The organism is Aquiflexum sp. TKW24L (assembly GCF_023502205.1).
Taxonomy (GTDB): Bacteria; Bacteroidota; Bacteroidia; order Cytophagales; family Cyclobacteriaceae; genus Cognataquiflexum.
The window spans coordinates 1-57671 of sequence record NZ_JAMFLG010000025.1 but is presented as its reverse complement, the minus strand read 5'-3'; the positions used below and the strand labels follow the sequence as shown (position 1 = coordinate 57671).

Here is a 57671-nt window from a genome sequence, read left to right as displayed (position 1 = left end):
TTTTAACAAGTGTCAAAAATTGGGTGCCAATGCCTATATTCTGAAAAATGCCGACTCTGATGAACTCATCTACACCATCAAGGAAGTGCATGAAGGAAGCCATATCATGAATTTTCAGAAAGTACTCAGGCAAAATATAGATGAGGGGTATACGGATTATTACAAGCAAAAATTCAAGCTTTCTAAGCGCGAACTGCAACTCGTCAGAATGATAAAGCAGGGTATGACCAACAGGGAAGTTGCAGAAGAACTACACCTCAGCGTCCATACCGTAGATGCACATCGCAAAAAAATCCATGCAAAATTGGGAGTTAGTTCTGTTGCTGAGTTGGTTAAAAAAGCTTTTGAGTTAGGGATATGAACAAAATCAAAACAGCACTTGTCGGATATGGATCTGTTGCGGAAAATGTTCACGCTCCCCTGATTTCAGTTTGTGAAGACTTGGAATTGACCGCGGTGGTCGAGAGAAACCAAGAGAAGTCTAAAGTCAAATATCCCCATGTCAGGGTTTTCAAAAGTCTGGAGGATTTATTGGCAGCCGATGTGGCGGATTTGATCGTTATCGTCACGCCAAATGAATACCATTTTTCACAGGCAAAGTTAGCCTTAGAAGCAGGTAAGCATGTGGTCGTTGACAAGCCTGTCACCATCCATTCCCATGAAGCCGAGGAATTAAAAGAATTGGCAGAATCTAAAGGATTGGTCTTATCTGTATTCCAAAACCGGAGGTTGGATGGCGATATTCAGACGATCAAAAAAATTCTCCAAGAAGATATTTTGGGTAGGATCGTCCATTTCGAATCTCACTTTGACAGGTTCCGACCGCATTTGGTGGACAATTGGAGAGAAAAGGAAGTTCCCGGAAATGGGATTACCTATGACCTCGGGACACATTTGATAGATCAGGCGGTGATGCTTTTTGGTAGGCCTGCTTGGATTTATGCAGAAATATTGAAGCAACGAACCGGTGCCGTGGCGGACGATTTTTTTGATATTACGATGATGTATGAAGGACTCAAAGTGAGGTTGACAGCAAGTGTTTTGGCCAATGCCCCGATTCCGAGATTTATGGTTTTGGGAGAAAAAGGTTCTTATGCCAAGTACGGCTTGGATGTGCAGGAAAAAGCTTTCAAAGCCGGCCAAATCCCTGAAGGAATCAATTGGGGATTGGAAGATGCAGCAGTGTGGGGCAAACTCCACCTCGAAAAAGGAACCATTTCCTACCCAACCGAAAGAGGCGATTACCGGATTTTTTACCAAAATATTGCTGATACTATCCAAGGTAAATCTCTGCCAGACGTGAAAATGCAAGAAGCAATTGATGTATTGAAAATCATTGAAGCGGCTTTTTTGAGCAACAAAGAAGGAAGAAGGGTTTACCAAGAGGAAGTTTTTAGGTAATTGACCTTTTTGTTTTTTGTTCTTTCCCTTGCTATTCAGCCAATTTCTTTAATTTTGCGCCCATGGCAAAAAATGATACCACTGCGGAAAACACGCAATTGAAAGATATAATCGCGCATGCCAAGGAATATGGCTTTGTGTATCCATCTTCAGAAATTTATGATGGCCTACAGGCGGTCTATGATTATGGGGCTTATGGGGTCGAATTGAAAAACAACCTAAAGCGTCTTTGGTGGGAAACTATGACGCGCCTAAATGAAAACATCGTCGGGATAGATGCAGCGATTTTTATGCATCCCACTACATGGAAGGCTTCGGGACACGTCGACAGCTTCAACGACCCGATGATCGACAACAAAGACAGCAAAAAGCGGTATCGTGCAGATGTACTTGTCGAAGAACATGCTGCGGTTTTTGAAAGAGCCGGAGACATTGAAAAGGCAAATGGCTTGACTGGTGCTTTGGCAAGATTGCTTGAAGCAGAAGATTTGGATGGAGTGAGAGATCTAATCACGAATGAAGGCATCAAATGCCCGATCAGCGGTACTTCCAATTGGACTGACGTTCGCCAGTTTAACCTGATGTTTTCCACTCAAGTGGGTTCGGTAGCGGAGGATTCCACTACGATTTATTTAAGACCGGAGACAGCACAAGGGATTTTTGTGAATTTCCTAAATGTCCAAAAAACAGCCAGGATGAAGGTTCCTTTTGGAATCGCACAGATCGGAAAGGCTTTCAGGAATGAAATCGTCGCCCGTCAGTTTATTTTCCGAATGAGAGAGTTTGAACAGATGGAGATGCAGTTTTTTGTCCGTCCAGGCTCCGAATTAGAGTGGTACAAAGTATGGGCAGACATGCGGATGAGATGGCACAAGGCTTTGGGGATTCCTGAAGAAAAGTTGAGAAGACATGACCATGAGAAGTTGGCGCATTATGCCAATGCCGCCACGGATATCGAATATGAGTTTCCTTTTGGATTCAAGGAAGTCGAAGGAATCCATTCCAGAACAGATTTTGATTTGAAAAGCCATCAGGAATTTTCAAAAAAGAAACAGCAATACTTTGATCCTGAGATCAATCAAAATTATATTCCGTTTGTGATTGAGACTTCGATCGGTGCAGACAGGTTGTTTTTGATGACTTTGTGCAATGCTTTTGTAGACGAACAGACAGCAGAAAAGCAGCGAACTTATCTCAAATTGCACCCTGCCATCGCTCCTGTGAAAGCGGCCATTCTTCCTTTGATCAAAAAGGACGGTTTGCCGGAAAAAGCCAAGGAGATTGTCGAATTGCTGAAGTATGATTTCAACATCATTTATGAAGAAGCGGCTTCCATCGGCAAGCGGTATACCAGACAGGATTTGATAGGTACGCCTTTCTGTATTGCGGTTGACCATCAGACATTGGAAGACAATATGGTGACCATCAGACACCGGGATACGACCGAACAGGAGAGGGTTTTGATCTCGGACCTGCATGCAAGATTGAGCGAGGCCTGCAGCTTCAGGAGGATTTTTGAGAAAATTTAAGAAGTCCACGGTCAACAGTCCATAGTCCACAGAACTGCTAATCGATCCCCGACCATAATTTATTTAGCTAGGTGCAAGAAATCGGATATTCTTAAAATTTAAAATTATTATAAATCAAATAGGATCCCTTTGGAAGACAAATTTCAAAGGGATTTTTATTTAAATCCATTCAAATGCCCCATTTCAAATATCCTTTTCAGTTATTTTTTGTTCATTTACTTTATACATATTTCATTACAAAATGAATAAAAAAGCAATCGTCATCGGATCAGGAATAGCGGGTTTGGCAGCTGCCATCCGTCTCAGGAACAAGGGATTTGAAGTCAATGTATTCGAAGCCAATGGATATCCCGGTGGCAAACTTTCAGAAATTATAATCAAAGGCTACCGCTTTGACGCAGGTCCGTCGCTGTTTACACTTCCCGATCAGGTGGAAGAACTGTTTCAAATTTCTGGAAAAGATCCCAAAGCCCACTTTGATTACATCCGCCTTCCTGTGGCCTGTCATTATTTTTGGGAAGACGGGACACAGATCAAAGCCTTTGGTGATACCAAAAAATTTGCAGCCGAAGTTGAATCCAAATTGGGCGAACCGGCTTCGCATGTTTTTGAATCTCTTCAAAAATCCGCTTTTATCTACGATCATCTTGCACCATTATTCATGCATCAGTCTTTGCACCGGTTTGGGACTTGGGCCAATAAAGATGCGGTTAAATGCTATTTCAAATTGGGGAAATTGGGGATTTTTTCAACCATGAATAAGGCCAATGAAAAGCAGTTTTCGAACCCGAAAATGGTGCAGCTATTCAATAGGTACGCCACTTACAACGGTTCCAATCCCTATGAAACTCCTGCTACGCTGAATATCATTCCCCACCTTGAATTCAACATTGGAGCCTTTTTCCCTACAAAAGGCATGCATGACATCACGTTGAGCTTATACAGACTTGCATTGGACTTGGGTGTCAAATTCCATTTCGATTCCAAAGTAGATGAAGTCCTTGTCAGGGACAAAAAAGCCATCGGAGTCATCGTCTCCGGTAATTCCCATTTTGCAGCTATCATCGTCAACAACATGGACATGGTCAATGCTTACAAGACCATTCTCAAAAAAGAAAAGCAGCCAACCCGATTGCTTGACCAACCAAAATCAAGTTCTGCGCTGATATTCTATTGGGGAATCAAAAAGGTTTTCCCAGAACTCGACTTGCATAACATCCTATTTTCGGAAAATTACAAAGAGGAATTTGATCATATTTTCAATAAAAAATCCATCTACCACGACCCCACGGTCTATATCAACATCACCTCTGTCAACAAACCGGACGATGCCCCTGAAGGTTGCATGAATTGGTTTACGATGATCAACGTCCCCAATAACCAAGGGCAGGATTGGGATAAACTTATCAAAGAGGCAAGGAAAAGCATCATTCAAAAAGTCAGCAGAATCCTCAAAACCGATATAGAGGAGTTGATTGAAGTGGAGGAAATCCTGGAACCTAGAACAATAGAATCCAAAACATCGAGTGCAAACGGGGCGCTTTATGGTAACAGCTCCAACAACAAATATGCTGCCTTCATGCGCCACGCCAATTTCTCTTCAGAGATCAAAAACCTTTATTTCTGTGGGGGAAGTGTACATCCGGGTGGAGGGATTCCCCTCTGTCTGCTTTCTGCCAAGATCATGTCAGAGATGATTGAAGTTTAAAGTTGAAATTTCAAACAGAATCGTAAGCAAAAGTTTTGGGAAAAATACTATTTTCACTTTTATACTTAATCTCAAAAATATGTTTGGACTTGGATTTCTTGGATTGGCCATTTACATCTACACGATCTATGATGTAGTCAGCAGTAAGTTTGGTGGTAATAATGACAAATTGGTTTGGCTTTTAATCGTGATTTTCCTTCCATTAATAGGAAGCATTCTTTGGTTTTTGATGGTGAGAAATAGGGTGAGAAGGTAGGTTTGTCCAGAATTGATAAATGGAATGTTTTTAATTCTAGGGTCAATTAAAAAGATAATTTCTTTTATTTTAGAAATTGATTTTCATGCATACACCCCCTTCATCCCCTCATCCAATTCCGAATAGTTGAATTTAAAACCTGCCGATTGGATTTTTTTGGAGGAGACTTTGTTGCCTCCCAAGACCATTAAGGCCATTTCTCCAAGGACAAGCTTTAAGCCAAAACCGGGAACGCCAAGGCCGATAAAGGGTTTACCGGCATACTTGGCAGCGGCTTTGGTAAGTTCGGCGTTGGTAGCAGGTATTGGCCCTACAGCATTATAAGTGCCTGAGATTTTCTCATTTTTGACTGCGAAGGAAAACATCCTCGCCAAGTCATCAATAACGATCCAACTCATCCATTGCTTACCACTTCCGAGAGGTGCAGCAACAGGTGGTTTCATCATTTCCTTCAGTGCGCCACCTTCTTTGTCTAGGACAATTCCGATTCGCAGCAAGACTGTCCTTAATCCTAAATCTGCGATTTTCTTAACTTCATTTTCCCAAGCCACGACGACCTTTGCAAGGAAGTCAGTTCCATGTTTTGCATTCTCATCCACCGTTTTGTCTCCAGTATCAAATCCATAAAAGCCCACCGCCGATGCAGATATAAAAGCTTCCGGTTTATTTTTAGCCTTCTTTATTGCTTCATATAACAGGGAGGTAGATTGGGTTCTGCTTTCCAAGATGGTCTTTTTCCTATCGTCTGTCCATCTTTTTTCTGCTACCCCTTCACCTGCAAGGTGGATAATGCCGTCGGCCCATTCGATGGCAGCCGGATCTATGGTGTTCTTATCTATATCCCAAGCAAAGGATTTTTGGGTGTTTTTCTTAGGGCTTCTGCTAAGCCAAGCTACTGCTAAGCCTTCCGATTCCAATTGCTGAGTGATTTTTTTCCCTACCAAGCCCGAACCTCCTGTGATTAATATATTTTTCATATTCCTTTTTCTCTAGATTATAAACCAATTGAAGGGCTTTTGTTTTAATGAATATTCTAATCATTTGAATGCTTCTTGACGAGAAACCAGACTTAGAATCTGAATTTCTTGGACTTAACCAAACATCGGTCATCCCTCATCGGTCATTATTTGTTTTTCCCCAAGCACCTCCCATCAATAAATGCTCATCTCGTAATTACATATCCCAAAAACACAGCCAAAATTCCAATTACCACGCTTCCAAGAATATAAGTCAAGGCAGTCACATAATTCCCTGTCTGCAATAAATTGAGGTTTTCGGAAGAGAAAGTAGAAAAAGTCGTAAATCCACCGCAGAAACCGGTGATCAAGAGCAGAGACCAATCGCTTGGGATATGTTCATTTTTGGTAAAATACCCCATCAATAGTCCAATCAGCAGGCAACCAATGATGTTTGCAGAAAAAGTAGCAAGGGGTATTTCTTCAGAAAATCTCGCTGTCCATACCTTGATCAGATAGCGGAATATACTTCCAATACCTCCACCGATGCCTACCAAAATGATTTGTTTCATAAATTCAAATTTGTGTGATTAGCGATTATCAAGACTGTAAAAACCAGCTTGAAATTAAAATTAGAGAAATTTTATGGAACAAAATCCAAAAATGAGCTTGCCCTTCCAATCGACATGAAACAATTTCCCTAAATTTTGACTTGATTTATAGTCCAATATCCAAAAATCAAACATCAAAGATGAAGTTCAAAAATATATACCAGTTACTCTTATTCTTTTTTTTACCCTTTTCCTCACTTTTTGCACAGAGCGACTTTGACCAAAAAGTACCCCTCGATCCTAGGGTGAAGGTGGGAAAATTGGAAAATGGACTGACATACTACATCCAACAGAATCCCAAACCGGAAAACAAAGTGGAGCTCCGGCTTGCAGTCAATGCAGGTTCAATCCTGGAGGAAGATGACCAACTTGGATTGGCGCATTTTACGGAGCATATGGCCTTCAACGGGACTAAAAACTTTGAGAAAAATGAACTGATTTCCTATCTCCAATCAATAGGGATTCAATTTGGAGGAGATTTGAATGCCTACACGGGATTTGACGAGACGGTATATATCCTGCCGATTCCGTCTGATGATGAGGAAAAGCTGAGGAATGGATTCCTGGTTTTGAGTGATTGGGCTGGAGGAATTCTGATGAATGAGGAGGATATCGATAGCGAAAGAAGCATCATCGTGGAAGAGTGGCGCACGGGTCAGGGTTATACCCAAAGGATGCGTGACCAATATTTTCCTGTCATCTTCCACAACAGCCTTTATGCGGAAAGACTTCCGATCGGAAAAATGGACATCATCGAAAACTTCGAATATGAAACCATCAGAAGGTTTTATAGAGATTGGTATCGGCCGGACAACATGGCGGTGGTGGCTGTCGGAGATGTAGCTCCGGAAAAATTGGAAGCGTTGATTCAGGATTTTTTTGGGAAGCTGGAAAACCCTGCCGATCCTAAAGAAAGAAAGCTTTTTGAAGTTCCCGGGCACAAGGAGACCTTCGTCAGTATCGTCACAGACAAGGAAGCTCCGGGAATCCAAATCCAGCTTTTTTATAAACACAAAGCCCTTCCAACCCAAACCAAAGCAGATTACCGCAACTTTCTGATACGGACATTTTATGGTGGAATGCTTACCCAACGATTGGATGAAATCCGCCAAAAGCCGGATGCACCTTTCATTTTTGCCGGAACAGGATATGGGAATTTTGTCCGTGACTTAGATTATTTTTCAGCTTCGGGAGTGGTCGCCACGGGAAAAATTGAAGCAGGAATCCAATCCTTGATCGTGGAAAATGAGCGCGTGGCACAGTTTGGATTTACCCAAGCCGAACTCGACCGAGTGAAGCGTGCCGTGCTCAATAGTGCAGAGAGGTCTTTCAAAGAAATGGGCAAAGCAGAATCCCGATCCATAGTCAACCGCTATGTCAACCATTTCTTGGAGGGGAATTTTGCAGATGGGGAAGCCTGGAAATATGAGTTTTACAAAGAGATCATCCCAAATATCACGCTGGAAGAAATCAATGCGCTTACCAAGCAACTGGTCCGGGATGAAAACCGGGTGATCGTCATCACTGCGCCGGATTCAGAAAAGGAAAATCTGCCTTCGGAAGAAGCTGTTATGGCACTTTTCGATGCTGTGGACCAAATGAATCTGGAACCTTACCAAGAGAAATTATTGGCTGATAAGCTCATGCAAATTCTGCCTCAGCCCGGAAAAATTACAGACATCAAACACATCGAATCCATAGATATCCATGAAATCATACTTTCGAATGGAGTTAAGGTTTTTGTAAAATCCACTGATTTTAAGAATGAAGAAATCCTATTTTCTGCCACTGGAAAAGGTGGTGTTTCCTTGTACGGGGAGGAAGACCATTACACCGCCAACTATGCAGGAGTATTAATCAATGTGATGGGAATTGGGGATTTTTCGCCTTCTGACCTGAGGAAAGTTCTGGTAGGAAAAAACATATCAGTAACACCAAATATTGGCTTGTATTCTCAGAATATTGCCGGTTCATTCTCCCCGAAAGAAATGGAAACGGCCTTGCAATTGATTCACTTGAATTTTACCGCTCCGCGAAAAGACCAAGAACTCTTTGATGTCTACATCACCAACCAAAAGACCCAATTGGCCAGCGCCCAAGTGAATCCCGATTTCCAATTTTCGAAGCAGGTAAACAAAATATTGGCCAACGGACATCCACGGGCAGCGGGAATTTTTGATCCGGAGGATTTGGATAAAATTGATTTGGACAGGGGTTTGGAATTGTATGCCGAGAGGTTTTCCAATGCTGCAAATTTTGAGTTTTTCTTTACAGGTAATATTGACTTGGAGACCTTCAAACCCATGTTGGAACAATATATCGGCAGTCTTCCCTCCAATCCTGATTCTCTTGACACATACAGGGATTTGGGGATCCGCACTCCAAAGGGCAAGTCGGAAAGTATCCATGTCGGCACAGATAAAAAGTCTCAGGTCACCATGCTTTTCACCGGGGAGACGGAATACGATCGAAAGGTAGCTGCGGACATTATTTACCTAGGAGAAATACTGACTATTAAGCTGATCGAATCTTTGCGCGAGCAGATTGGCGGAGTGTATGGTGTGGGTGCCAATGGAAGCATGGGAATCTTTCCTGTGGGGAATTTCTCTTTTTCTATCGGATTTCCCTGCAGTCCTGATATGGTGGATAAACTGATCGATGCAGCTTGGGCAGAAGTCAGACAGATCCAAGAATACGGACCAACGGACGAAGACCTGAACAAAGTCAAGGAGAAAAGAAGGATATCTTTGGAAGAAAACCTCAAGCGAAATAACTATTGGCTTGGACAGCTTTCTGCGGTGAGGACATACAATTTATCATGGGAAGCATTATTGGACGGGCAAAAAGCCATCGAATCCATGACCAAGGAAAGGATCCAAAAAGTAGCTCAGGAGTTTTTGACAAAAGAAAACCTGTTGGAGATCAAGAAATTTCCTGAGGTGAAATAAACGACTGCGCACATGGCTGATTATCTTTTTATACCTTAATTCGCTTTATGGATTTACAATGGATTTGGGAAGGAATGAAGGAGGGAGTTGCGCAGATGACTTGGCTAGAGGCATTTGCAGTATTTTTTGGAATTGCGAGTGTGTATTATTCCATCAAAAAAAACATCCTTGTCTTCCCGACCGGCATGGTCAGCACGATCATTTATGTCTATATCTGCCTGAAATATAAACTGTATGCAGACATGGGGATCAATGCCTACTACTTTGCCATGTCGATCTACGGTTGGTACCTCTGGAGCAGACCGACAGACGGCAAAGAACAATTACCCGTCACTTGGTTGGACAGAAGCGGAATCATACAGTCTGTGTTACTGTTTTTTGGATCATACGCTGTTCTTTTTTTGGTTTTGACAAATCTTACAGATAGCGATGTGCCGGCATGGGATTCCTTCACGACTGCCTCAGCATTTGTTGGCATGTGGCTGATGGCCAAAAAGAAGGTGGAAAACTGGATTGCTTGGATTATCACAGATATAGTTTCGGTGCCGCTGTATTTTTACAAAGGACTGATGTTGACTTCCTTTCAGTTTTTGTTTTTCACAGTGTTAGCGACTATCGGATTGATCGCATGGATTAAATCTGCCAAATTGGAAAAAAAGGCATATGCTTAAAAAAGTGGTCATCATAGGTCCGGAATCCACAGGGAAAAGTACACTGGCAAAAATCCTAGCCGATCATTTTGACTGCCTTTGGGTTCCAGAATTTGCTAGAGAATACCTTGACAACCTAGACCGATCCTATGGATATGATGATTTATTAGAAATTGCCAAAGGCCAAGTAAATCTTGAAAATGAGTTAACATTTAAATCCAAAGAGCTCTTGGTGTGTGATACCGACTTGAATGTGATCAAAGTTTGGAGTAAGCACAAATACGGAAGAGTTCACCCATGGATTGAGGAACAGATCAAAATCCGCAAATACGATCTTTACCTATTGACAGACATCGATATTCCTTGGCAGGATGATCCGCAGCGAGAGCATCCTGACCCCGGCATGAGGAAGTATTTCTTTGACCTTTATCAAAAAATTCTTCAGGATTCGGGTACGCCATTTTGCCTAATTTCTGGAAATGAACAAGACCGAAAAGATCTTGCTATTGAAATAGTTAACAAAATCTTACTTACTTCTGAAAGAAAATAGTTTCAAAGGATGATTTTTATCAGGATAAAAATTTAAATTAACCTATAGTTTTGAAGCCAATAGAATAAGCTTTGAGAGGGATTTTCTGATTTTTGAATTAACCCTAAACCCATCCGTTATGAAAAAAATTGCTTTGTTCATTACCGTTTTGTTTTTTGTTTTTTCCACCGAAGTTTTTTCACAGGATAAACCCAATCCTACAGAACCTTCCAGATTGACAGGATATTTCAGTGTGCTCAATCCCTTGGTTAAATTCAGCGGCGGGGAGACCACCAACAATTTCAGCGATGGATATGTTATAGGATTTCCATCAGGATTTGTACTGATGGGGAAAAATAATAAGGCCGGATTTATCTTTGAATTGGTTCCTATAATCCAGTTCAGCGAAGGCTCTAGCCGGATGGCAAATCTCGTTTTTAATCCGGGTGTACAGTTCCATTATCCAAAAGGATGGAACTTCAATGCTTTATTGTCGTTTGAATCCTCAGGAAGGTATGGCTTTACACCCGTAATCAGCAAAACCATCAAAACAGGTCAGTTTAGCAGTTGGTTTGTGACAGTGCCGATGCCGGTGAGATTTGGCAATGACGATCCTGGTTCTCTCGAATTTGCTTTGCAATTGGGAGTTGCCTTCTAAATGTTAAAATATATTAGCAACAAACCAATCTGACTTTATGTAACAATGCTTCGCTATTTTACTTTACCTTTGCAAATAACTTGCAGACTTTCACCTACTTCGTAAAAAAACAATACAATACATACAATAAAATCAATATGCGTCCTCCCCGATTTAGTACAGCGACTTCCTTTCACACTGATCTGAAGTCAAGAATCAAAAATTACTTTACAGAAAAAAACCTAGAACAAACCGGCAACGGTTCACTTTACTTCAAAGCCATTTTGTTTGTGGTTTTGTTTGTGGCAGTCTATGTTCACCTCGTTTTCTTTACCCCGTTTTGGGCTATCGCACTTCTCGAAGCAATCTTGCTTGGAGGATTGGCTTCAGCGATCGGTTTCAATGTGATGCATGATGGGGCACACGGTAGCTTCAGCCAAAAGTCATGGGTAAACGATCTTGCAGGAGTTACCATCAATTTTCTTGGGGCGAATGTTTTCATGTGGAAAACCAAGCATAATGTAGCCCATCACTCCTTCACCAACGTGGCGGACCATGATGACGACATGAATGCAAGACCTTTCCTCAGACTAAACCCAACTCAAAAGCACTTTAAAATCCATAAATACCAACATCACTACTTCCTATTTGTGTATGGGCTCTTGTACCTGTATTGGGTATTTGTCACAGATTATAAAAAATATGTTCAGAAAAGAGTTGGTTCAGTTCCCATCCAAAAGATGACATTCAATGACCATGTTTCATTTTGGGGTTTCAAGGTGACTAATCTTTTGCTATTTGTTGCCTTGCCTATATACATGGTTGGCTTTATGCCTTGGTTGGTTGGATTCCTTGTGTTTGGCGTTTCAACAGGTGTTTTCCTAAGTGTTGTATTCCAATTGGCGCATTCATTGGAAGAAACTGAATTTCCTTTGCCCACAGAAGCAAATAAACTTGAAGATGAATGGGCTGTTCATCAGTTGAGGACCACAGCCAATTTTGCAACGGATAACAAAATCCTTTCTTGGCTTGTCGGTGGATTGAATTTCCAAGTGGAACACCACCTTTTCCCAAACATCTCGCATGTGCACTATCCTGCCATCAGCAAAATCATCAAGCAAACCTGCCAAGAATACAACATTCCTTACCTCGAGCATCCAAAAATGAGATATGCATTTGCTTCACATGTGAATCATTTGAAACATCTAGGAAATAGTTAAAGATTAGATTCTTATCCCTATATTATTTAGCCATGGATCATTCCATGGCTTTTTTTTGTGTTTTTGCGTAAATTTTAAGGATTGAATTTTTTTTTCAAACTTGAATTTCTTTGCATCCGATACATTTCCGATTACATTTGCGTAAAGATCATTAGGGGTGCCTTAACAAATCGGGCTGAGATCATACCCACAATACCTGATCCGGGTAGTGCCGGCGAAGGGAAATGAGTAACTCAAATTAGAACATTGAACGTAGGGACTAAAGTCCGGAAAAGGTTAATTCGTTTCTAAGCATGCATGCAATACACTATGTCAATTTTTTGATTTGGGTAAAAGGGTAAACACAAAACAGAAAATCTCCCCTGATTTTCTGATGTTTAACCAAATGTTGCTTAGGCAATATGTATTAAATTAACCATGAAAAAATCAGTATTTATGCTCGCCATTTGGCTAGTATCCTTGTCTGCATTTGCGCAGTCAAGTCTTCGGGGTGTTGTCAAAAGCACTTCCGGCGAAGAATTATTAGGTGCCAATGTGGTGCTCTTGGGAACGGGGAGAGGATCCAATTCCGATCTCAATGGAAGTTTTGAAATCAGGAATATTCCCAATGGAAAATATACTCTGAGAGTTTCCTACCTAGGTTTTGAATCTTTTTCCGAAGAAATTGATGTTCCAAATCCTGCCGAAATTCAAGTGGTGCTTTCCCCAAGCAGCTTACTCACCGAGGAGTTTATCGTCTATGCTACCCGTGCTTCTGAGAGGACGCCTACTACTTACAAGATGATCGACAGAAGTGACATTGCGAAGCTCAATCTTGGGCAGGATATTCCGGTGTTACTGAACTTCACCCCCTCCGTAGTCAGCTTTTCGGATGCCGGAGCAGGAGTAGGCTACACGGGATTGAGGATCAGAGGCTCCGATCAGACTAGGATCAACGTCACCATCAACGGGATTCCTTTGAATGACGCCGAATCCCATGGCGTATTTTGGGTCAATAAACCGGATTTTGCTTCTTCAGTAGAAAATATACAGATCCAGCGCGGCGTCGGAACATCCACCAACGGAGCGGCCACCTTTGGGGCAAGTATGAATATCCAAACAGACAGCCATCAGAAAGAAGCTTACGGGGAAGTTGATAATTCCTTTGGATCGTTTAATACCCGAAGGCATATGGTCAAAGTCGGATCCGGGTTGATCAATAACAGATGGGGATTTGATGCAAGGTTGTCACAGATCAGTTCTGACGGTTTTATCGACAGGGCTTTTTCTGATTTGAAATCCTACTTTCTTACAGGCGGGTATTATGGAGAAAATCATGTCGTCAAGCTGAACATCATTTCGGGCAAAGAGCAAACCTACCAATCTTGGGAGGGCGTTCCGGAATCCCTGCTTCAAACCAACAGGACTTTCAATCCATACACCTATGACAACCAGACGGATAACTACCAACAGGATCATTACCAGCTGATTTACACAGGTAATTTGGGGAGCAATTGGAAAGCAAATGGTGGACTCCATTACACTTATGGAAGAGGATATTATGAGCAATTTAGAGAAAATGACCGCTTGTCCCGCTATGGATTGGATCCAATTGTGATTGGAGGCGAAACGATCACTAGAACAGATATCATCCGCAGAAGGTGGTTGGACAATGATTTCTTTGGTGGGGTTTTTTCCTTCAATTATGTCACCGATGATGATAAATGGAATGTGATTTTCGGTGGAGGAGCCAACCGATATGACGGAGACCACTTCGGGGAAATCATTTGGATGGGAACTGCAGGAAATACCCAGATTCGTGATCGATACTATGACAATACTGCCGTCAAGGACGATGTCAACCTCTATGCAAAAGCTACATTGGAAGCTTCAAAGGGCCTGTTTCTTTTTGCAGACATGCAATTTCGGGGAATAGATTACTCCTTTGTCGGAGTCAATGATGACAGAAGAGATATCGAGGGCGATTATCAATTCAGGTTCTTCAATCCTAAAGTGGGTTTGTCCTACGAAACTGGAAATGGAGAAACCTGGTATGCCTCCTATGCCGTTGCCAACCGCGAACCAGTTAGAAATGACTTTACAGACAGTCAGGTGGACCGCGCTCCCAAACCTGAAAATCTTCAAAATATCGAAGCAGGTATCCGTACCCAAAAGGGGAATTTGAGTTACAACGCCAACTTCTTTTACATGAGGTACCAAAACCAATTGGTATTGACTGGGCAGTTGAATGATGTAGGTGCTTATATCCGGGAAAACGTAGCCAATTCCTTCCGTGCCGGAATTGAGTTGGATGCGGCTTACAGGTTATCGCCCAAGTGGACTATCGCCGGAAACCTGACTTTGAGTAGAAATAAAATTCAGGAATTTACAGAATACATCGACGATTATTCAGTGGAGGATTTCAGGCAGGAGGTCATTGTCCACACCAATACAGACATTGCTTTTTCTCCCAATATCATCAGTGCTGCGATTATAGATTACCGGCCGTTCAAAAACTTTGAGGTGAGCTTGCTCACCAAATATGTGGGGAATCAATTTTTGGATAATACCCAAAATGAAAGCAGAATGCTGAATTCCTTCATGACCAATGACCTCAGATTCAATTATTCTTTGAGACCGAGATTTGTCAAAAACCTTGAATTTACGCTTCTGATAAACAATATCTTTAACCAAATGTATGAACCAAACGGTTATACTTTCAGCTATTTCCTGCCTCTGGAAGGAACGACCGGAAGGGATTTGGTTACTGAGAATTTCTTCTATCCGCAGGCGGGAACTAATTTTCTTGCAGGGGTAAAAGTGAGGTTTTAGAAATTGCTAGTACCTCCATCCAAATCCATTTGGTATTCGTGCATCAATGCAGCAAAACTTGATCCTATGACAAAGTTGGTCATAGGATCATTTTTTTTGGAAAACCAAGCCACAAATTTATAGGGACCAACTTGGACTGCGCCAATAGGGCTCCCGTTTTCAATGAATTCAAAACCTTTTAGCCATATTTGGGACCCTACCATCAAATCGATAGCACTCTTTTTTCCAGGATTCTGATAATGATACACAGGATAAATATCGATTCTCCTTTGTCCATCCGTCAGCCAACCAACAAGTGCGGTTTGGCCCCCATGCCGACTTCCAAAATTTTCACTCACCGCAAAATTCCATGTAGAATCTGCCATGTTTGTTTCGATGATTCCAAACAAGTTGTCTGAATTCTCCAAAATTTCTTGATACCCTCCAATGGTCAGAGTAGAGTTATTACCAAAAAAAGTGAGCCCTGATTTGTTGATCCCCTCATAATTCATATTTCTGTTTAAATAGACTACAGCAGTATCCCCTTGGTCAGAAACAAATTCAAAGGATAATTTCTTTTCTGAAGAGGCGGTTTCATAAGCGCTGAATAAACCCGAACTGGATTTGCCTTTCACCCATCCTCCTTTGGCGCTTGTTACGCGATAAGAATTGAAATGGTATTTCACTATTCTGCCTCCTCCTTTGGTGACTACTTCAAATTTTTCACCGTTTTGATGAAGCTCTTCAGAAATTGACATTATTTTTTGGGCATGGGTCACCATGGATTGGAAAAACAAAAGAGTAACCGGAAGACAGACTAGTAGTAATTTAGATGTTAAATTCATGGCTTTTGGGATTTGAGGAATAGAACGTTTTGACTTCTTGATCATCATGAAATAGAAATTAATAGTATTTCAATCAGTTAATAAATTTAGCCAAAAGAGTCTTTTTAAAGTCTTGATTTGAACCAAAATATTGACATCTATTAATATGATTGAGAATTATTTTTGGCAAAAAATACTAATAACCGGTTTTTCCCTCAGCAAAAAAGTCAGTTCGATGGGTTTATAAAGGGGTTTCGTCCAAGTTGGAAAAACTGATGAGCTTCCGATAATCTTCGATGGTCACCATCACTGCGTTTTTCTCCTTTTTATCCTGCCATAAAGGGATCCAACTTTCCTTTACCCGAACTTCAAAGATTGTGTTTTCTTGGAGCAAAGGAGTAATTTTTTGTGCAAATTCAAAATGAGCAAATTTATCCCCGCCTTCAAAAATAATTTCCCCTTCCTGATTTTTTTCAGGAATTGACCATTTCACATGAATTGGAAGATCTTCAAAATTGGGCTCCAAAAAAATATAAGCTTCGTCGTTAAGTTGATTGGTGATAATTGAAAATACCAGCGTCGGCATGTTGGAGTCTTTTGAGCGCTTACCATGTCGGTAAACAGTCATCTTCGCATCCCTTCGGTTTTCTATGTCATAGTAAGCCGAGCGGATATTTTTGAAGTATATTCTTTCTGCATCGGTCATCCTCATTGGACTCGGTTCTTTCCCTGAGTTGTTGGCTCTTTTTTCATTGAAAAAAGACATGACCAAAACAAAAACCAAAGATCCTAGTCCGAAGATTTTCAATAATCGAATCAATTCTGGGAATATAGAGCTTTTGTTGATATTTGCCAAGGGAATAAACTTTATTGTTACACTATTTTGGAAGAATAAAGAAATTGCAATATCAAATTCAGGCATTTGATTGCTCTAATGAATGCGATGGATTCTAACATTATATCAATTTATTTCCATCTATATCAACCTTATATCATTTCAATGTACATAAGAACCCGCATTGATATCTATCGTACAGCCTGTAGCATGGTCTGCAAGTCCTGAACAAAGCAATGTCACCATCGGAGCAATATCTTTGGGTTCGGTAAGTTGATTGAGCGCAATATCATTCAAAGCATAAGCTTCTCCATATTGATCCATAAAATCCTGTGCCATATCAGTCCTCGTAAATCCCGGCGCAATAAGGAAGGCCTTGATTCCTTCTTTTCCATAATACCTGGCGATCGATCTGGTATAACTCACGATCGCAGCCTTGGAAGCGGCGTAAGCTAGGTAATCAGGCGTATCTCCTCTAAATGCCGCACGGGATGAAATGTTTACGATTCTGCCGTTTTTATTTTGACGGGCATGCTCGATAAACTCTTTGCTGATAATGGCCAAAGCATGGATATTGACATCCATGGTCTTATGCCAGACATGCATCCACTCCGAAGTAGGTGCATTGTCAGGAATTCCAATGGCAATTCCGGCATTGTTCACCACAGCATCGATTTTTCCATAAGTTTTGATGAGTTCGGGAACCCATCCCTTGACTGATTCTAAGTCAGATAAGTCACACGGAACAAGGTGTGAAGGGTTTGGTAAAGAGTCTTGAAGTTTCTTTGCCTCAGTGGTATTCTTGTTGAAATGGATTAAAATTTCAGCCCCAGATTCTGAAAGTTGGGACGCAATGGCTGCTCCAATACCACGGGAGGCTCCGGTGACAAGGATTCGATGGTTACTCAAGTCGATTTTCATAAAGGATTTAATTCTAATAATTGACTTCAAAATTTACGGTTTCCTGCGTTACCAATTTGACGGTTTGAGAAAACTCAGGATGCAAAGGATTGATCAAAAGGTTATGTTCATTGGGAAAAGAACTAGCGGGAATCCTGCCAGAAGGGATCTGTAATGCTACAGAAGCCATCTGCCTCGCCCAAAAATTTCCCAATTGCTGTGTGCTTACCGGATGCGGTCTTCTTCTCCAATCAGATGGCCATTCTGAAGGATCTAAATATGGTATTTCACCTGATACTTCCATGGTAACCAATGACCAAGATGCCTGACTGACTGTGGGTCCTTTGATGCTGAGCATTTCCAAAAAGTTAAGTGAAATCTGGTTGCAAGCATAGATTAAAGGTGTGCCATAGGGATTCCATCTGCCCGCCCCCAATCCAAAACCCAAGGGACTTCTTCTGGGCATATTTTCTATAAGTCGGTAGTATTTCAAAATGAAGATTACATAAAATTACCCCAAGACATAGCCTCTAGTGCTTCCTCTACCAACTCCAAACCATAGGGATCCCGCATCAAATCAGCAGGAATCTTGTCCCCTAAAGAAACATTGGAAGTGTGTAGCCATTCAGAAAACAATGCCTCAGATCCAAAAATCCGAACTCCTTTAAATACGATCATATCCATATCCATGATACTTTTGGTAAGCAATCGGGTCAATGTCTTGTCTTCTTTTTTCCAACGGGAAAGCGTACTTGGATCCACTTCCATCAACTCTGCTACCTCATGCTGGCTATAATCCAAATAATCAAACAATGGCTTGGTATCCGAGAAAGACATCGAAACCTCCATATAGGCACTCGGCTCTGCTACCCTGTCACTCGGAGCTTTGAAAAAGTATTGGGAGGCAAATAAATCCGGCACATCGGATGTATCCCGATATCCTGAAAGTGTATAAGTATAGCTGATAGTCATAGCAAATCCATTAATATCCCAAAGATAATTAATTTTTCTCAAATGCAATATATATTTATTGTATTTACAATATCTATCTTATTATCTTTTTAATGTCCTCGGATTGTAAATTGCAATTGATCCAGCCGCTGTCTAGTTCGGCTCCATACTTCTGATAGAAGTTGATCGCAGGGGTATTCCAGTCCAAAACCTGCCACATCATGCCCGTGCAATTGGCTTCGATACATTTCAGCATCGTCCGGTCAAATAACAATTTGCCGGCACCATGTCCTCTTTCGGTTTCCGTGACCACGATATCTTCCAAGTATAGCCGCTTTCCTTTCCAGGTGCTGTAGCGATAGTAAAAAATGGAGATGCCTATTATTTCCCGTGTGGTATTCTTTTCAGCTACAAAAAGCCCATATATCGGATTGGGGCCAAATCCGTCTTTTTGCATCATTTCCAAAGTATTGGTTACTTGCTCGGGTGCTTTTTCATAAAGTGCAAGTTCTTTGACCAGTTCCAAAACTCTTGGCAGGTCGTCTATTTTTCCTTCTCTGATGGTGTACATGGCTGAAAATTACCAAAAAACACAAAGGCAAAAAATCAATTTATATATTTGGATAAATGGCGCTTTGATGAGGCACCACTAATGACCCAAATTGACTAACCTTGATAGAAGTATGTTTTTAGCGATAGACGCCGGCAATACCAATATAACCTTTGGTTTTTATGATGAAGAATCAAAAGAATGGTCCCATGAGTACCGGATCAATACGCTGAAAGAACTTACTGTTCTACATATTGAAAGAGAGATCCACCTGTTTTTCTTGGAAAACGGTATCAAAACAGATAAAATCACGGCTATTGGGATTTCGTCAGTTGTACCTGAAATCAATCCGATATTACAGCAGTTTTGTAAAGAATACCTTGAAAAAAAATGTTACCTCATCCACGGGAACAGCTACCAAAAACTAGCAGTCAGCACTTCACGGCCAAATGAAATCGGCACTGACCTGATGTGTAACGTGATTGCAGCTTTTGAAAAATTCAAATCTCCTACAATTATTGTGGATTTTGGGACGGCATTGACTTTTACTGTGGTGGGAAAAGAAGGGAAAGTTTTAGGAGTCAACATTGTACCCGGACTGAAGACAGCCATCAAATCGCTTTTTAACAATACTTCAAAACTGCCGGAAGTAGATTTGAAATTGCCTGAATCCGCTTTGGGTAAAAACACGATCCATTCCATTCAAGCTGGAATTCTTTATGGTTATTCTGGATTGGTAAAAGGAATGTTGGAAACCATGCAAAATGAATTGGGCTATCCTTGCCACATCATCGCTACGGGCGGACTTTCTTCGATCATCTCTACACTAGAAGGATCATTTGAAGCCATCGACCGCAACCTCACCTTAGAAGGAATCCGCCTCATCACTTTGGCAAATCAATGACCAATCATAATTGCAGGATCAGGACAGATTGTTTTGTATTTATCAATATCCCGATGTGAACATACCCCCGGAAAATCACCGACATTTCCCATCATGTCCCACATCAGTTGAAAATGCAAATGCGGGGGCCAATCGCCGTTTTCGGGATAGGGGCCGAGTTGACAAAATTTTTCTCCTTTGGAAATTACTTGACCGTTTTTTAGAGTTTTCAAATCGCTTTTGGCCAAATGACCATACAAACTGAAAAATACTGACCCTTTGATCTCATGTTGTAAAATAATGGTCGGGCCATAGTTACCAAAACCTGCATTGTCATCGAAACTGTGGACCACAGCATCCAATGGCGCAAAAACAGGCGTTCCGGCCTCTGCCCAGATATCCACGCCCATATGGATATCCCTGAAATCTGACTCTTGGGTAGCGAAAACGATACTTCGGCTATAAATCACCCGATGTTCGAAATATCCTCCATGACCAAACCTTTTTCCTGCCTTTTGTAACAATCCAAAAACATAGTGATTGAAAGTTTCTGTGCTGGAAATGTCAACACTTGGTAAGTCTAGATTGGTGGGTGAAAAGTCCATTTTGATGGAATTGGAAGCATCTAGTTTTTCACCCATGACCGGGAAAATGGAGGTATTCAAAAGCAGGGTTTCAATAGAAGTCATGTTTTTTATTTTGTCGCAAGATAAATATTTTGTCAGTTTTAGGACCTTCGCTTATCTTTATTTCCATGAATGACATTACCGTATTTCCCACTATTGATGATATCATGGCTGCACACCAAAGGATTCAGCCATTTATCCACCGGACCCCGATCCTGACTTCCGAAGCTATTAACCAGATCGCAGGTTGTGAGATTTATTTCAAATGTGAAAACTTCCAGAAAGTAGGTGCTTTCAAGGCCCGTGGTGCTGCAAATGCAGTAATGAAACTAACCGAAGAGCAAAAGGTAAATGGGGTAGCCACTCACTCCAGCGGCAACCATGCCGCAGCTTTGGCTAGGGCTGCTTCTGTCGCAGGGATCAAATCCTACATTGTCATGCCTTCCAATGCCCCCGAAATCAAGAAAAAAGCTGTTGCAGGTTATGGTGGAGAGATCATCGAATGTGAACCGACCTTGATCGCAAGAGAAACCACGCTAAAGGAAGTTGTGGACAGGACAGGTGCGGTATTTATTCCGCCATATGACTTTTTAGATGTGATCGAAGGACAAGCGACTTGTGCACTAGAGATGTGGGAAGAAGGGATTCCTTTTGATACGGTGATGGCACCGGTAGGTGGAGGAGGATTGCTCAGCGGAACAGCGCTGACGACAAAGTATATCTCCCCAAAAACAAAAGTCATCGCCGGTGAACCTGAAGGTGCCGATGATGCATCACGCTCTTTCAAAGCCAAAGAATTGATTCCAATGGTCGCTCCCAAAACAATCGCCGATGGCTTACTGACTTCTTTGGGAAAGGTTAATTTTGAGATTATCATGGAATATGTCGACGATATCCTGACCGTCAGTGAAGCTGAAATCATCGAAGCCATGCGCCTTGTCTATGAAAGGATGAAAATCATCATTGAACCAAGTTGTGCGGTACCATTGGCTGCATTGCTCAAAAACAAAGAAAGGTTTCAGGGTCAAAAAGTAGGAATTATCCTTTCAGGGGGAAATGTGGATTTGGGTAAATTACCTTTTTGATTTTTCTGTTGCTCTTTGATTTTCCCTCTACAAAACCTGAGGCATTGTAGAGGGTTTCTATCAATAGGCTTCGATTTTTTGGACTGAAAGTTCTAATATTTCCTTATTTATTCCATCCCAAAGGACCTTTCTCGCCTCAAGAGCTTCCTTTGCAGCCTGTTCTGCCTCATTCCATTTTTGGGCATCATTTCCACAGAGTTGTTCGAGCATTCTAAGTGCTAAAGGTCCGTGGTGGTCTTCATCAAGATGAATGTGCCTGTCAAAATAATATTTCAAAGTAGATAGTTCAGAGGGTTTTGTATTGATAAGGTCATTGACCAACCTGCGGAACATATCGGGGATCAGTTCCTCTCTACCTAAGGTAAAGGAAGCGGCTATTTCATGGGATTTCCCCTTTTTCACTACCTGAAAATTTACTTCCAAAAAATGGAGAATATGCTCAGGCAAATCAAGTTCCCCGACAACTTTCTCCAGATTTTGACCATCTCTTAGCATGGATATTAGGTCAGTGATTTTATCAGTACTTGCTCCTGCTTCCTCCATGGATCGAAGGTATAACTCAAAATGGCTGCAATAGCCACCCCTGCCGTCCTCATCACTTTCTTCTGCAAGGACGATATCATTGATCAATCTCGCAATCAAAGGATCTGATGAAGGTATCCAAGGGAGAGATGACCCGGTAAGTTTCATTTGTAAAGCCTTCAAAAGGGTCATGAAATCCCATACGGCAAATACATGATTCTCCATAAAAACCCGAAATTCATTCAGATTTTTTATATTTCCATAAATAGGATGCTGCAATAAAACCTCTCTGTAGGGGGTTATTTCATTTAAAATTCTTTGAATATTTGGATTCATGGGTAACGTTTTTAAACAAATTTAAGACTCCATCACAACATGATTTTGTATTAAATCGATTTGAAAAACACTCAAAAGGTTCTTAAAATGAATTAAATAGTAAATAAAATAACCTTTTTAACCAATGAATTTTTCGACCCGCAACAACTAAACTTAAAATTATTTCTAAAATAAAAACTCATAATTAGGCCAACCAAGCAGGTTTATTTTTTTCATCTTCCTTTACGAAGCTCAATGATGATGCCCACCTTCACCATGCACATGACCATGGTCGATTTCTTCTGGAGAGGCATCCCTGACAGATACTATTTCACCTTCAAAATAGAGATCCAGGCCAGCCAACGGTGAATTGAAATCCATGTGAATTCCTTTGAAATCTATCTTGGTGATTTCACCCTTTAGCTGATTGCCTTGGTCATCCTGCATCGGGACAACTTGGCCGACACGGAGTGAAGTCTTGGTCTTCTTGCCGTCCTCTTTAAAGTTGGCTTTTGGAACAATGACTTTTTTGCTTTCATCATAATCACCATAGCCATGTTCGAAATCTATAAAAACCTCAAACTTATCTCCGGCTTCTTTTCCTTCAAAAGCAGCTTCCAAAGCCGGTAGTACGTGACCTGTGCCAAAAAGAAAATGAAAGGCCTGCTCTTTTTTGACACTTTCAAAATGTTCCTTCCCGTTTTCCCCGTCGTCGACATGCAGCTCATAGCTGATCGCCACAACTTTGTTTTTCTCTATTTTCATGATATTGTTGGTTGACAATTTTTTTCAAATTAAGCCAAAATTGAAGAAACGAGTTCAGCAAAAACAGGAAATCATTGGATTTCATTCCTACCTTTATTGGGTTGTGAAACCTAGTAAACATGAAATGGATAAGATTTTCAAATGAAAAAACCAATTTTCTAGTAAAGAATATCCTGAAAGGCTTTTTCTTTTTGGCAATATTGGTTCTGATTTTTTATCTTCTTAGAAAGGGGACCACAGAGGAGGACCGTATGCTTTGGTTTGGTTCGATCTACAATAATCCCATGTTGGTCTTGGCAGTCTTTGTTGCTTCGGAGATTATCTTCGGTATCATTCCTCCCGAGATTTTTATGCTTTGGTCGATGGAAACAGGTTTTTTGGGTCCTTATTTTCTTAGTATTGGCATGCTTTCTGTAATCTCCTATGCAGCTGGTTTTTTGAATTTCACCATTGGCAAGTACCTTAAAGGAAAAGTCTCTTGGTTAAATGGAGACAACAAATTTCTCAAGAAATACCACAAGATGTTTGACCAATATGGCGGCTACCTGGTGATCGTGGCTTCCGTCACCCCGATACCATTTTCCGCTGTATCATTGCTTGCAGGGGCAGGTGGACTGGACAAAAAAAAATACCTGCTCAACAGTCTTTTTAGAATCCTGAGGTATTTTGTCTACGCCTTCATACTTTGGCAGATTGAGGTCTAATCTTTCCAACAAATTACCTTTTGAGCTGTTGTTTGGGTAACTTTGCATTTATGAGTGTAAGCACCGAATTTCAATCTCCTTCTATAGAAAACCTTGATCCCAAGGAATTCATCATCATCAAAAACGCCAAGGTAAATAACCTCAAAAGCCTGAGCGTCGCCATTCCGAGAAATAAACTAGTGGTAATCACCGGACTCTCAGGCTCCGGTAAATCCTCTCTGGCTTTTGACACACTCTTTGCCGAAGGCCAAAGAATGTATGTGGAAAGTCTGAGCTCGTATGCCCGGCAGTTTCTCGGCAGAATGGAAAAACCCGATGTCGAATACATCAAAGGCGTTTCCCCGGCCATCGCCATCCAACAGAAAGCAAGCACCAAAAATCCCCGGTCTACTGTTGGCACCACCACAGAAATCTACGATTACCTCAAATTGTTATTTAGTAGAATAGGAAAGACAATCTCCCCTGTCAGCGGCGAAGAAGTCAAACACCAGACAGTAACTGATGTGGTGGATTTTATCAACAGCTTTGAAGAAGGAGAAAAAGTAATGATCTCCTGCCCACTCCAACTGATGAATGGAAGAACGATGCTGAAGGAGTTGGAATTGCTACTTCAGAAAGGGTTTTCTAGGGTTTTGGTGAATGGAGATGCATATTTTGTAGAGGATATGGTTGCCGAAAAAAATGTTCCCAAAGGAAACTATGAAATTCTGATAGACCGGGTTTCCATCCAAAAGGAAGACGAAGACAATCAATTTAGGATCGCGGACTCGGTACAGACGGCTTTTTATGAAGGCCACGGGGAATGCACCGTAACCATACCTGGAAAGGAAAAGAAAACGTTCACCGATCGTTTTGAATTGGATGGAATGAGCTTTGAGCTTCCTTCCGTCAATTTTTTTAGCTTCAACAATCCCTACGGAGCCTGCAAAAGATGTGAGGGTTTTGGATCTGTCCTTGGCCTGGATGCCGACTTGGTCATCCCCGACAAAAGTCTATCGGTCTATGAAGGGGCAATTGCACCGTGGAGAGGGGAGAGTTCAGGCAAATGGCTTGAGCCTTTGGTAAAAAAAGGAATCTACTTTGATTTCCCGATCCATCGGGCTTATGAAGATTTGGATGAAGCCCAAAAAGAATTGATTTGGACAGGAAATTCCTTCTTCCAAGGTCTCAATGACTTTTTTGCGGACTTGGAAACCAAGACACATAAAATTCAATACCGGGTCATGCTTTCACGGTTCAGGGGTAAAACCACCTGTCCGGATTGTAGGGGAACGAGACTGAGAAAGGACGCTTCTTTTGTCAAAATCAATGGCAGGTCCATTACTGATATTGTGTTGCTTCCGATTGAGAAGGCATTTGATTTTTTCAAAAACATTGAGTTGACCGAGGCAGATCATAAAGTTGCTAACCGCCTACTCAAAGAAATCCTGAACAGATTAGAATATATTGATAAAGTTGGGCTTGGGTATCTGACCTTAAATCGGCTCACTTCTTCCCTTTCAGGTGGAGAATATCAGCGGATTAAATTGGCAACTTCCTTGGGTTCGGCTTTGGTCGGCTCCATGTATATCCTTGACGAACCAAGCATCGGTCTCCACCCGCGAGACACCGACAGGTTGATTGAGGTGTTGAAGGTTCTGAGAGATATGGGCAATACTGTGATCGTGGTGGAGCACGAGGAAAAAGTCATGAAAGCCGCTGATCAAATCATCGATATCGGACCGGATGCCGGGGTTTTGGGTGGGGAGTTGGTTTTTCAGGGAGACCTGACTGAGCTGATGATCAAGGGAAATACCTATACCGCACGCTACCTGAAAGGTGAAGAAAAAATCCAGAACAAGGTGCAGAACAGAAAATTTCGTGATTCCATCATCGTCAAGGGTGCAAGAGAAAATAACCTCAAAAACCTGACTGTCAAGTTCCCATTGAACACCCTGACCTGCGTCACGGGCGTCAGTGGCTCGGGCAAATCCACTTTGATCAAAAAGGTTTTGTATCCGGCTTTGGGAAAAACACTGGGAACCGTCATCGACGAAACAGGGAAGTTTGACAAATTGGACGGCAGTTATAAAAAGATCACCCAAATAGAATTTGTAGACCAAAATCCCATCGGGAAATCTTCTAGGTCCAATCCGGTCACTTACGTGAAAGCCTACGATGCGATCAGAACCTTGTATTCGGATCAGACTTTGGCCAAGCAAAGAGGCTACAAACCGGCATTCTTTTCCTTCAATGTAGACGGCGGAAGATGTGAAGCTTGTCAGGGAGAAGGTACGGTGACTGTCGAGATGCAGTTTATGGCGGACATCCACCTGACTTGTGAGTCGTGTAAAGGGAAAAGATTCAAAAACGAAATCCTCGATGTCAAATATCATGACAAAGACATTTCAGATGTTTTGGACATGACCATCGATGAGGCAATGGAATTTTTCAAAGGAAAAACCCAAATCATCAACAAACTCCAACCGCTGCAGGAAGTTGGATTGGGGTATATCGGCATGGGACAATCTTCCAACACACTTTCAGGAGGAGAAGCCCAAAGGGTAAAACTCGCTTCTTTCCTTGGTAAGGGAGGCACCAAACCGGGAGACCATGTGCTGTTTATTTTTGATGAACCGACGACTGGACTGCATTTTCATGATATCCGAAAGCTCCTGCATTCGATCAATGCATTGATAGACCAAGGACATTCGGTCATCATCATTGAGCACAATACCGAAGTGATCAAAGCAGCCGATTGGGTGATCGATTTAGGTCCGGAAGGCGGAGAAAAAGGGGGATATGTTACATTCGAAGGAACCCCGGAAGCCTTGATGGAAACAGAAGGAAATTATACAGGCAAATACCTGAGGGAGTCTTTTATGTAGAAAAAGCTATTTAAATTCTCTCAAAACCCCGTCATTCTGAGTCCCCATCATTTGTAAATATTCAGAATGGGGACTGACATGTTGGAATATTGAGGTTCAATAGGAATGTGGCTTTAGCCCATTCACAAATAAATGCCGAGCATAAAATCGGCTTTAGCCAAAACAATGAGATTGGATTTATGAAGGTGGATATGATTTGGCTAAAGCCGTGGAGATCGGTGCTTTTATTTCCCTCCAGCTAAAGCAGGAGGAAGTTTAATAGAGAAAATAAGTTTTATTGAAATCAGAATCAAGATATCCTAAGCTCCCGTGATGTCATTGATAACAGCAGCTTGCGGAGGTGAAGAATCTCTTTAATCTTTGAGACTCTTCACTTTGTTACCAATGACATAAATATAAATCACCCCTCGGCAAGCTCGGGGAACGGGGTTTTTGGTTTATTTGGAGGGAGATGTAAAAGGCAGCTCTGCCGCCTTTTACATCTCCCTCCCCGACAACAAAATTCCGGTGGCCGAGCTTGCCGAGGCCGAAATAAAATAGTTTCAATGTCATTCCTTTTCTGAATGTTTTTTTGAAATGTTGGGCACTCAGAGTGACCGAAATCCTATTTCGCAAATATCTGACTTTCGTCTTGAAAGGATTTGAATTCTAAAGCATTGCCGCAGGGATCTAAGAAGAACATGGTTGCCTGTTCGCCGACTTCACCTTTGAAGCGGATATAAGGTTCAATAACAAACTCAATCCCAAACTCTCTCAACTTATCTGCCAATGAATGCCACTCTTCCCAAGGAAGGATCACTCCAAAATGTCTGACAGGCACGTTTTTTCCATCTACTTCATTGGCTTTGGCAAGGGAAAGCTCTTCAGGTTTGATATGGGCAGATAGCTGATGCCCGAAAAAATTAAAATCTATCCATTTGTCGGTACTTCTCCCTATATCGCAACCCAATAAATCCCCATAAAACTGACGTGTTTCCTCGATGTCCCTGATAGGAAATGCGAGATGAAAAGGCTTAAATTGACCCATAATTGCTTAATTTCGTTTTTCGAAATAGAAAAGTAGCATTCATTTTTCAAAATCAAATTAAACCATGAGCAAAAAAACAGTTTCATTGGTACTATCGAGTGGTGGAGCTAGGGGAATGGCACATATCGGTGTCATTGAAGCGCTTGAAGAATCAGGTTATGAGATTGTCTCGATCGCAGGATGCTCTGCAGGAGCATTGGTTGGTGGCATGTACGCGAGCGGCAATTTATCCAAATTCAAAGATTGGATCTGCAATCTGGACAGGATCGATGTGTTTTCCCTGATGGACTTTACCCTATCAAGCAAGGGATTTATCAAAGGGGTCAAAGTTTTCGGTGCCTTACAAAAAATCATTGAAGACTGTCAGATTGAGGATTTGAATATTCCATTTGTCTGTAATGCCGTGGGAATCCCTGGTGGCAAAGAACACATTTTTAGAAAAGGGAGCCTTTATTCCGCTATCCGAGCTTCGGCCTCTATTCCGACGGTTTTTACTCCTTCCAAAATCCATGGAAAGGAATTCATTGACGGCAGTATCCTAAATCCCATTCCCCTGAACCTTATCCCAAAAGACAGGATTGCAGACCTGATTTTTGCTGTTGACCTGAACGGTCCCAAAACCGCCTTTGTAGAAAATTCAAAAGAAAAGGAGAAAAAAGAAAGTGATACTGCTAAAGGTGAGTCCCCCCATTGGTTGACAGATTACCGACGGAAGTTCTCTTCCTATTTTTCCTCTAATGAGAAAGAAGAAAAAATTAAGGGAATGAGTTCTTTGGAGCTTTTAAACTATTCCTTTGACATACTTCAAGATAGGCTCTCGGAACTTGTCATTGAAAAATATGATGTGGACATTATTGTAGAAATTTCCAGAATACAAGCTGGCACCTTGGAATTCCACCGGGCTGCCGAAATGATCGAGATCGGCAGGCAAAAAGCTTTTGCAGCCATTGAAAAACACGAAAATGGACATTAAATCCCTCAACCAACTTCTTGGCAATATTGACATCTACCTGCTGGATCAGATTCTCAAAAGGCGGTTTACCAAGGAAATGAACATCCTCGATGCTGGTTGCGGGGAAGGGAGAAACACAATCTATTTTTTGAATGAAGGATACAAATTATTTGGAGTGGACAGCAACCCAATCGCCATTCAAATGGCAAGGATTTATGCCCAGACTATCCAAAAAGATTATGATATTTTTCGCTTTCAGACTTCATTGATTGAAACCATGCCCTTTCATCAGGGAGCTTTTGATGTAGTCATCAGTTCTGCAGTTTTACATTTTGCTACGAGTGAAACCCATTTTTTTAAGATGGTGGAAGAAATGATGCGGGTGCTGAAACCCGGAGCAATCTTCTTTCTCAGAATGACTACAGGCCAAGGAAATATGGAGGAAAAATCTCCTCACTTGGGTGATGGGGTTTATTTATTGCCTGATGGGTCGGAGCGATTTCTTCTGACTGATGTATTGGAAAAAGAGATTGTTTCAAAATACAAACTCCAATACCTAGAACCTGCCAAGAGTGTTTTGGTACATGGCCAAAGGGCAATGGGTGTTTTTGTATGGGAGAAAGGGTGATCAGGTTTTGTTTTTTTAATCTGTTGATTTTCATATATTTATTTATTGTTCATTTTGGATTTAGCCGACCAAATTGAATAGAGTTTTTGTAATACAGCAAGCCCTGACATTTTATCAATCTATGAAAACAATACTTCTCACAGGTCTGTGGCCTTACTTTACTTAGGGCTATTTTTTGGAATTTCAGGTTGTAAAATCACGCTTGTTCCAAGTTTTGATGCACAGATCCAAGAGCAGATTGAAAGTACTTCAAAGGAAATAGACAGGTTTTATTTGACTATGATGGACCTCCACACCAATGAAGAGGGCGGTCGAGCATATGAAAAATTTCGGGAGGGGTACATCAACATCGAAGTCGAGCTGATTTCTCTCCTCAATAAAAATAAAGTCAAACCCCTCAATACCCATTCCACCCGCATCTGCGAAATCACTTTGCAGATCTGGCGAAAATATAAGACCGAACACAAGGAAGACAATTCCATCCCGGATGGGCTGATCAAATTAAATATGCTGGCTATGAATGACCTCATGTACGCGATGCTTGTCGCAGAGAAAGGGAAGTTGATAGCTGAAAATCCACCAAATTAACCCGATCATTTATGAGCTTTGATATCAATGAAGTCTTGTTTCTGATGACAGATGCCATCAAACATAATGTCGCTGAAAATTGGGAAGAAGTGAAAAATCCTGCCAATGTATTTCTTCAAAATCGCAAAGAACGTTTGGCTTTAATAGCGGATCTTCTGATCAATAAAGAGATAACACAAAAAAGATTTGATTCTAGGATGGAAGATGAAAAACTGATTGCGGAAGCGGAATTTCATGCGATTGCAGTCATTTCAAAAGCCATCGCCCAAAAGGCCGCCAATGCTGCCATTGATATTTTTCAAAAAGCTGTGATGGCCGCAGTCAATGTGGCGATTTAAATGACAGAGTCATGAAGGAACTTTTTCCTGACTTGAATATCCAACCTGTTATAAGTATTTCTTTGGAATGACAATAGATATCGGTACAGGCTTTGAAATCCCAAAATCATTCCTGATTTTAGCAGCCTCAAATCGGGATCTTATCCCGATAACCATCGGGACGATAGCTATCGGGAGGTTTAGTGCGCTGATTAAATTTATTTTATTGGGATCTTAGCTCATCCCGATAGCTATCGGGAGGTTTAAGAGCGCTGATTTGTATTTATTTATTGGGATCTTAGCTCAGTTGGTTTAGAGCGCTGCTTTGACAGAGCAGAGGTCATGGGTTCGAATCCCCTAGGTCCCACTTTTTTAGAATCAAGATATTAGAGCCAAGAAGCGAGATATCAGAGCTATGAAGCAAGATCTGCCTTCATTTTACCGACAATCCCCAATCTCAAATCCTTCAGTCCATTTCCTTTGCAGGGTTTTGCAATTCCCCTTATCTTACCGCACAACACATTACAAATATCCATTATGAGAAAAATTTACGCTTTGATTTTGGTTCTTTTCCTGACCACAACCGCCTTTGCCCAAAAAAGCCCTGAGGAATTTCTAGGCTATAAATTGGGCGATCGATTTACCCCCCACCACCGTGTTGTCGCCTATTTTGAGCACCTGGCGGCCACACTTCCAAATGTAAAATTGGTATACTACGGAGAGACTTATGAGCACAGACCATTATTTGTTGCCATGGTTTCTACGCCTGAGAATATGGGTAAACTTGAGGATATCCGTATGGATAACCTCCGCAGAACAGGAATGGTGGAGGGAACGCCATCTACCAAAGTAGCACTGAACTGGATGCAATACAATGTCCATGGAAATGAAGCCGTGGCCACAGAAGCTGCCATGATGACTTTTTGGCAAATTGCCGATCCAAACAATTCTCAATCTAAAAATTGGTTGAAAAATCAGGTGCTGATTCTTGATCCTTGCGCCAATCCTGACGGAAAAGACAGATACACTGTCTGGTATAATCAAAAACAAAACACTAGGTTACAGCCCGATCCGCAGTCTATGGAGCATTCCGAACCTTGGCCGGGTGGTCGTCCAAACCATTACCTGATGGACCTCAATAGAGATTGGGCTTGGCAGACGCAACAAGAAACACAGCAAAGGCTGAAGCTTTATCACGCTTGGATGCCACACCTTTTTGTGGATTATCACGAGCAGGGTATCAATGAACCATTTTATTTTGCCCCAGCGGCACAGCCGATTCATGAGCAACTGTCAGCTTTTCAGAATGAATTTCAGACGATCTATGGCAAAAATACTGCAAAGAAATTTGATGAGCAAGGTTGGATGTATTTTACCAAAGAGCGCTTTGACTTGCTTTATCCGTCCTACGGAGACACCTATCCCATGTACAGTGGGGCGATTGGGATGACTATCGAAAAAGGAGGTTCCGGCCGTGCAGGTTTGGGGATGCTCAATGCGCTCGGTGATACTGTGACATTGAGAGAAAGAATTGAGCACACATATACCGCAGGGATTTCTGCGGTGGAGGTGACTGCTCAAAATTCCGAAAGGTTGACAGATGAGTTTTCCAATTATTTCAAGACAAGCAGTACCAATCCAAAAGCCAAGTACAAAAGCTTTGTGATCAAGGGGGACCAAAACCCGGAGCGCGTCAAGGCACTTTTGGCATTGCTTGACAAAAATAAAATCCAATATGGCTATGCCAAAGCAGCATCAGGGCTGAAAGGGTTGGATTACAATACCGGAAAGGCAGGAACCTTTGCTGCTACAGAAAAGGACATCGTCATCAATGCCTTTCAACCAAAGTCAGTTTTGACACAGGTTTTGTTTGAGCCTGAGGCAAAACTACAAGATAGTATCACGTATGACATCACAAGCTGGGCTTTACCGTATGCTTATGGCGTGCAAGCTTATGCCATGGAGACAAGATTGGATGCAGGAAAGAAATTTGAAAAATCGCCATTTGTACCAAATAAGGTAGATGGAACACCTTTGGCATATCTCGCTCCTTGGAATGCTACCCAACACGCCAAGTTTTTGGCGGCTTTGATCAATAGCAAGATCAGGGTGAGGTATTCAGAGAAAGCTTTTGAAATCAACGGTCAATCTTACCCGATAGGTACTTTGGTGATCCATAGAAACGGCAACCAATATGTCGCTGACTTCGACAAGAAAGTAACAGACATTGCCAATAAATTTGAGATTACTTTGGCTAGCAGCAACTCTGCTTATGTAGACAAAGGACGGGATTTTGGTTCCTCGGAAGTGAAAGTGATCGTCGTACCAAAAGTTGCCATCATGAGCGGCGCAGGTACTTCCTCTTTGAATTTCGGCGAACTCTGGTATTTCTTTGAGCAAGAACTTGACTACCCGGTAAGCATCCTGGATGCTGAAGGTTTGGGAAGGTTTGACCTGAGCAAATACAACGTGATCATTCTTCCTTCAAGTTGGGGCAGTTACCTTTCTGAAAGCAACATGAAAAAAATGATGGATTGGGTAAGGGCAGGCGGTAAGTTAATTGCCATCGAAAATGCGCTGAATGCTTTTGCAGATAAAAGCGGTTTTGACCTCAGCCAATACGATACCGAAGATGAAAAGAAAGCTGCCGAAAAGGAGCAAAAAGAAATACAGAATGTGGAAAGACTGGAGCCATACCAGGAAAGAGAGAGAATGGGAATTTCTACCACTGCTGCCGGTGCCATCTATCAAGTTAAAATCGACCCAACCCACCCACTTGGATTCGGAATGGAAGGCAAATTCTATACCCTGAAAAATAACGGTTCACGCTATGCCTATCTTGATAACGGCGTCAATGTAGGGATCATCCCTGATGCCGAGGCCTATAGATTTGGCTATATCGGCAATAAAATCAGACCAAAAATGCCAAAATCAATGGTATATGGCGTAGAAAGCCTTGGCCGTGGACAGATAGTGTATATGTCTGACAACCCAATGTTCCGTTCTTTCTGGGAATCAGGGAAATTGCTGGTAGCCAATGCAGTATTCTTGGTAGGACAATAATTTAGAAACAAGAGACGAGAGCCTAGAAACGAGAGTCGAGAGACAAGAAATCCTATAAAAAGACCCTGCTTTGTGATGACAAAGCAGGGTTTTGTTTTCAAGGTCGTTTTAGTATTAACTTTTAAACAGAATTTCGAGCCTATTCAAACATTCCATTTAAGGCCATTTTACAATGCTGACATTAAATTTATCAAAATTTAATGTCAGCTATTTTTTACTGACCTACTTTAATGTCATATTTGTAATCATACATTAAAATAATCAAATTTTAAGGTGAGATTATGTCATATACAATCAACCCAGATAGAGAAAAACCTTGGAATGGACTTCCGGAATTACCTATTGAGGAGAATTATTATCGGGATTTGGATATTTTGGAGCAACTAGGAGAGTCCAAAGCGGCAATTGCAAAACTGCAAGGCAGGAGTGTGGCTATACCCAACCAAGCAATTTTGATCAACACCATCAGTTTGCAGGAAGCAAAAGCTTCAAGTGAAATTGAGAATATTTTTACAACTGATGATGAACTTTATAAAGCCTTTAGCGACGATCCTGCAAATTTGAAACAAGGAGCACCAAAAGAAATCCTTTATTACCGGGAATCTCTTTGGAAAGGCCATAGATATCTTAGAGAAACCGGGAGCTTTGATATCAAATATTTTGAATTGATATATCGGACCATAACAGGATTGAATGATGGCATCCGAAAACCATTTGCCCAAACTCATATCCGTCAAGGAGGATCAGGTCCAAATGCCGGAAAAACTGTTTATACACCTCCTAGAGGCGAAGGAATCATTGAAAGTAAAATGGAAAATTTTATCCAATTTATGAATGACGATACCCTTTTTCCTATTGATCCCCTTTTGAAAATGGCAATTGGGCATTTACAATTTGAAGCCATTCACCCCTTTAGAGATGGAAATGGAAGAACGGGCAGGATTTTCAATATTAATTTTTTAACCCAAAAAGGGCTTTTGGATTTCCCGATTTTGTTTCTGAGTAAGTATATTCTCCAAAACAAAGAGAGCTACTATGCTTATCTCGCAGGGGTGACCCAAAGGGCTGCCTGGAAAGATTGGATTCTCTTTATGCTAAAGGCAGTGGAAAATACTTCGATCGATACTTTCCATAAAATCAATGACATCCTGTCTGTTAAGGATGCAATTTTACATGTGTTGGAAAAGGAAACTGAAATCAGTAGACCTGATTCTCTGGTTGAAGCCATTTTTACCCAACCATTTACAAAAGTCAAGCACCTTACTGATAAAAAGTTGTATGCTGAAAATACAGCCCGCCAATACCTCAACAGGCTTCATGAAATGGGAATCTGTGAAAGAAGGGAAATCAATGGGGGACATTATTATCTCAACCTAGAATTGTACAGGATCCTGGCGAGCTGAATAAAAAGCTTCAAAAAAATAAAGGAATTGGAAATCCCAATTGTCTTGGATTTCCAATTCCTTTGCACGTGAATAACCAGCAGTAATTTTAGGCTTTCAAATTACGAACTCACTTTTTGCCTATTTTCAAATACTATCTTAAAACTCGGATCATCATCGGTATAGTTGACATTGATGATCGTTTCTGCTTTTTCGAGTAAGACCCTACTACTACTGCTCAAATGACGGATATAGACCGTTTTTCCTAGCTTATGATAGCGTTCAGTTACTTTGTGGATGGCATCGATGCCTGAGTGGTCCACGATCCTGCTTTCCTGAAAATCGATGATGATTTCATCAGGATCATTGATCGGGTCAAATTTTTGTCCAAAAGCCATGGCAGAGGCAAAGAATAATGGGCCGTACATTTCATAATGCTTTAAACCATTTTCATCCACATATTTTCTTGCCCTGATCCTTTTGGCATTTTGCCATGAGAAAACCAAGGCTGAGATGACGACACCAATCAATACTGCCAAGGCTAGATTGTGCAATAATACTGTTATCAAAGTAACTATGACCATCACAAACACGTCGTGGGCTGGCACTTTTCTGAACACCTTCAAAGAAGCCCATTCAAATGTTCCGATTGCGACCATAAACATCAGTCCGACCAATGCTGCCATGGGAACCATTTCAATATATGTGGATAAAAAGAGGATGAAGGCCAACAAGCCTAAAGATGCGACAATTCCTGAAATCCGGCTTCTCCCTCCTGCATTGACATTGATCAATGATTGTCCAATCATCGCACAACCACCCATTCCACCAAAAAATCCGGTGGTAACATTTGCTACACCTTGGGCAATACATTCTTTGTTTCCGTGTCCTCTAGTCTCCGTGATTTCATCTATCAGGGTTAAGGTCAACAAACTTTCAATCAATCCGATTCCAGCCATGATCGCAGAATAAGGAAGGATGATCATCAAGGTTTCCATATTCAAAGCAACCATTGGCAAGTGAAATTCGGGTAAGCCACCACTGATGGAGGCCAAGTCCCCAACTGTTCTGGTATTGATGTCTCCGAATATAACAATTAATGAAACAGTCAGAATGGCCACTAATGCAGATGGAACTGCTGTGGTGAGTTTAGGAAGATATTTGATGATGACCATGGTCAATGCCACCAAACCGATCATGATATACATCGGATTTCCACTCATCCATTCCAAAGCTCCTTCTGGAGTTACAAATTTGAACTGGTCAAACTGCGACATCGCAATCACAATCGCCAATCCATTGACAAAACCAAACATAACTGGGTGAGGAACCAATCGGATCAATTTTCCCAACTTCAACACGCCAACCACAATCTGAATCAATCCCATCAAGACGACCGCCGCAAAAAGATATTCAACCCCGTGCTGTGCAACCAAGGCAACTATAACTACTGCGATAGCGCCGGTTGCGCCAGATATCATCCCGGGACGGCCTCCCATGATGGCAGTAATCAACCCAATAATAAATGCAGTATACAAGCCCACTAAAGGACTTACTCCTGCGATCAATGAAAAAGCCACTGCTTCAGGTACCAATGCCAAGGCTACAGTCAAGCCTGATAATACTTCGTCTTTTAGATTTACCTGTGTCGGTTTGAACAGGCGATAAAACATCTGCGTCATAAATTTCTTGTTTTAATATAGGGTGGTGAATGAGAATAAGCTTCCGCAACAGAAAAGTGACGGCAATATTGATTGCCTAGTGTGAATGAATTTTAATGCGGGAGAGATTTCATATTTGATTACAAAGGTAGATAAAAAAATCAGTTACAGAATAATATTCTGTTTATTATATGAATTAAGTTTAATGCAATCGATTTAAAATCATTTAATTCATGATCTAAATGGTAAATTTTATTACCGATATTATCATTTATTTAAAAAATTGTTTCAATTACTAATGACTATTGATTTTTATGAGTATTAATAATTATTCTTTTTTTCCGTGGTTTGAGTCCACTTTCAAAATAATATTTTATAAAATAAAAAAGTCAAAGTTCAGGAATTCCATTATTGGTAAATAGATGATTTTTAGGAAATTGAGGTAAAAAAGTGTATTTTTAAGCTTTACTTAAGTTTGAAAACATGTAAAATATTCTTTATAATCCTTTACTTTTTGGTTTTTTAAAATTTCAGATAATTTTTTGAGTTAAAAACAAAACATAATATTTCATTTCTTATTTCCCACCAAAACCATTTGTTCATTGATAAATGAACCGTCCCAATACTTATGAGTGATATCAAAGCACAATACAAAAAACATTTCAAAACCGACCTCTCAGCAGGTTTGGTTGTATTCCTTATCGCCTTGCCCTTATGTTTGGGTATTTCTTTGGCTTCGGGAGCACCACTTTTTGCCGGAATTATTTCAGGAATAATCGGGGGAATTGTTGTTGGATTTCTGAGTGGATCCAGTATCAATGTCAGTGGACCTGCTGCAAGTGTGGCATTGGTTGTTTTTACGGCCATCCAGACTATGGGAAGCTACCAGGCAGTCTTGTTAGCTGTGATTCTGGCAGGTATTTTTCAGATTATTCTAGGTTTTATTAAGGCAGGAACGATTGCTTATTTCTTCCCAAATGCCATGATAAAAGGAATCTTGGCATCTATCGGGTTAGTTTTAATCTTAAAGCAAATTCCACACGCTTTAGGAATTGATGAGGTATTTGAAGGAATGGAATCATTCAGGCAGAACGATGGAAGGAACACTTTTTCAGAAATAGCCTATGTCATGCAAAATATTGGTTGGGGAGCAACAATCATTACCCTATTCTCTTTAGCAATTATTATATTATGGGAACGTCCTGGATTGAAAAAATATTCCTTTTTTCAATTTTTTCCTTCTGCATTGGCAGCAGTTATTTTCGCAATACTTATCAACCTTGGTTACAATCTATACTTACCTGAATTGGCACTTGGAAGTAACCACTTGGTGCAGTTGCCGGTAGCCAAAGACTTTGGTGAATTTTTCGGTTTTTTTACCTTACCTGACTTTTCACAGATAACCAATCCACAGATAATTACAATTGCGCTTAGCATCACATTTATAGCAAGTTTAGAATCTTTGTTGAGTACAGAAGCAGGAGACAAGCTTGATCCATATAAAAGGAAGACCTCAACAAATACAGAATTAAAAGCACAGGGAATTGGAAATATTGTGGCGGGATTAGTGGGAGGACTTCCAATCACCGCAGTAATTGTAAGGACTTCTGCAAATGTCAATGCAGGCGGTAGGACAAAAGTAGCCACCATGACTCACGGAGTAATCATGCTGATTTGTGTGGCATTGATTCCAACAGTCTTGAATATGATTCCGTTGGCAGCATTGTCAGCCGTTTTATTTGTAGTTGGATACAAACTCACTAGCTATCCAATCTATGCAGGTGTGTTTAAACAAGGGAAGAAGCAATTTCTTCCATTTATCATCACAATCCTCACTGTGATGTTTACAGATCTGATTACCGGTATCATCGTTGGCGGAACAGTGGCTGTATTCTTTATTTTGCGGGACAACTATAAAAATGCCTATCTACACAATAAGGTGGCCAAAGATGGGAATGAAAAAACCACTGTACGGCTCGCGGAAGAAGTTACTTTCTTGAACAAGGCCGATATCATGCTTTTTTTGGACCATATTCCCGAAAATCATCATCTAGTAATTGATGGTTCTAAGTCAATTTTTATCCACCCGGACATTTATGATATCTTGGATGATTTCAAAGAAACTTCCAAGTATAAGAATATAGAATTGGAAATTATTGGCTTGGACGACCGCAAAAAGTCCGAAAAATTTTGGGTAGGGTAGGCATCTATTCTCTATTTGGAATCCACTTACTTTGGTTTGGCAACTTCAATATTTTGAGATTCTATCTATCACTTCAAGTAAAAATTTAATTCTCGTATCTTCAAATATGGACGCAGAAAATCAATCTACTGTCAAAAAAATCATTTTGGACAAGATCATTGAACTTGAAACTGAATTTCTTAGTCTTAAAGAAATGACCAAACCACTGGGACTTGATTCTGCAATCGGGCGGATCAGCAGAATGGATTATATAAACAATAAATCAATCAACGAAGCTCAAATCAAAAAAATAGAAATCAAACTCAAAGCTTTGAACAATTGGTTAGGTAAATTAGGATCATCGGAATTTGGCAAATGCATCCGCTGTGGAAATGAAATCAATATCAATCGGTTGATTTTCCTCCCTGAAAGCAACCTTTGCATCAATTGCGCTTCAAGAAGCTGAGTGATTTTTATTGTAACTTTGGATTTTAAAGGAAATATTTATTCCTCACAAATTAGATTCTATTAAATCCAAGCCTTGAACTACCTACAGTTTGCCCGTAAAAACCGTGTGATGGTAATTTTTGGAATCATCATGACTGCCTTGTCGAGTTTTGGACAGACGTTTTTGCTGGCTTTATATGTTCCCTTTTTGATGGTGGAGTTCAACTTATCCAATGGACTGCTCAGTGCTTTCTATGGACTTGCTACCATAGGAGCGGCGATGGCCTTACCCAAGTTGGGCAAACTGATTGACACGGTTCCAATTCAAAAGTTCACCATGGCGACAACCGTCACCTTTGTCATCTCTTTACTTTTCTTCAGTTTTTCCCAAGCTTGGTGGTATATTCCCATCGCATTTTTTGGATTGAGGCTGGCAGGGCAGGGACTTTACAACCATATCTCAATCACCTCGATGTCCCGGTATTTTGATGTAAACAGGGGGAAAGCAATTAGCCTTGCTTCCTTAGGCCATCCTTTGGGGCAGGCAATATTACCGGCGATTATTTTGGTAGTGATTGCAAAGGTTGGATGGAGAGAATCCCTTTGGCTTAATGCTGCTATAGTGAGTATCGTGGTGACTGTGGTGACTTTATGGGTTTTGAAGCCTAGCCATCTTGTCAGCGAATCTGGAGAAATGGCGGATACAGTTTATGCAGAGAAAAAAGTAGACCGTGTCCGCCAAAGGGACATCATGAAATCAAAGGCATTTTGGCTATTGGCGCCAAACATATTTTTTATCCCTTATGCCGTTACAGGACTTTTTTTCTACCAGTTTGCGATCATCGAGTTCAAAGGATGGAATATTGGGTTGGCGGCAGCAGGATTGACATCATATGCAATTGCTAGTTTTTTTAGTATCCTTCTTTCCGGTCCGCTGATTGATAGATTCAAGGCGAAGACTTTTTTTCCTTTTTATCTATTCCCCTTGTTTGTGGCTCTGTTTGTTATTTGGCTTGTTCCTAATGTTTGGGGGATATTTGTGTACAATATTCTGATGGGATTGTCAGTTGGATTTGGTAGCGCTACAGTCGCCTCCCTTCAGGTTGAGTTTTTTGGACAAACCTATATCGGAACCGTCAGAAGCCTTTTTACATCAATCATGGTCTTGAGTTCCGCGATCGGACCGGCATTGTTTGGTATTTTTCTTGATGTGGGTTGGGGGTTTCAAACTATTTTTCCTGTAACAATTGGGATTTTGGTAGTGATTATGGTCCAGTCATTTAGGGCTGTTCCAAAATACTCAAGAGCCAAGTGGAAATTTAGATACAAAAAAGTAACAGGCCAAAAAAATAAAATCCCCAAACCTTAAGCTTGGGGATCATTTTTGATCAGAGACCTCTATTGAACATCTGGATCACGCGAAGGATTTCGGCATCCATTTCTTTGTTTCTCATGACATATTTTTCTTTGGAAATAAATCCTCCTTTGATACTGATATAATACACCATCTTGGTTTTGGATGGTGCAAAAGTCACCGATAGGTTATTGGCAGATTCGATTTTAAGGATATTATCCGTACTTCCTGCAAATGAATTCAGTTTATCAGTAAGAATATTAAACTTCACACCTTTCTTGTAATCCGTCACACTGTTGAGCGGGAAAGTGGACTCAAGCGACTTTGGATTTTTTCTGAGGTTATCCATGATAGACAGCAAATGGGAGCGCTGTGCATCGGTATTCAAATCTACAGTGATGGTTTTTTCTTTGTAGAAGCCAAACTCATGGTAGATCCCCATCAGATAATCAAAGAATGTTTGACCTGAAGCTTTCAATTCATTTTCTTTTTGGGCGATTTCCAAGATGATTCCCGAAAAATCAAGGGCAGAATGACAGATTTGTTGGTCAATATTGAAAGCACAGATCGGACTGCTTGGATATATCTTTTGAACTTCCGTCATGCTATTTCTCAATTCTCCCGGTTCGATTATTTCACTTTGAATTTTCAATCCGGATTTGAGAGCCATATATTCTACCAAATCGGAGGTGTGTATGGATTTTAAGCATACCAGATCTTCATATTTCCCGGATTCTTTCCAGATATTGAGGAGGATTGCTGCCAATTGGTGACTATTTAGAATTACAAATCCGCTTTTCTCATCTTTTTTGACAGCTAGCGTGATCCTTTCATTTTTTGAATCCATCCCGACAACCAAGCTAAAATCTGAGGCAGTGGCATGGTCAAGGGCCGGCTTGAGGGTCATGAAATTGAAAACAGGATTAAGATTGTCTTTTCCCCCATCTAACAGAATCTGATCATAGGCAAGCCCAGAACTGTCTAAGATGTTTGTAGAAACATCATTTTTTTCAAATGATGCAAACAAAATTTTGGCTGTATCTACTTCGATAAGCTCTTCAATTGATTCTTCAACAGGTGCTAAGTTCATGATGATTCTATTTGTAATGATGGAAATTCTAAGTTCAGATTTAAGTCAATTATAGGGCATTCAACCTAGTATTTGCAATAAAATCAGCAAATTCAATGGCGCAATAAGTGTTGGAGGAGTACCGGTAAGCCTAAAAAAGTGAAGTGAGGTGCGACGTTCCTACAAGGTCAAATATGATTATCAGTTGCTTACATACTGTAAAGGTACCAAATCAGGCTTGTAGAAAAAAGGATTAATTGATTTTGGTTTCTATTACCAGCATTGTTTAAGGCTTGGTAAATCAAATCTGGTTTTTATTTTTGGTATATCTGGCTAAATTTGGTTTAAACCAATTGCTAATGAAAACTGACTCCAAAATCCCCATTTATTATATTGAGGAAGAAAAAGACCTTGACATGTTGGTTTCGGAAGCCATAAATTCTTCTGCAGAGGGGAATATTATGCGCTATTTCCAACACCTTGCATTTAATTATGCGCTGTCAGGTGTAAATATTTACAATCTTCCCGTCGATAAGAAAATTTATTATATCGATGATGAATCTTAACAATCAATTTCCTGAAATTTTTATTCATTCATTACAGCACTAAATAAGCATCAAGTTGAATATTTATTGATTGGGGGATTTGCTATGGGTGTCTATGGCCATGTTAGAAGCACAGGCGACTTAGATATTTTTATCCATGCTACTATTGAAAATGCTAAAAAAACAGTTTTAGCTTGCCTGGATTTTGGTATTGAAGAAGGAGATTTGAAAGAAGAGATGTTTTTGGTAGAAAAAATGATCGGAATTGGATGCCTCCTTTGCGGATTGAAATTTTAAAGAAGTTGGATACAATTGACTTTAGCTTTGCTTATCAAAGGGCAGAAATAAAGAAAATCGGAGACCTTGAAATTAAGGTAGTTTCAATTGATGACTTGATTTTGCTTAAACAAGCTGCAGTTAAGGGAAGAGATAAAGAACGCGATGTCGAAGATTTAAACTTTTTGAGGAGATTGAAGGAAACGTTACAATCCAAGAAAAAGAAAGGTTGGTGGTAGAAATTAAAAAAATGTTCTTCAATAAATGGATTAAAGCAAATCCAGCTCAATCCAGATAATACACCCGCTTTACCCTGCTGCTGATATTGGTGAGCAACTCATAGGGGATGGTTCCGATTCTTTCGGATAGTTCTTTCAGGGAGATTCCGGGCCCATAAATGATCACTTCATCTCCTTCATTGGCCTCGATTCCCGTGATATTGACCATGGTCATGTCCATGCAGACATTGCCGATGACAGGTGCTGTTTTGCCATGGATCAGAACGAATCCTTTGCCGTTGCTAAACCTACGGTCGTAGCCGTCTGCATATCCTAAAGCAATGGTGGCGATTTTACCGTCTTCTTCCATGATTCCCTTTCGGCTGTACCCGATGCTTTGGCCTTTGGGTACTGATTTGATTTGGGAAATGGTGGTTTTCAGCGTACTGATGGATTTGAGGTGGGACTCAAATTTTCCTGAAACTTCGACGCCATACAAGCCTATTCCCAACCTCACCATGTCCATTTGGTATTCTGAAAATTGGACGATTCCCGCAGAATTCAGTGCATGACGGAGAGGTTTATAATCCAAGCTGGAACTGATGATCTCACATATATTGAGGAAAGAACGAAGCTGTTCTAACGAAAAATCCCTGTGGATAACTTCATCAGCTCCCACCAAATGCGTGTAGATGCTCCCGATCTCCAATTGTGGATAACTTTGAATCATGGAAAGTAACCTTGGAATGTGTTCCTCTTCAAATCCAAGTCTATGCATGCCGGTGTCGATATCCAAATGGATCTTCATGAGGACACCTCTATTTTGACAAAATTTTCCCATTTGCTGAAAAAATTCAGGACTATAGACTACCGGTTCGAGATCGAATTTTTCTAGATGGATAAATGATTCCTGAACAGGATTGAGCACCATGATCGGCAATCTGATTCCTGCTTCCCGCAGCGCAACTCCCTCATCTGTATACGCAACAGCAAGGTAATCTGCCTGCAACTGTTGCAGGTGATTGGCGATTTCGGCTGCTCCGCCACCATAAGCAAAGGCCTTCACCATGACCATGACTTTGGTTGTAGGAGAAATCTGTGTTTTATAAAAATTGTAATTATGCGTCAGCGCATTCAGGTTGATCTCTAAAGTCGTCCCGTGAATCCTTTGCTGCAGTCTATTGACAATTACTTCAAATCCGAATTTTCTAGCCCCTGTCACCAATACCAAGTCATTCTCAAAATCCTCTTGTGAGACATGGAGAAGCAGGGTTTCAGTATCGGCAAAAAAGACTGCTTTGCCTTCAAAGCTATCTTTTAAAGATGTAATTTTTTCGCCCACACCAATCAGAAAATCAATCTGATGATGGGTAAGCAGGTTTCCGACTTCTTTGTAAACTTCAGTTACATTCCATACCTGAAGCATGTCTGATAAAATAATAACTTTCCTTCTCTTTGGCCTTTGGGCAGCCATAAAATCCAAAGCCAATCTCAATCCAGCCAAGTCATTGTTGTAGGTATCGTCGATAATCAGGCAATCGTTGATCCCCGGCTTCAGGGTAAGCCTCATCTCGACAGCCTTCAGGTGATTGAGTCCTTCCTGTATCAAGGACTCTTCAAGTCCCAATGAAAGAGCTGCGATGATCACATGCCGGATATTTTCCAAAGAAGCCTGGTCCGCAAAGGGTACAGAAAAAGTAAAGACGCTCAAATCTGGCTTCATCAGCAGGATTTTGGATCGGTCTGTTTCCTTTTTGACAGAAAGTGTGTAGTCAGCTCCTGCAGTATCTGACCAAGAGATGAGTTTCTTTTCGTCAAATTTGGAGGAAAGATAAGCATGGATTTTTTCGTGGTCTTTTCGGTAAATGATGAATTCGCTTTGGTCAAACAGCATGGCTTTTTCGGCCAATTTCTGATCCATCGATTCAAAACCTTCTTCATGGGCAGTGCCGATATTGGTAAAGATCCCCATCTGAGGTTGGAGGATGGCGGCCAATTTTTCCATCTCTCCGGGTTTGGAGATGCCCGCTTCCATGATGGCTACCTGATGGTTTTGCTCGATACCAAACACAGAAAGGGGTACTCCGACTTGACTGTTGTAGCTTTTGGGACTTTTTGCGACCGCATATTTCTGCCCCAGAACTTGCCCCAACCATTCTTTGACAATGGTTTTGCCATTGCTTCCTGTAATGCTCACCAGTGGTCCCGCAAATAAGGACCTCTCATACGCTGCCAATTGCTGAAGGGCTTGGTGTGGGTTATCCACAGCTATGAAGGTGCAATCTTTTGTTTGGGAATTGGGAATTATATTACCTTTCTGGACCAAAAAATTCCTTACACCTTCCTCATAAACAGTTTTAATAAATTCATGCCCATCAAATTTCGCCCCTTTTAGGGCCACAAAAAGTGTTTTTGGTGGTTCAAGGATATTTCTGGAGTCAATAGAAATCCAACTCACAAGGCCAGAACCTGTCTGGGAAATCACTTCCCCATCCACCAATTCACTTATCTGATGTGCAGTGAGAGATTGGATCATCGAATTAATTTAAGAATTTGGTATTAATCTTCCTTCTTTTTGAAAAACACCTGTTTGATCCATCTTGGAAGGAAAATTGCCCCCAATATCAAATAAGGATAGTAGGAAAGCATTCTCCAAAGAATACTCGTCACAAAGGTGTAGCCATTTAAGAACTCTGCGAAGAACTGCCCGAAGAAGAACTCCGCAGTACCACTGCTTCCAGGTGTCGGAGAAATCATCATCACGATCCACATGATGACTTGTCTGGCAAAAATGACGACATGCTCACTGACAGACAAAGATTCATAAGCACCTATCAAGGCGTTGAGCATTAGGTACCTCGAACTCCATATAAAGATCGTTGCCCCGATGATCGTCAACCAATATTTGTAATTTTTACCTATCAGTTCCTTGGATGCCTCGATAATCTGATTGCCAAATTCATTTGCCGAATATTTCCATTTCCTTAGCCACTTGATTGAAAAGATTTTTAACAAAACCCACTTGAATACCCTTGGCCGGTAGAATAGTGCTAAGGCCATTATTAAAGAATAAGAGGCGTAAAGGCCATAGCTGATCCAAAATAAGACTTCAAGACTTCTCCCAAGTCTCATTTCCATCATCCTGCTCGCCGGGAATATATTGCCCTGGGCAAAATAAAGGATAATGGGTGCGCCGATTACAAAGAATAGATTATCCAGAATAGCCGTCAACATTACATAAGCGATGGCCTTCCCGAGTTTGATCCCTTCCTTATTCAAAATGAAAATTGCAACAGCAGAACCTCCAACTACGGATGGTGTGACGGCAGATGAAAACTCCCACAGGATTACTACATAAATCGCTCTAGTCCAAGTAAGGTGCTGATCGGTGACAACCTTGATCCGATACATATATCCGATATCACGGCAAAGAATGACTACAATTGCCAAAAGAATCCACCAGATTGATCCATCAAAAACACCCTTCAGCGTTTGTGCATTGACATTGGGATCAAGATAAAACATCAAGAAAACTATACCCAAACCAATAATTACCGGGAACCAGACCTTATTCGGATTTAGGGTTGCAAAAATCTGCTTATTATCTAATTTCATAAATTAAACCGAAGGAACCGTTTCTTGCTTTTCTACCCAAAAATTGTTGAATCCTTCTCCTATGGTAATGGTAACCATTGATAATTGTAATAATTCCAAAATCGCCAAAAAAGTATAAATGACAAAGATTTTTTCAGGCTTGTAGTTGATGAATTCTGTAAAGGGGACCCGGTCTTTCAACAGCATTTTTTCAAGGACAAAGTCTTTTTGCTGCTCTATCGTATAGGGATACTGTATAACAGTATGTTTTGTTTCATCTGTCCTAGAACTGTACTTGGACATTACTTTTTGGAATACTTTCAAAAGCTTGTAAAGGTCTAAGTCCTGCATTTCAGCATCAACATCATCTGCTTTTGCAAGTTGTTTGAGTTCTGCCATAATATTGCCCCTGGACTCTTTTGCTAGACGTGACTCCTCCAGCTTTGCAAGTTCAAGGATGACAGATTTGTATTTTTTGTATTCCAATAAATGCTTGATCAATTCTTCCCTTGGATCTATTTCTTCCCCATTTTCATCAATTTCCGGCCTTGGAATGAGCATTTTGGATTTTATCTTCATCAAGGTGGCGGCAAAAAGGATAAAATCACTTGCCACTTCAATTTCCAATTTTTCTAAATGGTGGATGTAATCAAGAAAATCCAGAGTGATTTTTGAAATCGGAATATCATATATATCAAGCTCATCCCGTTCGATAAAAAACAGCATCAAATCGAATGGTCCTTCGAAAAGTGGTAATTTGATTTCAAAACTCACTGTAAACTATTTTATTTTCGTAATTTTGCACATTAATCTTGTTCAAAGATATCCAAATAATGGTAAATTATTCATTTGCGCTTAAAAAGACCCATTTTCAAATCCGTAATTATTCAAAGATTATTCGGAAAAACAATTAGGGATGTCAAATGTTAATTACCTTTATTAAGAACCATATTGCTGATGATCATCAAACCAGGAAAATTACTCTCAAAGATCGATTCACCCGCCGATCTCAAAAAGCTTTCTAAAGACCAATTGGTACAGATCTGCGATGAACTTAGACAATTTATTGTTGACAATGTGTCTGTATATGGAGGGCATTTTGGTGCGAGTCTTGGGGTAGTGGAGCTCACAGTTGCTTTACATTATGTGCTCAATACCCCGGAAGATCAGCTTGTATGGGATGTGGGACATCAGGCATATGGCCATAAAATTTTGACGGGAAGAAAAGAGCAGTTCCATACCAACAGACTTTATGGAGGGCTTTCAGGTTTTCCGAAAAGAACTGAAAGTGAATTTGATGCCTTCGGTGTAGGGCATTCCAGCACTTCTATATCGGCAGCTTTGGGAATGGCAGTTGCTTCCAAGTACAAAGGAGATTTAAAAAAGCAACATGTTGCAGTCATTGGAGATGGTTCCATGACCGGGGGCATGGCCTTCGAAGCAATGAACCATGCCGGTGTTTCCGACACCAATATGCTGATTATCCTGAATGATAATTGCATGTCGATTGATCCAAATGTGGGAGCTTTGAAGGATTATCTGACTGACATCACTACTTCACATACTTATAATAAAGTCAAAGACGAGGTTTGGAATCTTTTAGGTAAGATTTCCATGTTTGGTTCTTCAGCCCAAGAGATTGTTTCAAAAGTAGAAGGTGCGATCAAATCTGCGGTCTTGAAGCAAAGCAATCTTTTTGAATCCTTAAATCTTAGGTATTTTGGCCCAGTTGACGGCCATGATGTCCATCATTTGGCGGAGATTCTTGCTGATTTGCGGGATATTCCAGGTCCCAAAATCCTTCACTGTATCACTGTCAAAGGAAAGGGATATGCTCCGGCCGAAACAGGAAACAAAACCACTTGGCATGCTCCGGGACTTTTTGATAAGGTTACCGGTGAGATCTACAAAAAAACACCAATCAATCCCCAAGCACCAAAATACCAAGATGTTTTTGGACATACGATTGTGGAATTGGCCAAGGAAAATAACAAAATAATGGGGGTAACCCCTGCGATGCCTTCCGGCTCATCGATGAATATCATGATGAATGAGATGCCCGATAGGGCATTTGATGTTGGAATTGCGGAGCAGCACGCGGTAACCTTTTCCGCTGGCCTTGCTACGCAAGGACTGATTCCTTTCTGTAACATTTACAGCTCTTTTATGCAAAGGGCTTATGATCAAGTCATCCACGATGTTTGTCTCCAAAATTTACAAGTCGTATTTTGCTTGGACAGGGCAGGTTTTGCCGGAGCTGATGGGCCTACGCACCACGGGGCATACGATATTTCATTTTTCAGATGTATTCCAAATCTTGTCGTATCTTCTCCTATGGACGAGGAGGAATTAAGAAACCTGATGTACACAGCCACCAAATTTGAAGGGCCTTTTTCTATCAGGTATCCTAGGGGACAAGGTGTTATGGTGGATTGGCGAACTCCGATGAGAGAAATTCCGGTCGGTCAAGGCAGAATCATCAAAGAGGGAGAGGATGTTGCCATTTTGACGATTGGCCATATCGGGAACTATGCTGTCACTGCCTGCGAAACACTTCAAAAAGATGGTTTCAATCCGGCTCATTACGACATGAGATTTGTCAAGCCACTAGATGAGGCTATGTTGCATGAAGTTTTTGGTAAATTCAAAAAAGTATTGACTGTAGAGGATGGCTGTTTGATGGGTGGATTTGGTTCTGCAGTCTTGGAGTGGATGGTAGACAATAGCTATCAAGCTCAAGTAAAAAGATTAGGGATTCCTGATAGAATCGTAGAACATGGTGAGCAAATCGAGCTCCACAAAGAATGTGGGTTTGATCCTGAAGGAATTGCCAATGTTGTAAAGCAGATGGCTGAATCTGTGGTGGAAAAGTAATTTAGATTTATTCCAAAAAAAATATTAATCCCGGCTATAAGTTGGGATTTTGTATTTTAGGTCCATGATTAAATTTATTTCTGTAGGCTCAGGCAAGCCCCTCATTTTTATCCACGGATTCTGTGAATCCAAAGAAATGTGGATAACTTTTTCTCAGGAATTGGCCAAAACCCATACTGTTTATTGTATCGATCTACCCGGATTTGGTGAGGGCCCTTTGCAACAAGATCATTTATCGCTTGAGGAAGTTGCGGTGATGCTCCAGGATTGGATGGAGGATAATGGGATCTATCATCCAATCGTAATCGGTCATTCTTTGGGAGGATATGTTGCTTTGGCTTTGGCCGAATTGATGGGAAATGCCTTGGCTGCCATAGGTTTGTTCCATTCCACAGCTTTCCCGGATGATGTCGAAAAAAAGAAAACCCGAAACAAAACCATCACTTTCATCAAAAAATACGGTGTGGATAAGTTTATAGATTCATTTGTCCCTCCGCTTTTTAGCGAGCAGCACAGGCTAATCCACCAAACCAAAATAGAAGAATTGATTACCTTGGGAAAGAAAAGCTCCAAAAAAGGAGTGCTTGCTTATTTGTCAGCTATGCGGGAAAGAATAGACCGAATGGAAGTTTGGGAAAACTTCAAAGGTAAAAACCTGATGATTGCAGGGGTTTTGGATGGGGCAGTAAAGATTGAAGCTAGCCGAATGCATAAACCTTATACCGATGATTACTTTGAGTTACAAGAAGTCGGTCACATGGGTATGTTTGAGGCAAAAATGGAGACCTTAAGGATTCTCAAGGATTTTTTGAATAAAATAGGATAACCCTTAATTTTTGATTGAAGTCCATTTTTCTCTTGTAGAGAAAGCAACAATAGGATGTGGATAATTTGCTCCTAGATGAACGCCATAAGATCTCAACTCATTTTTTGTTAGAGAATCCGGTTGATGAATATCGAAGCCCGGAATTTTGCCCAGTTCAGGAATCCAATGCCTGATAAAATCACCTTTTTTGTCATAAATGTTGGCTTGTTTTAGGATATTGAAATACCTGTTTTCCCTTGGGTCATTGCCGACTCCGGCGACATACATCCAATTACCCCAATTAGAACAGACATCATAATCTATTAATTGACTTTCAAAATACATCGCCCCCCATCTCCAGTCTATTCCCAAGTCGTTGACCAAAAAGGAAGCGACATTTTGCCTACCACGATTAGAGATAAACCCAGTTTCGTTAAGTTCTCTCATGTTGGCATCTACAAAAGGGATACCTGTAGAGCCTTCAGCCCAATTCCAAAATAGTTTTTCATCTTTTCTCCAGTTATCCACATGGTTTTTGATTCCTTGAAGAGAAAATATTTTGCTCCCGTGTTTTTTGCTGACAAATCGAAAATAATCTCTCCAAATTAATTCAAAGACCAACCAATAAGTAGAATCATTCTTTTTTCTAAGGGTTTCATAGCGGTTCACTTCTTCATAGATAAATCTTGGGGATATACATCCCAATGCTAGCCAAGCTGAGAATTTGCTGCTGTAGTCCGGACCCAACAATCCATTGCGGGTTTCCTTATAGGTCTTTAGGCTATCATTTTCCCAAAAATAGGTTTGTAATCTTTGCATGGCTGCATCCTCACCTCCTGTAAAAGGTAAAACTCCTTTTTTGGAACTGGCAGGCTCTTGCAATCCCAATGTGGATAACTCCGGAATGAGCCCTAGATCACAGGATATTTCAGGGAAGTTGATGCTTTTCGGCTTTTGAATGGTCTTTCTGACCTTACTGAATTTTTCACATTCCTTTCTAAATTGGGTAAAAACCTCAGGGGTTTGATTCACGGGAAATGGTAAATCTTCGATGTGGAATAGCGTACTCTGCCAAAAGGTCCTTGTTTGAACACCTTTTTTCCAAAGGGCATTTTCGAGGGCGTTTTCCACATTTTTTTCTTCCTGCGTCACCTCTTCTGAAAAATATACGGCCTCTGCTTGGATTTCCTCAGCCAAAAGAGGAATCTGTTCTTCAGGTTTACCTATCCTCAAAATAAGATTTGATTTGAGTCCAATAAGATTTGACCTAAGGTTATCCACAGCCTCTAGGAGAAATTTTGCCCTAAAAGAACCCGTTTTTTGTATTCCCAATTCCACTTCGTTAAATTGCCTTGGATCAAAGCAATACACAGGGATGATTTCGGAAGACTCCTTACATGCCGAAAATAAGGCTGCATTATCATGCAACCTTAAATCATTTTTAAACCAAACTATGACTCTATTATATTTCATTATGTTATCAAAACGCCCTGTTTAATAAAAGTGTTTGTCCAAATCATGTATATTGTAAACATATTGTATATTAAATTTTCTGTTTTCCTCATATGAAACTATACATACTTGTTGTTCTAATCTTTTTTTTCGTTCGGGTTTATGCCCAGGAATTACCGGCAAACCAAATCTTTTGGAAATCTCTATCCGCACATTGTGGCAATTCGTATGAAGGCACTGTAATCACACCCATTTCGGAGAATGATCCTTTTGCCGGAAAGAAGCTAGTCATGCATATTGTGGATTGCGGCAATGAGTTTATCCATATCCCATTTTTTGTAGGAGAGGACAAATCAAGGACTTGGGTTTTGACAATGGAAGATGGTTTGATTAAACTGAAGCATGACCACCGACATGCAGATGGTTCCCCTGATAAAGTCACCCAATACGGAGGGATAGCTTCAAATACAGGTATGGCAGGAATACAATTTTTTCCCGCAGACCAAGAAACAGCAGATTTGATTCCGGCATCGGCAACCAATGTTTGGTGGATAACTTTAGATGAAACCTCTTTCACTTACAATTTGAGAAGGATGGGAACAGACCGTTTATTTTCAGTCAAATTTGACTTGACCAAAGAAGTAGAAAGTCCCGGTCCGGCATGGGGTTGGGGAAAATGATTTCCTTGGACTTTGTTCATTATGCCCGCATTTGGTGTTAATGTAATAGTAATAAGATAATTTATCTCAATGGCAAAAGGACGCCCTTTCTCAATAAAGGAAGATGAAATTTCCAAAATGTGAATAAATGAAAAAACAAGGAATCTATCGAAAAGTGCTAAATTCTTTGGTCCTACTCCTGGCCTTCTCGTTTCATTGTTTTGCCCAAAACAATGGGCTCTTTGATAAAGATGAAATTCTGGAGATTTCTATAAAAGGAGATTTTGACAAGCTTTTTAAAGATACCAAAGGCGAACCTCAGTATTTTGATTTTTCACTATCGTATGAGGATAACTCCCAAAAAAGTAAAGAGATTCCCTTAAAAGTCAGAACGAGAGGTCATTTTAGAAGGGAGATGAATATTTGTACTTTCCCTCCTCTTTTGCTTAATTTCTCAAAAAAGGAGACAGAAAATACGGTTTTTCATGGGCAGGATAAACTCAAGCTTGTCATGCCCTGCAAAGGTGAAAAGTATGTGTTGCGTGAATTTTATGTGTACAAGTTGTATAACCTGCTTACTGACCAAAGCTTCAAAGTGCGGTTGGTAAAGCTGACCATGGAAGACATGTCTTCTAAGCCCAAGAAATTTGAGCCAATCCTTTGTTTCCTTATAGAAGATGAAGACATGATGGCAGCACGAAATCTGATGGCTTCTATAGATCAGTCACTCATTAGGCCTGAAAGCGTACCTGTACCTGAATTTCATCGAATGGCTGTGTTTCAGTATTTGATTGGAAATACGGATTGGTCCATCCAATACCGCCAAAATATCAAACTGATAAATGTGGACAAAGCTTCTTTGCCGGTGGCTGTTCCTTATGATTTTGATCATGCTGGTATAGTGGACGCACCATATGCTAAGCCCGCTCCCGAGCTTAAGATGCTTTCTGTCACCGAGCGCAGGTATAGGGGATATTGTGTGGAAGACATGCAGGTCTTTGAAGAAACAATCGGCCTGTTTAATTCCAAAAAAGAAGCCATCTACAGTTTATATTCCAAAAGTGAGGTTTTGGATGAAAAATATATAAAGTCCGTAACCAAATACCTAGACGGGTTTTATGAAATCGTAAACAATCCCAAAAAGGTAAAATCTGAATTCCAATACCCTTGTCTCCAAGAAGGTACAGGGAATGTCGTAATTAAAGGTCTCAAAAAATAAACCCCATTGAGCTTTGAAAAAGTTATCCACAATATTTTTTATACTCATTTCTACCTTGTCATTTGCACAAGAAAGGTCCCTAGCAGAAAAACTTGGGTATTCGAAATCGGATAAATTACTCATCATCCATGCGGACGATATTGGCTTATCCCATTCAGAAAATATCGCTACCATTTCTTCCATGACGGATGGCTTTGTAAATTCTACTAGCATCATGATGCCATGCGCTTGGTCTTCTGAAGTGGGAGAATTGATCAAAGACCATCCAAACCTTGATATCGGTGTGCATATCACACTGACCAATGAGTGGTTCAATTACAAATGGGGACCTATGGCGGAAAATGTTCCGGGATTAAAAGGCCCGGATGGCTATATGTATCCTGACTGTGCCTCGGTAGCCACAAATGCGAGCCCTGCTGAAGTGGAAAAGGAGATCCGCGCCCAAATCGAAGCTGCTTTAAAGATTGGAATCAAGCCAACCCACCTCGATTCACACATGGGCTGTATCTTCTATGGCAGGCCTGAATTCGTACTTTCTTACCTCAAGTTGGCAAAAGAATATGGTTTTCCGGCGATGGTTGTTCCTGAAATGGTAGAATCCATCATCAAAGCAAATCCTGATTTGTTCAAAGACATCGATGTGGATAACTTGCTTGTCATTGATCGGGTGGCAATAGCCTCTCCTGCACTCTATGATGAAAAAGGAATGGACGGATTTTATACAGATTTGTTTAACAGCTTGGAATCCGGCATTACTGCACTACTGATCCACGTGGCCTATGACGATGAGGAAATGAAGGCCGTCACCGTTCGTCATCCTTATTGGAATTCAGTTTGGAGGCAGGCAGATTATGATTTCTTTACGAGTGAAAAAGGCTGGAAACTGATCAAGGACAACAATATCAAACTTGTTACCTGGAGAGAAATCGCAGCTGTAAACTAGGTGTTCTTGGAATAATTAATGTAATTAGAGTCAGGGTAGGAGAGATATTGATCTCCTCCTATTCAAAAAAATATAAGTCACCTATCTCGCTAAAGTTTCAATTATGATTAAAAATTCATTAAGCAACACGCTAGGTGTTGTCATTCTGCTATTCCTTGCTACCGCTTGCAAAACCCCATGCAAAGACACCCTCTACGAACTGACTGAAGTATCTTTGGTCCCAAGGACGTCTTCCGGATCTGGAAACAGCATTTGGTTCAATGATGATGCGCTGCCGATTGACAGGCTGATCATCAATATCAAGATGGTAAAACCTATCCAGGTCCTCTTCAACCCAAGTCCTGATTGTCCGGTGGTATATAAAAACACCAATCCCGTATCTAGCTTCCAATTGGTAAGCAATGAGGATTTCAATGTGGATTACCCTGCAGGAAAGGATCTTTTTGAAATAGCTTCTTTCACCAATTTGACCCAATCTTTTTCCAAAAATGAGTTTGTTGATAACTACGTCAATCAATCCAACTTTGGGACTTTCTATTTCACCTTTACCGAAAGTCCCGATCTTGCCGAAATGCATTCTCTGAAAATCATTTCCAAGTTTCAGAATGGATCTACCTTGCAATCATCGATCATTCCAGTATTACTTACACCTTGATTGCCTCGGTAAAATGAGGACTGTTGCTGCCTTTATGAGATCACAAGGACTCTAAATTAGGTTTTAATGGCCTAGGGACTATATTCTTCTGGTTTTCGGAGTTATCCACATGACCTTTTCAATGGATATTATCTGTACCACTACCTTTGCTAATGGCAGGATTTTTTCTGCCACCGTCGACAACATTGTATTGAGGGTTGAATGAAAAGACTTAACTTTATTCATTAGCCATATTCACTCATCCACTATGACCCTTCGATCTTCTTTGTATTTTTTGCTCGCAGCAATGCTGCTGTTTTTTTCCTGTAAAAGTAAAACAACTGAAAATCCCCTGTTTTACTACATGGAAGGTGTAGAAGGCCTTATCGGTATTGCAGAATACCTATCCTCTCCCTACGTGACCGCAGGTGACCGTGTATATATGGTAGGACATCAGGACGGCACATTTCCTGATTTGGGTTGGCATGTCCAAGGTGAAATGGGAGGTATTTGGAACCATCCCATCAAACTCATGGATGGATTTACCGCAGCCATTGTTGAGGCAGACAATTCCTACTGTCTCGATGCAGCCCATCAGTTTGTCAATTATCCTTTTGCCAATAAACACCTTTTTCAAACGCATGTTCCGGGATTAGAAGTAGACCGGTTCCAATTTGTTCCGGATGGCGTGCAGGGCATGGTAGTTGAGTTTACTTTTAGGAATGTGGATAAGTCAGAAAAGTCCTTTGATTTTGAATTTTCGGGCTATACAGACCTGATGCCGGTCTGGTTGGGAGATAGGGCAGGCATGGTGGATTTTGAGGATCAACTTTCATTTGACGAGGGCAGGAAAGCTTGGATGGGCAAAGACGAGGGCAATGAATGGTATGTGATGTTTGGTTCCAACCAAGAAGCAAAAACTTCTGAAGGTCCCTCTGCTCATTGCAAGTATACTCCGCAGGGAAAAGGAAAAGCCGCCAGCTTGAGTTACAAAATCATTCTCAAATCAGAAACCTCACAAAGTATCCGGTTCTTTATCTCAGGGTCCTATACTTCCAAATTGGATGCCGAGGAAACTTACGACAAGCTCAAACTGAATTCAGAAACTTACCTTAAAGACAAAAAGATACATTATTCACAGATTGCTTCCAAAGCCAAAATTACCATTCCGGACAAAGAACTTGAAAAAGCTTTTGAATGGATCAAATACAATACAGAATGGCTTGTAAGAGAAGTGCCTGAAGTGGGAAGAGGACTCGGGGCAGGCATGCCGGACTATCCTTGGTGGTTTGGCGTGGACAATGAATATACATTGAAAGGTGCCATTGCCACGGGAAGAAAGGATTTGGTCTACAGCACCATCGAACTTATCCACAAGCTCTCTGAGACCAATGGAAATGGGAAGATTGTGCATGAGGTAAGCTCCAACGGGGTGATATTCAATCCGGGCAATATCAATGAAACTCCCCAGTTTGCTTCCCTTATTTGGTGGGTATTCCAATGGACAGGTGACAAGGAGTTTTTGGCCAAGTATTATCCGACAATAAAAAACGGTCTTCAATGGCTGATGGAAGAAAATGACAAAGACGGCAATCTTTTCCCTGATGGCTATGGCATGATGGAAATTCACGGCCTCCAATCCGAGATGATCGATGTGGCCACTTATACCCAAAAAGCATTTGCTGATGCCGCCCAAATGTCAGCACTGATGGGGGAGGATTCGATTTCGACTAGTTATCAACATACCGCTGACCTGATCAAAGAGAAAATCAACGAAGATTTTTGGGTAGAAGAATTCAATAGTTATGCGGATTTTATCGGCACAACAAAAGAAGCCATTCACCTCGTAGATGCCGCCATCATCAGGGCAGATACACTCAACAAACCCTGGGCTGTAGAAGAATTGAAAGCCACGAGAAAAAAATTGGTTACCTATCCTCCAAACAAAAAACAAGGCTTTGTGATCTTTCATAATTGGGTGGTCAATACGCCCATGGAAATGGGGATCGCTGATCCGGAGAAAGCCATCGCTGCTTTGGATAAAGGAAAAAAATTCACCAATCCATTTGGTGTTTTTGTAACCGGCATTGACAGGGATGAGTCCTCAGACATGGCAGATGGTTCTTTTGTAGGAAGCAAGGCTTTCTCCTATACAGGTGCTGTCATGACTTTGCCAACAGGGGTTTCTGCGATCGGAGAAAATAACTACGGTCGTCCTGATGAGGCTTTGGATTACCTGAAAAGGATGACCAAATCATTTGGCTTTGCGTTGCCTGGTTCTATTTATGAAGTCTCCCCTGATTATGGAATGATGGCGCAGGCATGGAACCTGTATAGTTTCGGTGTTCCCATCGTTACCCAATTTTTTGGTATTCAGCCTGATGCAGGCAAAAAAGTTATCCACATATCTCCGGCTTTTCCGAGTTCTTGGAAAGAAGCCAAAATTGAAAATGTAGAAATAGGAGATAATGTTATTTCTTTAACCTATCAAATAAGGGAAAACGGTGAAGTGGAAGCCGTTATTAACCAATCAAAAGCTGATTGGCAAATCGTCTTCTCTTGGCCTCAAGCCATACAGGCCAATATTAGACTAAATGGAAATAATATGGAGATTGAAAACCTTTCGGGTAAAAACAGGATTACCTTTGGAGGTAAGTCTAATACCATTCTTCTAAATTGATTCAGGGTTTTGCCTCTCATCCGGTAAAAAATTATAAACT

General features: G+C 40.9%; 52 protein-coding genes, 1 tRNA gene and 1 riboswitch (1 of these 54 running past the window's edge). Of the genes, 35 read left to right on the top strand and 18 right to left on the bottom strand.

Annotation, left to right across the window (positions count from 1 at the left end; all coding sequences use genetic code 11):
* The 5 genes from M3O96_RS15625 to M3O96_RS15605 all read left to right on the top strand — a co-directional run.
* On the top strand, window positions 1–361 hold the 3' portion of the coding sequence (locus M3O96_RS15625; RefSeq protein WP_249722068.1) for a response regulator. It extends 266 nt beyond the left edge of the window; the window shows 361 of its 627 coding nt (coding positions 267–627); its start codon lies off the left edge, out of view; it ends in the stop codon at window positions 359–361.
* The gene (locus tag M3O96_RS15620; protein ID WP_249722066.1) at window positions 358–1401 is read left to right on the top strand and encodes an oxidoreductase; all 1044 of its coding nucleotides are present in this window, start codon (window positions 358–360) and stop codon (window positions 1399–1401) included. The genes M3O96_RS15625 and M3O96_RS15620 overlap by 4 nt, the downstream gene beginning before the upstream one ends.
* Window positions 1402–1463: 62 nt before the next feature.
* Window positions 1464–2930, top strand: coding sequence for a glycine--tRNA ligase (locus M3O96_RS15615; protein ID WP_249722064.1), 1467 nt, complete (start codon window positions 1464–1466; stop codon window positions 2928–2930).
* A 241-nt stretch (window positions 2931–3171) separates the two neighbouring features.
* Complete coding sequence (gene crtD, locus M3O96_RS15610) at window positions 3172–4638, top strand: 1-hydroxycarotenoid 3,4-desaturase CrtD (RefSeq protein ID WP_249722063.1); 1467 nt, start codon at window positions 3172–3174, stop codon at window positions 4636–4638.
* A gap of 79 nt (window positions 4639–4717) precedes the next feature.
* Window positions 4718–4894: a PLDc N-terminal domain-containing protein gene (locus tag M3O96_RS15605; protein WP_249722060.1), complete on the top strand. Its 177-nt coding sequence runs from the start codon at window positions 4718–4720 to the stop codon at window positions 4892–4894.
* 83 nt (window positions 4895–4977) lie between these two features.
* Here M3O96_RS15605 and M3O96_RS15600 read toward each other — a convergent pair whose 3' ends face one another.
* Both M3O96_RS15600 and crcB read right to left on the bottom strand, forming a co-directional pair.
* Window positions 4978–5871, bottom strand: a complete 894-nt coding sequence (locus M3O96_RS15600) for a TIGR01777 family oxidoreductase (protein ID WP_249722059.1) — start codon at window positions 5869–5871, stop codon at window positions 4978–4980.
* A gap of 185 nt (window positions 5872–6056) precedes the next feature.
* Window positions 6057–6422, bottom strand: a complete 366-nt coding sequence (gene crcB, locus M3O96_RS15595) for a fluoride efflux transporter CrcB (RefSeq protein WP_249722052.1) — start codon at window positions 6420–6422, stop codon at window positions 6057–6059.
* A 179-nt stretch (window positions 6423–6601) separates the two neighbouring features.
* On the opposite strand from crcB, the gene M3O96_RS15590 reads away from it, so the two are divergent.
* The 6 genes from M3O96_RS15590 (at window position 6602) to M3O96_RS15565 (ending at window position 15256) form a co-directional block, all read left to right on the top strand.
* Window positions 6602–9409, top strand: coding sequence for a M16 family metallopeptidase (locus M3O96_RS15590; RefSeq protein ID WP_249722041.1), 2808 nt, complete (start codon window positions 6602–6604; stop codon window positions 9407–9409).
* Window positions 9410–9456: 47 nt separating this feature from the next.
* A complete protein-coding gene (gene pnuC, locus M3O96_RS15585; protein WP_249722040.1) occupies window positions 9457–10080 on the top strand; it encodes a nicotinamide riboside transporter PnuC in 624 nt (207 codons plus the stop codon).
* Window positions 10073–10609 (top strand): AAA family ATPase, encoded by a 537-nt coding sequence (locus tag M3O96_RS15580; protein ID WP_249722039.1) that lies wholly within the window; start codon window positions 10073–10075, stop codon window positions 10607–10609. The genes pnuC and M3O96_RS15580 overlap by 8 nt, the downstream gene beginning before the upstream one ends.
* 118 nt (window positions 10610–10727) lie before the next feature.
* Window positions 10728–11246: a hypothetical protein gene (locus M3O96_RS15575; RefSeq protein ID WP_249722038.1), complete on the top strand. Its 519-nt coding sequence runs from the start codon at window positions 10728–10730 to the stop codon at window positions 11244–11246.
* 137 nt (window positions 11247–11383) lie between these two features.
* A complete protein-coding gene (locus M3O96_RS15570; protein ID WP_249722037.1) occupies window positions 11384–12445 on the top strand; it encodes a fatty acid desaturase family protein in 1062 nt (353 codons plus the stop codon).
* A gap of 143 nt (window positions 12446–12588) precedes the next feature.
* A riboswitch (TPP riboswitch) is annotated at window positions 12589–12685 on the top strand.
* Between the two features lie 177 nt (window positions 12686–12862).
* Entirely contained in the window at window positions 12863–15256 is a 2394-nt protein-coding gene (locus tag M3O96_RS15565; RefSeq protein WP_249722035.1) for a TonB-dependent receptor, read from the top strand.
* Here the strand turns inward: M3O96_RS15565 and M3O96_RS15560 are convergent.
* The 6 genes from M3O96_RS15560 to M3O96_RS15535 all read right to left on the bottom strand — a co-directional run bounded on the left by M3O96_RS15560 (window position 15253) and on the right by M3O96_RS15535 (window position 19316).
* Window positions 15253–16080 carry a hypothetical protein gene (locus M3O96_RS15560; protein WP_249722033.1) on the bottom strand — a complete coding sequence of 276 codons (828 nt, stop codon included), beginning with the start codon at window positions 16078–16080 and terminating at the stop codon, window positions 15253–15255. The genes M3O96_RS15565 and M3O96_RS15560 overlap by 4 nt on opposite strands.
* 220 nt (window positions 16081–16300) lie before the next feature.
* Window positions 16301–16867 (bottom strand): hypothetical protein, encoded by a 567-nt coding sequence (locus M3O96_RS15555; protein WP_249722031.1) that lies wholly within the window; start codon window positions 16865–16867, stop codon window positions 16301–16303.
* A gap of 189 nt (window positions 16868–17056) precedes the next feature.
* Window positions 17057–17815, bottom strand: coding sequence for an SDR family NAD(P)-dependent oxidoreductase (locus tag M3O96_RS15550; protein ID WP_249722030.1), 759 nt, complete (start codon window positions 17813–17815; stop codon window positions 17057–17059).
* Between the two features lie 13 nt (window positions 17816–17828).
* A complete protein-coding gene (locus M3O96_RS15545; protein WP_249722029.1) occupies window positions 17829–18260 on the bottom strand; it encodes an RES family NAD+ phosphorylase in 432 nt (143 codons plus the stop codon).
* Window positions 18261–18295: 35 nt separating this feature from the next.
* On the bottom strand, window positions 18296–18808 hold the full coding sequence (locus M3O96_RS15540; protein WP_249722028.1) for an antitoxin Xre/MbcA/ParS toxin-binding domain-containing protein: 513 nt from the start codon (window positions 18806–18808) through the stop codon (window positions 18296–18298).
* A 31-nt stretch (window positions 18809–18839) separates the two neighbouring features.
* Complete coding sequence (locus M3O96_RS15535; RefSeq protein ID WP_249722027.1) at window positions 18840–19316, bottom strand: GNAT family N-acetyltransferase; 477 nt, start codon at window positions 19314–19316, stop codon at window positions 18840–18842.
* Between the two features lie 112 nt (window positions 19317–19428).
* Between M3O96_RS15535 and M3O96_RS15530 the strand changes: the two genes are divergently transcribed.
* Window positions 19429–20199, top strand: coding sequence for a type III pantothenate kinase (locus M3O96_RS15530; protein ID WP_249722026.1), 771 nt, complete (start codon window positions 19429–19431; stop codon window positions 20197–20199).
* Here M3O96_RS15530 and M3O96_RS15525 read toward each other — a convergent pair.
* Complete coding sequence (locus tag M3O96_RS15525; RefSeq protein ID WP_249722025.1) at window positions 20193–20867, bottom strand: peptidoglycan DD-metalloendopeptidase family protein; 675 nt, start codon at window positions 20865–20867, stop codon at window positions 20193–20195. The two genes, M3O96_RS15530 and M3O96_RS15525, sit on opposite strands and share 7 nt — an antisense overlap.
* Window positions 20868–20932: 65 nt before the next feature.
* On the opposite strand from M3O96_RS15525, the gene M3O96_RS15520 reads away from it, so the two are divergent.
* Complete coding sequence (locus M3O96_RS15520) at window positions 20933–21889, top strand: threonine ammonia-lyase (RefSeq protein WP_249722024.1); 957 nt, start codon at window positions 20933–20935, stop codon at window positions 21887–21889.
* 60 nt (window positions 21890–21949) lie between these two features.
* Here the strand turns inward: M3O96_RS15520 and M3O96_RS15515 are convergent, their stop codons facing one another.
* Window positions 21950–22747 (bottom strand): DUF3050 domain-containing protein, encoded by a 798-nt coding sequence (locus M3O96_RS15515; RefSeq protein WP_249722023.1) that lies wholly within the window; start codon window positions 22745–22747, stop codon window positions 21950–21952.
* Window positions 22748–22978: 231 nt separating this feature from the next.
* Window positions 22979–23491, bottom strand: coding sequence for an FKBP-type peptidyl-prolyl cis-trans isomerase (locus M3O96_RS15510; RefSeq protein WP_249722022.1), 513 nt, complete (start codon window positions 23489–23491; stop codon window positions 22979–22981).
* 119 nt (window positions 23492–23610) lie between these two features.
* Here M3O96_RS15510 and M3O96_RS15505 point away from each other — a divergent pair, with 119 nt between their 5' ends.
* The gene (locus M3O96_RS15505) at window positions 23611–24195 is read left to right on the top strand and encodes a YqaA family protein (RefSeq protein ID WP_249722019.1); all 585 of its coding nucleotides are present in this window, start codon (window positions 23611–23613) and stop codon (window positions 24193–24195) included.
* 50 nt (window positions 24196–24245) lie between these two features.
* A complete protein-coding gene (uvrA, locus tag M3O96_RS15500) occupies window positions 24246–27062 on the top strand; it encodes an excinuclease ABC subunit UvrA (RefSeq protein WP_249722018.1) in 2817 nt (938 codons plus the stop codon).
* Between the two features lie 604 nt (window positions 27063–27666).
* On the opposite strand, the gene M3O96_RS15495 is transcribed toward uvrA, so the two are convergent.
* The gene (locus M3O96_RS15495) at window positions 27667–28089 is read right to left on the bottom strand and encodes a VOC family protein (protein ID WP_249722016.1); all 423 of its coding nucleotides are present in this window, start codon (window positions 28087–28089) and stop codon (window positions 27667–27669) included.
* Window positions 28090–28153: 64 nt separating this feature from the next.
* On the opposite strand from M3O96_RS15495, the gene M3O96_RS15490 reads away from it, so the two are divergent.
* From M3O96_RS15490 to M3O96_RS15460, 7 genes are all read left to right on the top strand, one after another.
* A complete protein-coding gene (locus M3O96_RS15490) occupies window positions 28154–29062 on the top strand; it encodes a patatin-like phospholipase family protein (protein ID WP_249722015.1) in 909 nt (302 codons plus the stop codon).
* Window positions 29052–29669, top strand: a complete 618-nt coding sequence (locus M3O96_RS15485) for a class I SAM-dependent methyltransferase (protein ID WP_249722014.1) — start codon at window positions 29052–29054, stop codon at window positions 29667–29669. The genes M3O96_RS15490 and M3O96_RS15485 overlap by 11 nt, the downstream gene beginning before the upstream one ends.
* 147 nt (window positions 29670–29816) lie before the next feature.
* On the top strand, window positions 29817–30257 hold the full coding sequence (locus M3O96_RS15480; RefSeq protein WP_249722013.1) for a hypothetical protein: 441 nt from the start codon (window positions 29817–29819) through the stop codon (window positions 30255–30257).
* An 11-nt stretch (window positions 30258–30268) separates the two neighbouring features.
* Window positions 30269–30595, top strand: coding sequence for a hypothetical protein (locus M3O96_RS15475; RefSeq protein ID WP_249722012.1), 327 nt, complete (start codon window positions 30269–30271; stop codon window positions 30593–30595).
* Window positions 30596–30866: 271 nt separating this feature from the next.
* Window positions 30867–30941, top strand: a tRNA-Val gene (locus tag M3O96_RS15470).
* 170 nt (window positions 30942–31111) lie between these two features.
* Complete coding sequence (locus M3O96_RS15465; protein WP_249722011.1) at window positions 31112–33637, top strand: M14 family metallopeptidase; 2526 nt, start codon at window positions 31112–31114, stop codon at window positions 33635–33637.
* A 281-nt stretch (window positions 33638–33918) separates the two neighbouring features.
* On the top strand, window positions 33919–35040 hold the full coding sequence (locus M3O96_RS15460; RefSeq protein ID WP_249722010.1) for a Fic family protein: 1122 nt from the start codon (window positions 33919–33921) through the stop codon (window positions 35038–35040).
* A gap of 101 nt (window positions 35041–35141) precedes the next feature.
* Here the strand turns inward: M3O96_RS15460 and M3O96_RS15455 are convergent, their stop codons facing one another.
* Window positions 35142–36701 carry a SulP family inorganic anion transporter gene (locus M3O96_RS15455; RefSeq protein ID WP_249722009.1) on the bottom strand — a complete coding sequence of 520 codons (1560 nt, stop codon included), beginning with the start codon at window positions 36699–36701 and terminating at the stop codon, window positions 35142–35144.
* 607 nt (window positions 36702–37308) lie between these two features.
* Here M3O96_RS15455 and M3O96_RS15450 point away from each other — a divergent pair.
* The 3 genes from M3O96_RS15450 (at window position 37309) to M3O96_RS15440 (ending at window position 40678) form a co-directional block, all read left to right on the top strand.
* On the top strand, window positions 37309–38883 hold the full coding sequence (locus tag M3O96_RS15450; RefSeq protein ID WP_249722008.1) for a SulP family inorganic anion transporter: 1575 nt from the start codon (window positions 37309–37311) through the stop codon (window positions 38881–38883).
* A 106-nt stretch (window positions 38884–38989) separates the two neighbouring features.
* The gene (locus M3O96_RS15445) at window positions 38990–39328 is read left to right on the top strand and encodes a TraR/DksA family transcriptional regulator (RefSeq protein WP_249722006.1); all 339 of its coding nucleotides are present in this window, start codon (window positions 38990–38992) and stop codon (window positions 39326–39328) included.
* A gap of 75 nt (window positions 39329–39403) precedes the next feature.
* Window positions 39404–40678, top strand: coding sequence for an MFS transporter (locus tag M3O96_RS15440; protein ID WP_249722004.1), 1275 nt, complete (start codon window positions 39404–39406; stop codon window positions 40676–40678).
* 19 nt (window positions 40679–40697) lie between these two features.
* On the opposite strand, the gene M3O96_RS15435 is transcribed toward M3O96_RS15440, so the two are convergent.
* Window positions 40698–41753, bottom strand: coding sequence for a hypothetical protein (locus tag M3O96_RS15435; protein WP_249722002.1), 1056 nt, complete (start codon window positions 41751–41753; stop codon window positions 40698–40700).
* Window positions 41754–42091: 338 nt separating this feature from the next.
* On the opposite strand from M3O96_RS15435, the gene M3O96_RS15430 reads away from it, so the two are divergent.
* The 3 genes from M3O96_RS15430 (at window position 42092) to M3O96_RS15420 (ending at window position 42792) form a co-directional block, all read left to right on the top strand.
* Window positions 42092–42298 (top strand): hypothetical protein, encoded by a 207-nt coding sequence (locus M3O96_RS15430; protein WP_249722000.1) that lies wholly within the window; start codon window positions 42092–42094, stop codon window positions 42296–42298.
* 66 nt (window positions 42299–42364) lie between these two features.
* Complete coding sequence (locus tag M3O96_RS15425) at window positions 42365–42574, top strand: beta/alpha barrel domain-containing protein (protein WP_249721998.1); 210 nt, start codon at window positions 42365–42367, stop codon at window positions 42572–42574.
* A gap of 5 nt (window positions 42575–42579) precedes the next feature.
* Window positions 42580–42792, top strand: coding sequence for a hypothetical protein (locus tag M3O96_RS15420; RefSeq protein ID WP_249721996.1), 213 nt, complete (start codon window positions 42580–42582; stop codon window positions 42790–42792).
* 46 nt (window positions 42793–42838) lie between these two features.
* Here M3O96_RS15420 and M3O96_RS15415 read toward each other — a convergent pair whose 3' ends face one another.
* From M3O96_RS15415 to M3O96_RS15405, 3 genes are read right to left on the bottom strand one after another with little or no spacing between them, the layout of a single operon-like run.
* Window positions 42839–45307, bottom strand: coding sequence for a bifunctional UDP-N-acetylmuramoyl-tripeptide:D-alanyl-D-alanine ligase/alanine racemase (locus M3O96_RS15415; protein WP_249721994.1), 2469 nt, complete (start codon window positions 45305–45307; stop codon window positions 42839–42841).
* A gap of 23 nt (window positions 45308–45330) precedes the next feature.
* The gene (locus M3O96_RS15410) at window positions 45331–46386 is read right to left on the bottom strand and encodes a lysylphosphatidylglycerol synthase transmembrane domain-containing protein (protein ID WP_249721993.1); all 1056 of its coding nucleotides are present in this window, start codon (window positions 46384–46386) and stop codon (window positions 45331–45333) included.
* Window positions 46387–46389: 3 nt separating this feature from the next.
* Complete coding sequence (locus tag M3O96_RS15405) at window positions 46390–47139, bottom strand: segregation and condensation protein A (RefSeq protein WP_249721990.1); 750 nt, start codon at window positions 47137–47139, stop codon at window positions 46390–46392.
* Between the two features lie 183 nt (window positions 47140–47322).
* On the opposite strand from M3O96_RS15405, the gene dxs reads away from it, so the two are divergent.
* A complete protein-coding gene (gene dxs / locus M3O96_RS15400) occupies window positions 47323–49239 on the top strand; it encodes a 1-deoxy-D-xylulose-5-phosphate synthase (RefSeq protein ID WP_249721988.1) in 1917 nt (638 codons plus the stop codon).
* 64 nt (window positions 49240–49303) lie between these two features.
* Window positions 49304–50065 carry an alpha/beta fold hydrolase gene (locus M3O96_RS15395; RefSeq protein ID WP_249721986.1) on the top strand — a complete coding sequence of 254 codons (762 nt, stop codon included), beginning with the start codon at window positions 49304–49306 and terminating at the stop codon, window positions 50063–50065.
* Window positions 50066–50068: 3 nt separating this feature from the next.
* On the opposite strand, the gene M3O96_RS15390 is transcribed toward M3O96_RS15395, so the two are convergent.
* Window positions 50069–51517 carry a DASH family cryptochrome gene (locus tag M3O96_RS15390; RefSeq protein WP_249721984.1) on the bottom strand — a complete coding sequence of 483 codons (1449 nt, stop codon included), beginning with the start codon at window positions 51515–51517 and terminating at the stop codon, window positions 50069–50071.
* Window positions 51518–51609: 92 nt separating this feature from the next.
* Here M3O96_RS15390 and M3O96_RS15385 point away from each other — a divergent pair, with 92 nt between their 5' ends.
* From M3O96_RS15385 to M3O96_RS15365, 5 genes are all read left to right on the top strand, one after another.
* On the top strand, window positions 51610–52176 hold the full coding sequence (locus M3O96_RS15385) for a hypothetical protein (RefSeq protein WP_249721982.1): 567 nt from the start codon (window positions 51610–51612) through the stop codon (window positions 52174–52176).
* 127 nt (window positions 52177–52303) lie between these two features.
* Window positions 52304–53374 (top strand): hypothetical protein, encoded by a 1071-nt coding sequence (locus M3O96_RS15380; RefSeq protein ID WP_249721981.1) that lies wholly within the window; start codon window positions 52304–52306, stop codon window positions 53372–53374.
* A 13-nt stretch (window positions 53375–53387) separates the two neighbouring features.
* Window positions 53388–54317, top strand: a complete 930-nt coding sequence (locus M3O96_RS15375) for a polysaccharide deacetylase family protein (protein WP_249721980.1) — start codon at window positions 53388–53390, stop codon at window positions 54315–54317.
* A gap of 103 nt (window positions 54318–54420) precedes the next feature.
* Entirely contained in the window at window positions 54421–54972 is a 552-nt protein-coding gene (locus M3O96_RS15370; RefSeq protein WP_249721979.1) for a hypothetical protein, read from the top strand.
* A 247-nt stretch (window positions 54973–55219) separates the two neighbouring features.
* On the top strand, window positions 55220–57631 hold the full coding sequence (locus M3O96_RS15365) for an alpha-L-rhamnosidase-related protein (RefSeq protein WP_249721978.1): 2412 nt from the start codon (window positions 55220–55222) through the stop codon (window positions 57629–57631).
* Window positions 57632–57671 lie beyond the last annotated feature (40 nt).

Excerpts from the sequence above, each read along its gene's own strand:
- crcB (WP_249722052.1), bottom strand. The coding sequence starts at position 6,422 with ATGAAACAAATCATTTTGGTAGGCATCGGTGGAGGTATTGGAAGTATA.
- M3O96_RS15615 (WP_249722064.1), top strand. The coding sequence starts at position 1,464 with ATGGCAAAAAATGATACCACTGCGGAAAACACGCAATTGAAAGATATA.
- M3O96_RS15545 (WP_249722029.1), bottom strand. The coding sequence starts at position 18,260 with ATGCCCAGAAGAAGTCCCTTGGGTTTTGGATTGGGGGCGGGCAGATGG.
- M3O96_RS15460 (WP_249722010.1), top strand. The coding sequence starts at position 33,919 with ATGTCATATACAATCAACCCAGATAGAGAAAAACCTTGGAATGGACTT.
- crtD (WP_249722063.1), top strand. The coding sequence starts at position 3,172 with ATGAATAAAAAAGCAATCGTCATCGGATCAGGAATAGCGGGTTTGGCA.
- M3O96_RS15505 (WP_249722019.1), top strand. The coding sequence starts at position 23,611 with ATGAAATGGATAAGATTTTCAAATGAAAAAACCAATTTTCTAGTAAAG.
- M3O96_RS15565 (WP_249722035.1), top strand. The coding sequence starts at position 12,863 with ATGAAAAAATCAGTATTTATGCTCGCCATTTGGCTAGTATCCTTGTCT.
- M3O96_RS15415 (WP_249721994.1), bottom strand. The coding sequence starts at position 45,307 with ATGATCCAATCTCTCACTGCACATCAGATAAGTGAATTGGTGGATGGG.
- M3O96_RS15495 (WP_249722016.1), bottom strand. The coding sequence starts at position 28,089 with ATGGGTCAATTTAAGCCTTTTCATCTCGCATTTCCTATCAGGGACATC.
- M3O96_RS15515 (WP_249722023.1), bottom strand. The coding sequence starts at position 22,747 with ATGAATCCAAATATTCAAAGAATTTTAAATGAAATAACCCCCTACAGA.
- M3O96_RS15535 (WP_249722027.1), bottom strand. The coding sequence starts at position 19,316 with ATGTACACCATCAGAGAAGGAAAAATAGACGACCTGCCAAGAGTTTTG.
- M3O96_RS15410 (WP_249721993.1), bottom strand. The coding sequence starts at position 46,386 with ATGAAATTAGATAATAAGCAGATTTTTGCAACCCTAAATCCGAATAAG.
- M3O96_RS15525 (WP_249722025.1), bottom strand. The coding sequence starts at position 20,867 with ATGACTTCTATTGAAACCCTGCTTTTGAATACCTCCATTTTCCCGGTC.
- M3O96_RS15475 (WP_249722012.1), top strand. The coding sequence starts at position 30,269 with ATGAGCTTTGATATCAATGAAGTCTTGTTTCTGATGACAGATGCCATC.
- M3O96_RS15395 (WP_249721986.1), top strand. The coding sequence starts at position 49,304 with ATGATTAAATTTATTTCTGTAGGCTCAGGCAAGCCCCTCATTTTTATC.
- M3O96_RS15520 (WP_249722024.1), top strand. The coding sequence starts at position 20,933 with ATGAATGACATTACCGTATTTCCCACTATTGATGATATCATGGCTGCA.
- M3O96_RS15465 (WP_249722011.1), top strand. The coding sequence starts at position 31,112 with ATGAGAAAAATTTACGCTTTGATTTTGGTTCTTTTCCTGACCACAACC.
- M3O96_RS15385 (WP_249721982.1), top strand. The coding sequence starts at position 51,610 with ATGAAACTATACATACTTGTTGTTCTAATCTTTTTTTTCGTTCGGGTT.
- uvrA (WP_249722018.1), top strand. The coding sequence starts at position 24,246 with ATGAGTGTAAGCACCGAATTTCAATCTCCTTCTATAGAAAACCTTGAT.
- M3O96_RS15550 (WP_249722030.1), bottom strand. The coding sequence starts at position 17,815 with ATGAAAATCGACTTGAGTAACCATCGAATCCTTGTCACCGGAGCCTCC.
- M3O96_RS15575 (WP_249722038.1), top strand. The coding sequence starts at position 10,728 with ATGAAAAAAATTGCTTTGTTCATTACCGTTTTGTTTTTTGTTTTTTCC.
- M3O96_RS15435 (WP_249722002.1), bottom strand. The coding sequence starts at position 41,753 with ATGAACTTAGCACCTGTTGAAGAATCAATTGAAGAGCTTATCGAAGTA.
- M3O96_RS15530 (WP_249722026.1), top strand. The coding sequence starts at position 19,429 with ATGTTTTTAGCGATAGACGCCGGCAATACCAATATAACCTTTGGTTTT.
- pnuC (WP_249722040.1), top strand. The coding sequence starts at position 9,457 with ATGGATTTACAATGGATTTGGGAAGGAATGAAGGAGGGAGTTGCGCAG.
- M3O96_RS15600 (WP_249722059.1), bottom strand. The coding sequence starts at position 5,871 with ATGAAAAATATATTAATCACAGGAGGTTCGGGCTTGGTAGGGAAAAAA.
- M3O96_RS15620 (WP_249722066.1), top strand. The coding sequence starts at position 358 with ATGAACAAAATCAAAACAGCACTTGTCGGATATGGATCTGTTGCGGAA.
- M3O96_RS15580 (WP_249722039.1), top strand. The coding sequence starts at position 10,073 with ATGCTTAAAAAAGTGGTCATCATAGGTCCGGAATCCACAGGGAAAAGT.
- M3O96_RS15430 (WP_249722000.1), top strand. The coding sequence starts at position 42,092 with ATGAAAACTGACTCCAAAATCCCCATTTATTATATTGAGGAAGAAAAA.
- M3O96_RS15560 (WP_249722033.1), bottom strand. The coding sequence starts at position 16,080 with ATGAATTTAACATCTAAATTACTACTAGTCTGTCTTCCGGTTACTCTT.
- M3O96_RS15365 (WP_249721978.1), top strand. The coding sequence starts at position 55,220 with ATGACCCTTCGATCTTCTTTGTATTTTTTGCTCGCAGCAATGCTGCTG.
- M3O96_RS15605 (WP_249722060.1), top strand. The coding sequence starts at position 4,718 with ATGTTTGGACTTGGATTTCTTGGATTGGCCATTTACATCTACACGATC.
- M3O96_RS15570 (WP_249722037.1), top strand. The coding sequence starts at position 11,384 with ATGCGTCCTCCCCGATTTAGTACAGCGACTTCCTTTCACACTGATCTG.
- dxs (WP_249721988.1), top strand. The coding sequence starts at position 47,323 with ATGATCATCAAACCAGGAAAATTACTCTCAAAGATCGATTCACCCGCC.
- M3O96_RS15510 (WP_249722022.1), bottom strand. The coding sequence starts at position 23,491 with ATGAAAATAGAGAAAAACAAAGTTGTGGCGATCAGCTATGAGCTGCAT.
- M3O96_RS15455 (WP_249722009.1), bottom strand. The coding sequence starts at position 36,701 with ATGACGCAGATGTTTTATCGCCTGTTCAAACCGACACAGGTAAATCTA.
- M3O96_RS15445 (WP_249722006.1), top strand. The coding sequence starts at position 38,990 with ATGGACGCAGAAAATCAATCTACTGTCAAAAAAATCATTTTGGACAAG.
- M3O96_RS15380 (WP_249721981.1), top strand. The coding sequence starts at position 52,304 with ATGAAAAAACAAGGAATCTATCGAAAAGTGCTAAATTCTTTGGTCCTA.
- M3O96_RS15485 (WP_249722014.1), top strand. The coding sequence starts at position 29,052 with ATGGACATTAAATCCCTCAACCAACTTCTTGGCAATATTGACATCTAC.
- M3O96_RS15370 (WP_249721979.1), top strand. The coding sequence starts at position 54,421 with ATGATTAAAAATTCATTAAGCAACACGCTAGGTGTTGTCATTCTGCTA.
- M3O96_RS15490 (WP_249722015.1), top strand. The coding sequence starts at position 28,154 with ATGAGCAAAAAAACAGTTTCATTGGTACTATCGAGTGGTGGAGCTAGG.
- M3O96_RS15590 (WP_249722041.1), top strand. The coding sequence starts at position 6,602 with ATGAAGTTCAAAAATATATACCAGTTACTCTTATTCTTTTTTTTACCC.
- M3O96_RS15390 (WP_249721984.1), bottom strand. The coding sequence starts at position 51,517 with ATGAAATATAATAGAGTCATAGTTTGGTTTAAAAATGATTTAAGGTTG.
- M3O96_RS15450 (WP_249722008.1), top strand. The coding sequence starts at position 37,309 with ATGAGTGATATCAAAGCACAATACAAAAAACATTTCAAAACCGACCTC.